At 66.0% G+C, this 57,671-nt stretch carries 50 protein-coding genes and 1 pseudogene (1 of these 51 running past the window's edge); 12 read left to right on the top strand and 39 right to left on the bottom strand.

Features of this window, described 5'->3' with window-relative positions; all coding sequences use genetic code 11:
* On the bottom strand, positions 1-997 hold the 5' portion of the coding sequence (locus ACXMYJ_RS15695) for a hypothetical protein (protein ID WP_443187500.1). 437 nt of this gene lie to the left of the window's left edge; only the first 997 of its 1,434 coding nucleotides appear in the window; the start codon lies at positions 995-997; its stop codon lies off the left edge, out of view.
* 893 nt (positions 998-1,890) lie between these two features.
* On the opposite strand from ACXMYJ_RS15695, the gene ACXMYJ_RS15690 reads away from it, so the two are divergent.
* Complete coding sequence (locus ACXMYJ_RS15690) at positions 1,891-2,760, top strand: MPT63 family protein (RefSeq protein WP_443187501.1); 870 nt, start codon at positions 1,891-1,893, stop codon at positions 2,758-2,760.
* Between the two features lie 56 nt (positions 2,761-2,816).
* Here the strand turns inward: ACXMYJ_RS15690 and ACXMYJ_RS15685 are convergent, their stop codons facing one another.
* The gene (locus ACXMYJ_RS15685; RefSeq protein ID WP_260755489.1) at positions 2,817-3,521 is read right to left on the bottom strand and encodes a hypothetical protein; all 705 of its coding nucleotides are present in this window, start codon (positions 3,519-3,521) and stop codon (positions 2,817-2,819) included.
* 173 nt (positions 3,522-3,694) lie between these two features.
* Between ACXMYJ_RS15685 and asnB the strand changes: the two genes are divergently transcribed.
* A complete protein-coding gene (asnB, locus tag ACXMYJ_RS15680) occupies positions 3,695-5,560 on the top strand; it encodes an asparagine synthase (glutamine-hydrolyzing) (RefSeq protein ID WP_460357471.1) in 1,866 nt (621 codons plus the stop codon).
* A 14-nt stretch (positions 5,561-5,574) separates the two neighbouring features.
* On the opposite strand, the gene ACXMYJ_RS15675 is transcribed toward asnB, so the two are convergent.
* The 35 genes from ACXMYJ_RS15675 to ACXMYJ_RS15505 form a co-directional block, all read right to left on the bottom strand.
* Positions 5,575-6,399 carry a polysaccharide lyase gene (locus tag ACXMYJ_RS15675; RefSeq protein WP_443188335.1) on the bottom strand — a complete coding sequence of 275 codons (825 nt, stop codon included), beginning with the start codon at positions 6,397-6,399 and terminating at the stop codon, positions 5,575-5,577.
* Between the two features lie 61 nt (positions 6,400-6,460).
* Positions 6,461-7,993 (bottom strand): oligosaccharide flippase family protein, encoded by a 1,533-nt coding sequence (locus ACXMYJ_RS15670; RefSeq protein ID WP_460357468.1) that lies wholly within the window; start codon positions 7,991-7,993, stop codon positions 6,461-6,463.
* A gap of 9 nt (positions 7,994-8,002) precedes the next feature.
* A complete protein-coding gene (locus ACXMYJ_RS15665; protein WP_460357507.1) occupies positions 8,003-8,944 on the bottom strand; it encodes a glycosyltransferase family 4 protein in 942 nt (313 codons plus the stop codon).
* Between the two features lie 312 nt (positions 8,945-9,256).
* Positions 9,257-9,547 carry an acyl carrier protein gene (locus ACXMYJ_RS15660; protein WP_260755493.1) on the bottom strand — a complete coding sequence of 97 codons (291 nt, stop codon included), beginning with the start codon at positions 9,545-9,547 and terminating at the stop codon, positions 9,257-9,259.
* 96 nt (positions 9,548-9,643) lie between these two features.
* Positions 9,644-11,215 carry an acyl-CoA ligase (AMP-forming), exosortase A system-associated gene (locus ACXMYJ_RS15655; protein WP_460357465.1) on the bottom strand — a complete coding sequence of 524 codons (1,572 nt, stop codon included), beginning with the start codon at positions 11,213-11,215 and terminating at the stop codon, positions 9,644-9,646.
* 53 nt (positions 11,216-11,268) lie between these two features.
* Entirely contained in the window at positions 11,269-12,174 is a 906-nt protein-coding gene (locus ACXMYJ_RS15650; RefSeq protein ID WP_260755495.1) for a hypothetical protein, read from the bottom strand.
* Positions 12,161-13,228, bottom strand: coding sequence for a polysaccharide deacetylase family protein (locus ACXMYJ_RS15645; RefSeq protein ID WP_460357462.1), 1,068 nt, complete (start codon positions 13,226-13,228; stop codon positions 12,161-12,163). The genes ACXMYJ_RS15650 and ACXMYJ_RS15645 overlap by 14 nt, the downstream gene beginning before the upstream one ends.
* Positions 13,225-14,394 (bottom strand): glycosyltransferase family 4 protein, encoded by a 1,170-nt coding sequence (locus ACXMYJ_RS15640; protein WP_460357459.1) that lies wholly within the window; start codon positions 14,392-14,394, stop codon positions 13,225-13,227. Before ACXMYJ_RS15640 ends, ACXMYJ_RS15645 begins: the two co-directional genes overlap by 4 nt.
* Before the next feature lie 2 nt (positions 14,395-14,396).
* The gene (locus ACXMYJ_RS15635; protein WP_460357456.1) at positions 14,397-15,710 is read right to left on the bottom strand and encodes a nucleotide sugar dehydrogenase; all 1,314 of its coding nucleotides are present in this window, start codon (positions 15,708-15,710) and stop codon (positions 14,397-14,399) included.
* A 20-nt stretch (positions 15,711-15,730) separates the two neighbouring features.
* Complete coding sequence (locus ACXMYJ_RS15630) at positions 15,731-17,908, bottom strand: heparinase II/III family protein (RefSeq protein ID WP_460357453.1); 2,178 nt, start codon at positions 17,906-17,908, stop codon at positions 15,731-15,733.
* A complete protein-coding gene (locus ACXMYJ_RS15625; protein ID WP_460357450.1) occupies positions 17,901-19,616 on the bottom strand; it encodes a hypothetical protein in 1,716 nt (571 codons plus the stop codon). Before ACXMYJ_RS15625 ends, ACXMYJ_RS15630 begins: the two co-directional genes overlap by 8 nt.
* Positions 19,613-20,848 carry a glycosyltransferase family 4 protein gene (locus ACXMYJ_RS15620; protein WP_460357448.1) on the bottom strand — a complete coding sequence of 412 codons (1,236 nt, stop codon included), beginning with the start codon at positions 20,846-20,848 and terminating at the stop codon, positions 19,613-19,615. Before ACXMYJ_RS15620 ends, ACXMYJ_RS15625 begins: the two co-directional genes overlap by 4 nt.
* Entirely contained in the window at positions 20,845-21,996 is a 1,152-nt protein-coding gene (locus ACXMYJ_RS15615; RefSeq protein ID WP_460357445.1) for a glycosyltransferase, read from the bottom strand. The genes ACXMYJ_RS15620 and ACXMYJ_RS15615 overlap by 4 nt, the downstream gene beginning before the upstream one ends.
* The gene (locus tag ACXMYJ_RS15610; protein ID WP_460357442.1) at positions 21,993-23,072 is read right to left on the bottom strand and encodes a glycosyltransferase family 4 protein; all 1,080 of its coding nucleotides are present in this window, start codon (positions 23,070-23,072) and stop codon (positions 21,993-21,995) included. Before ACXMYJ_RS15610 ends, ACXMYJ_RS15615 begins: the two co-directional genes overlap by 4 nt.
* Positions 23,065-24,576, bottom strand: a complete 1,512-nt coding sequence (locus ACXMYJ_RS15605; protein ID WP_260755504.1) for an O-antigen ligase family protein — start codon at positions 24,574-24,576, stop codon at positions 23,065-23,067. The genes ACXMYJ_RS15610 and ACXMYJ_RS15605 overlap by 8 nt, the downstream gene beginning before the upstream one ends.
* Positions 24,573-25,994, bottom strand: coding sequence for a P-loop NTPase family protein (locus ACXMYJ_RS15600; RefSeq protein ID WP_460357439.1), 1,422 nt, complete (start codon positions 25,992-25,994; stop codon positions 24,573-24,575). The genes ACXMYJ_RS15605 and ACXMYJ_RS15600 overlap by 4 nt, the downstream gene beginning before the upstream one ends.
* Positions 25,994-26,977 carry an NAD-dependent epimerase/dehydratase family protein gene (locus ACXMYJ_RS15595; protein ID WP_260757824.1) on the bottom strand — a complete coding sequence of 328 codons (984 nt, stop codon included), beginning with the start codon at positions 26,975-26,977 and terminating at the stop codon, positions 25,994-25,996. Before ACXMYJ_RS15595 ends, ACXMYJ_RS15600 begins: the two co-directional genes overlap by 1 nt.
* A gap of 71 nt (positions 26,978-27,048) precedes the next feature.
* Entirely contained in the window at positions 27,049-28,530 is a 1,482-nt protein-coding gene (locus ACXMYJ_RS15590) for a sugar transferase (protein ID WP_443188338.1), read from the bottom strand.
* A 100-nt stretch (positions 28,531-28,630) separates the two neighbouring features.
* The gene (locus ACXMYJ_RS15585) at positions 28,631-29,443 is read right to left on the bottom strand and encodes an NAD-dependent epimerase/dehydratase family protein (RefSeq protein WP_260755507.1); all 813 of its coding nucleotides are present in this window, start codon (positions 29,441-29,443) and stop codon (positions 28,631-28,633) included.
* A 603-nt stretch (positions 29,444-30,046) separates the two neighbouring features.
* Positions 30,047-30,898, bottom strand: coding sequence for a hypothetical protein (locus tag ACXMYJ_RS15580; RefSeq protein WP_460357436.1), 852 nt, complete (start codon positions 30,896-30,898; stop codon positions 30,047-30,049).
* Positions 30,899-30,970: 72 nt separating this feature from the next.
* A complete protein-coding gene (locus ACXMYJ_RS15575; RefSeq protein ID WP_460357434.1) occupies positions 30,971-32,464 on the bottom strand; it encodes a KamA family radical SAM protein in 1,494 nt (497 codons plus the stop codon).
* The gene (locus ACXMYJ_RS15570) at positions 32,461-33,849 is read right to left on the bottom strand and encodes a flavin monoamine oxidase family protein (RefSeq protein WP_460357430.1); all 1,389 of its coding nucleotides are present in this window, start codon (positions 33,847-33,849) and stop codon (positions 32,461-32,463) included. Before ACXMYJ_RS15570 ends, ACXMYJ_RS15575 begins: the two co-directional genes overlap by 4 nt.
* Positions 33,846-34,067, bottom strand: a complete 222-nt coding sequence (locus ACXMYJ_RS15565) for an acyl carrier protein (RefSeq protein WP_260755512.1) — start codon at positions 34,065-34,067, stop codon at positions 33,846-33,848. The genes ACXMYJ_RS15570 and ACXMYJ_RS15565 overlap by 4 nt, the downstream gene beginning before the upstream one ends.
* Complete coding sequence (locus ACXMYJ_RS15560) at positions 34,064-35,602, bottom strand: AMP-binding protein (protein WP_260755513.1); 1,539 nt, start codon at positions 35,600-35,602, stop codon at positions 34,064-34,066. Before ACXMYJ_RS15560 ends, ACXMYJ_RS15565 begins: the two co-directional genes overlap by 4 nt.
* Complete coding sequence (glmS, locus tag ACXMYJ_RS15555) at positions 35,599-37,383, bottom strand: glutamine--fructose-6-phosphate transaminase (isomerizing) (protein WP_260755514.1); 1,785 nt, start codon at positions 37,381-37,383, stop codon at positions 35,599-35,601. The genes ACXMYJ_RS15560 and glmS overlap by 4 nt, the downstream gene beginning before the upstream one ends.
* Positions 37,384-37,591: 208 nt before the next feature.
* The gene (locus ACXMYJ_RS15550) at positions 37,592-38,368 is read right to left on the bottom strand and encodes a LuxR C-terminal-related transcriptional regulator (protein ID WP_460357426.1); all 777 of its coding nucleotides are present in this window, start codon (positions 38,366-38,368) and stop codon (positions 37,592-37,594) included.
* 203 nt (positions 38,369-38,571) lie between these two features.
* Positions 38,572-39,111: a response regulator transcription factor gene (locus ACXMYJ_RS15545; RefSeq protein WP_460357424.1), complete on the bottom strand. Its 540-nt coding sequence runs from the start codon at positions 39,109-39,111 to the stop codon at positions 38,572-38,574.
* Between the two features lie 214 nt (positions 39,112-39,325).
* On the bottom strand, positions 39,326-40,522 hold the full coding sequence (locus ACXMYJ_RS15540) for a hypothetical protein (RefSeq protein ID WP_313901343.1): 1,197 nt from the start codon (positions 40,520-40,522) through the stop codon (positions 39,326-39,328).
* Positions 40,523-40,679: 157 nt separating this feature from the next.
* Positions 40,680-41,468 carry a LuxR C-terminal-related transcriptional regulator gene (locus ACXMYJ_RS15535; RefSeq protein ID WP_460357421.1) on the bottom strand — a complete coding sequence of 263 codons (789 nt, stop codon included), beginning with the start codon at positions 41,466-41,468 and terminating at the stop codon, positions 40,680-40,682.
* A 366-nt stretch (positions 41,469-41,834) separates the two neighbouring features.
* Complete coding sequence (locus tag ACXMYJ_RS15530; RefSeq protein ID WP_460357419.1) at positions 41,835-42,998, bottom strand: lipid-transfer protein; 1,164 nt, start codon at positions 42,996-42,998, stop codon at positions 41,835-41,837.
* Positions 42,995-43,399, bottom strand: coding sequence for a MaoC family dehydratase (locus tag ACXMYJ_RS15525; protein ID WP_260755519.1), 405 nt, complete (start codon positions 43,397-43,399; stop codon positions 42,995-42,997). Before ACXMYJ_RS15525 ends, ACXMYJ_RS15530 begins: the two co-directional genes overlap by 4 nt.
* Positions 43,396-44,355 (bottom strand): bifunctional MaoC family dehydratase N-terminal/OB-fold nucleic acid binding domain-containing protein, encoded by a 960-nt coding sequence (locus ACXMYJ_RS15520; RefSeq protein ID WP_460357416.1) that lies wholly within the window; start codon positions 44,353-44,355, stop codon positions 43,396-43,398. The genes ACXMYJ_RS15525 and ACXMYJ_RS15520 overlap by 4 nt, the downstream gene beginning before the upstream one ends.
* A complete protein-coding gene (fadE29, locus tag ACXMYJ_RS15515; protein ID WP_460357413.1) occupies positions 44,352-45,515 on the bottom strand; it encodes an acyl-CoA dehydrogenase FadE29 in 1,164 nt (387 codons plus the stop codon). Before fadE29 ends, ACXMYJ_RS15520 begins: the two co-directional genes overlap by 4 nt.
* On the bottom strand, positions 45,516-46,547 hold the full coding sequence (locus tag ACXMYJ_RS15510; protein ID WP_460357411.1) for an acyl-CoA dehydrogenase family protein: 1,032 nt from the start codon (positions 46,545-46,547) through the stop codon (positions 45,516-45,518). It lies immediately after the preceding gene.
* Positions 46,548-46,584: 37 nt separating this feature from the next.
* The gene (locus ACXMYJ_RS15505; protein WP_260755523.1) at positions 46,585-47,868 is read right to left on the bottom strand and encodes a cytochrome P450; all 1,284 of its coding nucleotides are present in this window, start codon (positions 47,866-47,868) and stop codon (positions 46,585-46,587) included.
* Between the two features lie 121 nt (positions 47,869-47,989).
* Here ACXMYJ_RS15505 and ACXMYJ_RS15500 point away from each other — a divergent pair, with 121 nt between their 5' ends.
* The 4 genes from ACXMYJ_RS15500 to ACXMYJ_RS15485 all read left to right on the top strand — a co-directional run bounded on the left by ACXMYJ_RS15500 (position 47,990) and on the right by ACXMYJ_RS15485 (position 50,607).
* A complete protein-coding gene (locus ACXMYJ_RS15500; RefSeq protein WP_260755524.1) occupies positions 47,990-49,153 on the top strand; it encodes a steroid 3-ketoacyl-CoA thiolase in 1,164 nt (387 codons plus the stop codon).
* A gap of 10 nt (positions 49,154-49,163) precedes the next feature.
* The gene (locus ACXMYJ_RS15495; RefSeq protein WP_460357408.1) at positions 49,164-49,547 is read left to right on the top strand and encodes a hypothetical protein; all 384 of its coding nucleotides are present in this window, start codon (positions 49,164-49,166) and stop codon (positions 49,545-49,547) included.
* Positions 49,548-49,556: 9 nt separating this feature from the next.
* Complete coding sequence (locus ACXMYJ_RS15490; RefSeq protein WP_313901344.1) at positions 49,557-50,057, top strand: nitroreductase family deazaflavin-dependent oxidoreductase; 501 nt, start codon at positions 49,557-49,559, stop codon at positions 50,055-50,057.
* Positions 50,058-50,256: 199 nt separating this feature from the next.
* A complete protein-coding gene (locus ACXMYJ_RS15485) occupies positions 50,257-50,607 on the top strand; it encodes a hypothetical protein (protein ID WP_460357405.1) in 351 nt (116 codons plus the stop codon).
* A gap of 4 nt (positions 50,608-50,611) precedes the next feature.
* Here the strand turns inward: ACXMYJ_RS15485 and ACXMYJ_RS15480 are convergent, their stop codons facing one another.
* Positions 50,612-51,517, bottom strand: coding sequence for an SDR family oxidoreductase (locus tag ACXMYJ_RS15480; protein WP_460357402.1), 906 nt, complete (start codon positions 51,515-51,517; stop codon positions 50,612-50,614).
* Between the two features lie 15 nt (positions 51,518-51,532).
* Complete coding sequence (locus tag ACXMYJ_RS15475; RefSeq protein WP_460357400.1) at positions 51,533-52,321, bottom strand: SDR family oxidoreductase; 789 nt, start codon at positions 52,319-52,321, stop codon at positions 51,533-51,535.
* Positions 52,322-52,373: 52 nt separating this feature from the next.
* On the opposite strand from ACXMYJ_RS15475, the gene echA20 reads away from it, so the two are divergent.
* From echA20 to ACXMYJ_RS15445, 6 genes and pseudogenes are all read left to right on the top strand, one after another.
* The gene (gene echA20 / locus ACXMYJ_RS15470) at positions 52,374-53,129 is read left to right on the top strand and encodes a (7aS)-7a-methyl-1,5-dioxo-2,3,5,6,7,7a-hexahydro-1H-indene-carboxyl-CoA hydrolase (protein ID WP_460357398.1); all 756 of its coding nucleotides are present in this window, start codon (positions 52,374-52,376) and stop codon (positions 53,127-53,129) included.
* A complete protein-coding gene (gene ipdA / locus ACXMYJ_RS15465) occupies positions 53,126-54,013 on the top strand; it encodes a cholesterol ring-cleaving hydrolase subunit IpdA (protein ID WP_460357395.1) in 888 nt (295 codons plus the stop codon). The genes echA20 and ipdA overlap by 4 nt, the downstream gene beginning before the upstream one ends.
* On the top strand, positions 54,010-54,759 hold the full coding sequence (gene ipdB / locus ACXMYJ_RS15460; protein ID WP_460357392.1) for a cholesterol ring-cleaving hydrolase subunit IpdB: 750 nt from the start codon (positions 54,010-54,012) through the stop codon (positions 54,757-54,759). Before ipdA ends, ipdB begins: the two co-directional genes overlap by 4 nt.
* A complete protein-coding gene (gene ipdC / locus ACXMYJ_RS15455) occupies positions 54,756-55,829 on the top strand; it encodes a (3aS,4S,5R,7aS)-5-hydroxy-7a-methyl-1-oxo-octahydro-1H-indene-4-carboxyl-CoA dehydrogenase (RefSeq protein WP_460357388.1) in 1,074 nt (357 codons plus the stop codon). Before ipdB ends, ipdC begins: the two co-directional genes overlap by 4 nt.
* A 35-nt stretch (positions 55,830-55,864) precedes the next feature.
* Positions 55,865-57,004: pseudogene (locus ACXMYJ_RS15450) on the top strand (phospholipase D-like domain-containing protein); the annotation flags it as partial.
* A gap of 111 nt (positions 57,005-57,115) precedes the next feature.
* The coding region (locus ACXMYJ_RS15445; RefSeq protein ID WP_460357385.1) for a transposase at positions 57,116-57,671 on the top strand (556 nt) is incomplete at its 3' end.

Here is a 57,671-nt window from a genome sequence, read left to right as displayed (position 1 = left end):
CGCTCGTGCCTCCGGAACCACCGTTACCGCCACGGGCGGTCTTGCCCGACGCATCGGCTTCGGCGTCGCCTCCGTTGCCGCCGTCGCCTCCGGTGCCGCCCGCATTCGAGTGGGCCACGCCTCCGCGCCCGCCGCTGCCACCGGTGGCGTTGCCGTTCTCCGAACTGGCCGCACCGCCGTCGCCGCCGTGACCGCCGTGTCCGTTGAGCACACCCGCGGCACCGCCGGCCCCCCCTGCGCCGCCTGCGGCGTTGTTCTTGGCCGACTCGTCGACGTTGGGGGTCGACGAGTCATTCGGGATGTTCAGGTTGTTGGAGTCCGACCCGCCGCTACCGCCGTTGCCCCCATTGCCGAGCAGGTAGCCGCTGTCACCGCCCTTGCCGCCGGCCAACGCGCCGTTCTTCTTCTCGTTGCCGGCGTAGACCGCGTCGCCGCCCTTGCCGCCGTTGCCGCCGTTGCCACGGACCCAGCCGCCCTTGCCGCCGGCACCGCCGGCCGTTGCGGCGCGCACGATGTTGCCGTTCGCATCGAGAACGGCATCGCCGTCGCCGCCGTTGCCGCCGTTACCGAACCAGAAGCCGCCGTTGCCACCCGTGCCGCCGTGGGCGCCGTTGCCGCCGTTGCCCCACAGGATGCCGCCGTTTCCGCCGTTGCAGGCATCGCCCTGGCAGTCGTCGGCCGCGTTCAGGCCGTTGCCGATCAGCCACCCGCCGTCACCGATCATCGGGCGCAAGGCCGGGTTCGCGCTGAGCAGCGCCGCATCCGACGGTGCGCTCTCGCGACGGTCGCTGCCGCCGTTGAGGGAGAGCCAGTAGATCTCTTCCTCGTCGGCGACGAGCTGCACCTCGATCGGGGCGCGAACCGCGGCCTCGCTGTCCGCCAGCAGCAGTGTGCCGACCCCGGCCAGCGCTGCGCCGGTCACCCCGGCCGTCAGGCCGGCGGTGAGATAGGTACGGATCGCCAGCGAGCGGTTGCTTTTCTTGGCATGCCTTGCCATGGGTTAACCCCCTGTCTAGTTACGTCGAATCCCGCCACCAAGCCCCGCTTTGGCAACGACTAGACAGTCTTACCAGAGCAAGCCGGGTAAATCTGAGTTTTGCTGTAGCAGACCGCAGGGTTCGCCCGCACGACGCTTCCCGTCCACTGTCACGATCCGGCGCCGGCGCATGCGCGTCGGGACCACACGCAGGTCGGCGACGCAGATCTGAACTGACGTGCCGAGCCCGGCCGCGCGGATGGCGTAGGTGATCTGCGCAAACGCCGAGCGACACCCGGCGGTGCCATATCCTTGCACTTACAACCGCGAATCGACACTTCGGCTATTTACTCGGCTACACATCCAGAGGCCGCCCAGTCCGGCACGCTCGCAACCCGCAACAGGCGGTTTGCTGACCTGTTGAAAAATGCTCCGGCCAGCTATTGCCAAGCTCAAGTACCAAGACCAGTGGAGAAAACTGCAGCCGGTCTGCCCAGTGCTGTGCGCCGGCGCCGCCCCCTGCCGAGTTCCGCTCCAAGTTCCGCTTCAGAGGTCGCATACGGCGTCCCGTCACGAGCCGTCCGGCGCTTCGGGATCATGCTGCGAGAAACTGCCCGCGGGTCCGGATCCTCGCCCCGCCGTCACGTCGGTGCCGCAAACCTCACGGTGTTCACCAGCCGTGCTCCGATAGTCGTGCTGTCCAGGATCAGCCACCCTCCACGATTTCGCGGAGCTGGAGCCGGCAAAGGCGGCGGGGCCGTTCAGGTCCGTCGTAATCTCCTCTGGAGCAGGCTCCGACTGACGTCCCGACCTGCGCCGATCCCGGTGGCACGCGTCTGCACAATGTCATGACCTGCTACTTTGCCCACGGGGAACCACCTCGCTGCTCGATCAACGAACACAGGAGGAATCGCGTGAAATTCAAGCCCGCTCTGGCCGCCGTCGCCGCCGCCGCTGCCGCCACCGCAGCTGTCGCCGGCGCTGCGGTCGCATCGGCCGACGCCGAGAACGAGGCCAAGTATCTCGGCCAGCCCGGCGAACTGGTCAACGGGAGCATTGTCCAGCACTGGACGGTCACCGACCTGAAGCCCAGCTCGGACGTCATTCCGTACCAGCCGGTCGGAACCCTGTGGGAGGCCACGGCGACCGACGAGGCGATCTCGGGCTCGGCCACCCCGATCGTGTCGAACTTCAACGCCCGCGCCGAAAACGGCGACACCTACCGTGTCCTGTTCGGTGTGCCCACTGAACAGGGGGTCAACCCGTCGACCCTGGCCCAGGGCGACAAGACCACCGGCAAGATCTACTTCGACGTCACCGGCGCGGAGCCGGACAGCGTGTTCTACAGCGACGGCGGTCCGAACGTCGTGCTGTGGCTGGAGGCGCCGCCCGCGCCGGCCACGGGCTCGGCCGGCGCGTCGTCCTACGGCAGCGGAACGTCGCCGTCGTCGACCGGCTCTGCCGAGACCGCGACGCCGTCGCCTGCCGCTGAGCCGGCCGCGGACACCGCAACCCCGGCAGAGCCCGCGCCCGCGGTCGCGCCCGCGGGAAGCTCCGGCACCCCCCTGCCTGAAGGCAGCTCCGGCACGCCGCTCCCTGAAGGCAGCTCGGGCACCCCGCTGCCGGCCGGCTCGGTCCCGGCAGAGCCCGAACCGGCCGCGGTGCCGGCTGCGGTCGCGCCGACGCCGCATGGCAGTTCCGGCACGCCGCTGCCCGAGGGCGCACAGCCCGCGACCGTCCCGGGTGCACCCGCGACGACCGTGGTCCCGGCACCGCCGGCCTGACCTCCGGCGAGTTCACGATGCCGTGCCGCCTGCGATCGCAGGCGGCACGGTTCATCTCACGAGTGCGACGTCCACCAGGTGTAGAGCTGGACCATGTTCGGTCCCTGCGGCCCGGACTGCACCTCGCTGACCATCAAATCGGCGTCGGTGGTCCACGCCACGGTCGGCTTGCTCTGCTGGAACCCGCACACCAGGGTGCCGGCGGTCCGGTCGGGCGTGGCGTTGCGCCGCCAGGGTCCCGGCGACTGGATGTTGCCGGGACAGTTGACCACTGCCGAGGTGCTGACCACACCGTCGAACAGATCCTTGACCGCCTCGTCGTCCCGAGCCAGCGTGTAGAGCGCGGACAGCGGCCCGCCCGTATCGTCGTTCTTGGTGCAGCTGAGCTGCGCGAGCGCACCTTTGGCGGGCACCACCGACTCGCACGCGTCCGGGGCATACCCGACCGGGAGCATCTCCCGCAGTCGCGCCTCCGCCCGCTCCTGGGTCTCGGCCTGGGTGGTGGTCGTCGTCTCGCCGGCACTGTCCCCGGCGCCGGAGGACGGCCAGAACGTCCATGCGAGCAAACCGAGACCGACGACAGCCACTGCGGCGCCGGCGACCAGGACCACCGGGCGGCGATCGCGCTGCACCGGACGGGGATTCACCGCTACTGGCGAACCATGGTGGCCGTCCCTCACTTCCGCCGGCCGGTTGCGCAAACTATCGACATGCAGCGGCCCGGTGTCCTCGTCATCGGATTCCGGCTCGTGGGGACTCATCTGGCCTAGGGTAGTTCAACTGCGACGACCACAACGGAGGACGTTCTGGTCGTGTCACCGCCGTTGCTGCGCGAAAAGCAAACCGTGAATACACGGCGTGGTTTGGCAAAGCTTGACAGAATCGGTGACCGTTACGAGTGACGTCTGGGGGGACACGGCACGGGGGGACGCTGATGTGTGGCATCTGCGGTATCTGGACTCAACACGGTCAGGCACCGGGTTCCGGTCGACTCGATCGCATGCTGGAGTCCATCGTCCACCGCGGCCCCGACGGTGCGGGCCGACTCGAACGACCGGGGCTCGCCCTCGGAATGCGCCGCTTGGCGATCATCGACCTCGCGGGGGGTGATCAGCCGATCTTCAACGAGGACGGTTCGGTGGCCGTCGTCTTCAACGGTGAGATCTACAACTTCCGCGAACTGCGCGCCGAACTCGAACGATACGGCCACCGGTTCACCACTCGTTGTGACACCGAGGTTCTCGTCCACGGTTACGAACAATGGGGTGACGAGGTGCTCCACCACCTCGCCGGCATGTTCGCGATGGCGCTCTGGGACCAGAACCGCCGCCGCCTGCTCGTCGCTCGCGATCGATTCGGCAAGAAGCCGCTGTACTACTCCCGCAACGGCACCGAGGTTCTGTTCGGATCCGAGATCAAAGCGCTTCTCGCTGCGGGGGTGTCCGCCGATGTCGACGACGCCGCGCTCCAGGACTATCTGGCGTTGCGTTACGTCCCCAGCCCGCGAACTCTCTTCCGAGCGATCCGTCAACTCCCGCCAGGTCACAAGATGGTTCTCGACGCCGACGGTGTTGCGATCGACCGGTGGTGGCGTCTGCGCTTCGACGGAAGGCACCAGACCACGCTGACAGAGGCCGCGGACGCCGCCGAAAACCTCATTCGGGCCGCGGTGAGCAGGCGCCTCGTCAGCGATGTGCCACTGGGGTGTTTTCTGTCGGGAGGCCTGGACTCGAGCGTCGTGCTGTCGTTCATGGCGGAGCTGTCGGACGAGCCGGTGCGCACCTTTTCCATCGGCTTCGACGAGGGGTGGGCCAGTGACGAGCTGGCGGCTGCCCGCTCGACCGCGCAAGCTTTCGGCACCCACCACCACGAGACCCGTTTGGGCCCTTCCGAGTTCCTCGAACTGATGCCCACCGCCGTCTGGCATCGTGACGAGCCGTTGGCCGAGCCCTCAGAGATCCCGCTGCTCGCACTGTCCCAGATGGCGCACACGCGCGTAACGGTGGTGCTCTCGGGGGAAGGAGGCGACGAGTTGTTCGGCGGCTACCCGAAGTACCGGGTGGACGGGCTTCTGGACCGTGCCGGCCGTCCCGCCCGAGCCGTCCTGGGAGAACGCGTGATACACAAGCTGGCCGACTGGCACCGGCTACCTCGGCGGGCGCGCATGGCCGTCACCGCCCTGGCCACCGCCGCACCAGGCGAACGCTGGCCGGCGTGGTTCGGCGCCGACCGGCTCGCCGGACTGTCGCCTGACGCCCTGCGGCCACTGGAATCGCTGCTGTCCGGCATTGACACCGGCCTGGACCCCCTTGATCGGATGCTCGCGCTGGATGTCGAAAGCTATCTCGTGGACAATCTTTTGGTACGTGGCGACAAGATGACGATGGCAGCATCCATCGAAGGACGGATGCCACTGCTTGACCACGAACTGGCCGAGTTCGCAGCCCGGCTGCCGGCGCACCTCAAGGCCTCCCCGCGCCATACGAAAATAGTGATGCGCGAGGTGGCCCGGCGCCGACTTCCTGCAGAAGTGTTGTCACGCAAGAAGATCGGCTTTGCAGTTCCGGTAGGCCCCTGGTTTCGGGGCGGCCTGGGCGCCGCACTGGAACGGTTGACAGCAGGCACGCAGGCACGGCCCTACCCGCTGGTGGATCCGGAACGTGTACGCCGTGCGCTCGCGCTTCACAGGTCCGGCCGATATGATTTCGGCAAGGAGTTGTGGAGCGTCCTGACGCTAGAGGTGTGGGCAAGGATCTTCCTCGACGGGAACGACCCGGCGAGCCTTGCCCTACAGTGCTGAATCACGTTGTACGGTCAGAGCGCACCTTCCTCACCGGCAGCACGAAACCCTGTGTGATACACGATGCCGGTGGGCTGCGCTCCCTCCCGGTAATAGCCCTCCTTGTAGTAGCAGGTGGTTGTGCCGGGGACGAGTGTGCTGAGAAAATACGTGTCGGACCCGTCGAAGAACGTTTGCCGAGCACCGTTGAGCCACAACCTGATCCAGCCTCGGGATGGATCAGTGGACCAGTTCACCTGCATCTTCACGTCGTGCCAGGTTCCCACATTCAACGGCGTCTCGAAGACGGTGTGGCTGCCTTGGTAGACGCCGGGCCGGCTCTGCTCTTCGACATCCAATGACCAGTAGCCGTTCCGGGTTCCGACGCTCCATTCGAATCCGGCACTGCCTCTGCTGGAGTTCGGGTGCCACCCATTGGTGACACCCCACCCCAGGTCAGCGTGATTCTTCGGGAAACTCGGATCGAACATGGTGGAGAACGCATACCAGCGCACCTGCCCTTCCCGGCCGCCGGTATCGCTTGCGCTGGAACCTACATCGGAGCGTTCACCAGCAGCGAAGCCGGACCAGTCACCAGATCGGACCTCGAAACGAGCGGCTTTGCCCTTCACCGGATCGTTCACGACCGTGGCCGGATAGGACGGCACATATCTGGCGCCCGGGCCGTTGTAATCCCGGTTCTGCACACTCGGCCACTGACTGAAATCGCCCGTCGAGTAGTCGCCGACGAACATCGGCTGCGCTTTCCCGTGGGGCAGAGCGATCCCGCTGACGCAGCCGGCGGCCATGGCGACGGCGATGACGGCCATCAGCGTAAGCGTGTTCCGCAGATAAGACATGGCGACTCCTTCGCAGCTCTTTCGATGGCCGAATATGCGGCCCTGGTCATTCACTGGTTATTCACTCGGAATCCTCACCACGGTGCCGGAATTGATGCACCGTCGACGACAACTCACGCCATGCGGCCGGCGCGAACAATGCAAGACCGATCCCGTAGAGCGCGAGATAGCCCACTGCCTCCGCGACCAGCACCGCCGAGCCCAGCACGAGACCGCGGTGATCCGAATGAATCAGCGTCAGCTCCAACACCTTGACCGCCGTGGCGGGAATCACCGCGATCAGGATCGGCGGCATCAGGCGGTGTGCGAGCTCGCCGAAGGACACCGCGGCAAGAGGCCGCGCGAGAAGCAGGCTGAGCATGCCGGCGGTCAACGACGACGCCGACAGAGCGAGCCCGACCCCCGTCAGTCCCAGCGGAAGCAGCGCGAACAACAGACCGATACCCAGCACGGAGCTCACGATTGTCACCCAGTGCAAGCGGCGAGTTCGGCCGATCCCCTTGATCGACTCCATGCCGACCGCCATCAACGCCACTCCCGGTCCGACCCCGGCCAACGCGACCAGCATCACACCGGCTCCGCGCCACGTCTCGCCGAGCAGCACCGTGACCAACGGCTCACCGGCAGCGACGATAAAGAAGGCGACCGGGATGATAAGGCACCAGAGCACCTGCAGGGCGCGCAGGAACGCGGATCGAAATCGCTCGACGTCACCGGCCAGCCGGGAGAACGCCGGGAACAGCACGTAGGACCCGACATCGATCACCGCGATTTCCGGCAACGACCCGAGTCGGCGACCGTATCGGTAGTAGCCCAGCGCGGCGGCATTCAACGCCGCACCGACGACAGCGGTTTCGACAAGGGTGCGGGCTTGGTTGATCACATTCCAAACCACCAGTGGCAGAGAGAATCCTGCCAGTTCACGCCATAGCGCAATCGACGGTCGCCCGCGCATACCCGGTCGCCACCCTGCGAGGGTCCAGCTCGCGATTAGCCATGCCACGACTGAACCGTACGAGCCGATGACCAGACCCCACACACCGAAACCGTTGGCGCACAGAATTACCGAGGTAACGGCGAAGGTCACCACGGTGACCGGCTGTACGACGTAGCGTTCCCGGAAATCGAAGCGCCGCTGCATCAGCGCGTCGGGCACGTAGGTCAACGCATGTAAGACAATCGTTCCGGACGACACCGCCGCGATCAGCCCCACGATGTCGCTGCCGAAGATCCGCGCCATCAGCGGGGCGCTCGCCAGGGCGAGCACCGCCCATCCGACACCGGCGAGCAGTGTCGACCAGAAGACCGTTGCGGTGGCGTCATCGAGCCGGTCCTGACGTTGCACCAGCGCGTTCGCCATCCCCCCTTCGGCGATGGTGACCAGAAATCCGGACAGCACGGTGCCGGCGGCGAAATAGCCGACCTCGGCTGGGGAAAGCAGCCGGGCCAGCACCAGCGTCTGGGCCAATGACACCAGTTGGGTGAAGACCAGCATGCCCGACGCGATGGCTGCGCCGCGCCGCAACGTGCCCGACAGCGAACCCGGCGTTCCCGCTTCGGTGTCTACGACGTCCGGACCGGACTGGCTAGTCATGAGGGGCGCTCATGGTGAGGCTTCCAACATCACGGTGCCGGGGCGGCGAGGGGCGTTCCGGTCGCCTTTGGGGTGGCGATCGAACAAGGCCCGCCACGGTGCCGCCGCGACGCTCCATCGGTAGCGTGCATGCAATAACGCGTTCGCGTTCGCCCGTAGTCGCATTCGCCGCGCCGGACCGTCGAGCAGGTCGAGCACCGCCTCGCCGAACGCGCCACCGTCGGCGATCACCAGGTGCCCACCGTCCACCACGTCCGGCATCGCCTCGACCCCGCGTGCCGTCGAGACCACGACGATGCCCATCCCGAACGCTTCCAGCACCTTGTTCTTGATTCCGCTTCCCGTCAGCATCGGATTGATCATCACCGGATATCGAGAGACGACGGCACGAAGATCCGGCACGAAGCCTGCAAGATGGACCAGGGGTTCCCCGTGGGCCAGCCGAACCAACCACTGCGGGGCGTTGCCGCCCACCACCTTCACTTCGACCCCGGAGCGCCGGAGCATCGGCCAGACGTCGATGAAGAAGTGTTCGAGCGCAGCCATATTGGGCTCGAAATCCAGATTGCCCCAGAACACGACGCCGCGCCGGTGCGCAGGTGGCGGCATAGGTGCGAGGAAAGCCTCGTCGACGCCGTTGGGAACGGTGTGCACATTCGCGCTGACACCACTGAGCCGAACGATCTCAGCGGTGTCGACCTCACTGACGGTGACAACATCGTCGAACGCGGAGGGCAGCCGCGCCTCAGTCCTGCGGGCACGGTACAGCTCAACCGCGTCGACCCAGTTTCCGGTGCGCAATCCTCCCGCATGCCTAAACGCCCTGCTCATCCTCAGCGTCATACTGTCGCAGAGATCGAGCACCTTGGGACCATCGCGAAAATCCGCCACCAGTTCGGCGAGATCCGCACCGAACACGACAATCCGGTTGATACCCCGTTCGGCCACCACGTCGGCCAACACCTCTCGTGCCGCTGCGAATTCGCGGGGGCGAGTCCTACTCAAGTAGTGGTCGTCGCTGAGGCGCACATGCCGTCGCAGCGATCGCCGCCCATCCAAGATAGGTGGGCACTCGGTCACACTGCTGAACACGGTGGAGACGTCAGCGGCTCCGACGCGTCGGGAAGGCAGCGGATACAGCGGGGTCACCAACAGGTGAACCTCGTCCGGAATCAACTGACACAGCGGTTTGGTGCGCAGATCCGTTCCATTCGTCGGTGTGTCGACCCGTGTCGAGGTCAGCGCCAGAGTGGGCATGAACCCCTACCCCACTTCCGGCCAGGTCAGCCGACCCGTGTCGCGGACCGCCTCGACGAACTCGGCCAGTGTGCCGACCGTCTCGAACACCTCGGCGGTGAGGTCTTCGTCGTCGATCTCCAGATCGAACTCCCGCTCCAGCGCGACGGCCAAGGCGACCACCGCCATCGAATGCAATTCGGGCATGCTGTTGAACAGCGGGGTGGTTGCGTCGAGCGAATCAGCACGGTTCTCGATGCCCAGTGTGGTGACGATGATGTCGATGACCGCGTCGACTGTGGCCTTGTCGCTTCCCATTGCGGTTCCCTCCCTGATGGTTTCGTATAACTTCAGCTGTACTTCTACCCGGTGCCGCGTGGCCGTCTGCTCTGCCGGGTGCGGCGATGGTCGTGTTCACAGCCGCAGATCGTCCCGGATTGCGGCGCGGTCGAACTTGCCGTTGGGCGAGCGTGGGATGTCCTCCCACGCCACGACCGACGACGGCAGCATGTACCGCGGCAGTCGCTGCTTGAGGTCGGCGACGAGCGCGGCGGCGTCGAAATCCGCGGGGTCGACGGGGGTGACGATGAGAATCACCCGCTGGCCGAGATTCTCATCGTCGACACCGAGTGCTACCGCAGCCCGGACCCTCTGCGTCGCGTACGCGACTTCTTCGATCTCGGTAGGACTGACGCGGTAGCCGGACGTCTTGATCATGTCGTCACCGCGGCCGACGAAGTACAGGAATCCCTCCTCGTCGGCGACCACGGTGTCGCCCGACCAGACTGCCAATTCCTCTGCGCGCCAGCCCGCCCCTGGCCGGGCGACCGGTTTGAACCGCTCGGCAGACCGCAGCGGGTCGTTCCAGTAGCCGAGGGCGACCAGCGGTCCACGGTGCACCAGTTCGCCCTCCTCGCCCGGGTCGCAACGCGAACCGTCGGGTCTGAGCACCAGGATCTCGGCGTCCGGAATCGCCTTGCCGATCGAATCCGGCCTGCGGTCCACTTCGGTTGGGTCGAGATAGGTGGACCGGAAGGCCTCGGTCAGGCCGTACATCAGGAACGGCTTCGCCTGCGGGAACAGTGAGCGCAGTTGGTCCAAGGTCGGCTTGGGTAGCCTGCCGCCGGTGTTGGCGAAGTAGCGCAGCGCCACTCTCGCCTCGGGCGGCCAGATCTGCTCGGCAATCTGGATCCAGAGCGGAGGTACACAGGTCAGCGCTGTAACCCGGTGCCGCGCGCACAGGCGCGGAACTTCGGACGGCCTGAGGTAATTGGTCAGCACCGCGTGCGCACCGACGCTAAACGCGGTGGTGAGTTGGCTGAATCCGGCGTCAAAACTCAACGGAAGAGCGGCAAGCACAACATCGTCCGCGCTGTTCTGCAGGTAGTGAGCGACGCTCTCGGCACCGGCAATCAAGTTGCGGTGGCTCAGCACAACCCCTTTCGGGCGGCCCGTGCTCCCCGAGGTGTAGAGGACCGCGGCGATGTCCAGATCGATCGCACACTCGGGTCCGGTCTCCGACCCGGTGAGAGCACAGAATTCAGCCCACGAGTGCAGAGTGTGCCGGCCGGCGTCATCGGGAAGGCCGCCAGTCCCGACCAGCACGACATGTTCGAGCGAGAGGCAGTGGTCCAGTTCGTGACGAAGCATCGCCCACCGTTCCGGCGAGGTCACCAGAACGGTCACATCGCAGTCGTCGATGATGTGACGCACCTGCGCCATCCTCAGCGCCGGGTTCACCGGTACGAACACCCCACCGGCGGCCGAGGTCCCGAACACAGCGGCGACCGTCTCCATCCGTTTCTCGAGATAGATGGCGACGCGTTGCTCCCGCTGCAGACCCAGAGCAGCCATGCCTGCCGCAGCACCCTGGACGCGCGCCCACAACTGTCCATAGCTGACGGTCTCGGCGAGGTACGTCAGCGCCGGGCCGCCGGGATCCGAGCGGGCGCGTTGCTCGATCAGATGGTGCACGTTGCTTCTCATGTCGGGTGCCGGTCCTTTCCGGTGGTGACGCGGCGCTTGCCTGGAACGCCGTGTCACCAGCGCATGCAGGTGAGCTCGCTGTACAGGAAGTCGATCTGGTCGGGGCGCAACATGTCGCTGCGGAACATCTTGGCCCTGGGCGACACCCGTACTGATCGCGGGAAGTCGCCGGCGACCACGTGTGCCTCGATGAGTGTGGCTGCGATACCGTGACGCAAGAGCAGGTGCCGGAAGAAGTGGGGCGCCGCGGCCCGGAACAGATCGGTGTCGCTCACGTACACCAGTGACGCGAATGACCGGATGTTCTTGCGCCGAACACGCCGGAAGACCACGTGGCAGGTCTGACCGCCCATCACGATCGCGACATGTCGCGCCGCCGCGGCGCGGGCGTGGTCGCGGTAACGCGCCAGGTCCTCACCGTTGAGGACGCTCGCGATCGTCTTGCGGCGCGAGTAGATCCGGATGCCTCGTCGGCGGATGGGCCAGGGCAGATTCGCAACGGCACACGTCGTCGTGTCGAGGTACACGAAGCCGAGGCGAGCGTTGAGGACTTGCACGTCCGACGACGGGGACAGATCAGTGAAATGATAGGACTTCTGCCGCAGCAGAGCCCGCAGCAGGCTCAGCGCATGTGACCGGTACCGTTCCGCCACGCACCACGTCGTGAGATTGCAGAAGCGGTGCCTGACACCGTCGATCCTCCGTTCGGAGTAGATCGCGAGGTGGGCGCCCACCACCCTGCCGTCGCAGCGCAGCATGAAACCGTAGTTGGGTTGCTCCACCTCCCAGCTCGGGACGACGTCGGATGCCCACCGTTCGACGGGCACCGCAGGGTCGAGCTCGTCATGGAGAAACTGTGCCACCGCGGGCAGGTCCGCCGCCGTGATCGGCTGCAGATGGACCTCGAGCTCGTCGGCTGGGGCGGGTATCAGCCGGTTAGCCGCCTCAGACAGTGACATCGCTGGCCGCTTCCCCGACATCCGAATTCAGCGCCGGGGCCTTGCGTTTGCGCCCAGGACGCAATGAGAAGCCGGAGACTTTCAACTTGAACACCGCGAAAGACTGGTCCGTCGAAAATCCCATCCGGGGCAGCTCGAGCGGATCGCTGCGGGCATCGACGAAACCGTTGGTCGTGGTGAGCGCCCACCGTATCCCGTTGTTTCGCAGCACTTCTTTGGCGCGATCGTCGTAATCCTGCTCGCATCCGTTCGGGTAGGCGAATACGGCCGGGGCCCGGCCGGTGTGGTTCTCCACCGCGCGGCACGATTCTGTGATCTCGTGCCCGACCTTGTCGTCGTCGCAGCGGGCCAGGATCGGATGGGTGACGGTATGCGGGTAGAGCGTGACCAGCCCGTCGGCCGCGAGCGCGGCCGCCTCATCCCAGGACAGCAGCTGGAAGGGTCCGCCGTGTGCGGCCGACTGTGCGCCCAACGCACCGACGACGGAATCGACTCCTGTGATCCGCTCGGCCTCGGGAAGCTGTTTGAACAGCTGTGTGACCGAGTCCCTTACCGTGATCCGTTCGGCCTCGGTAGACAGGGGGCATTTCCCGAGACCTAGGTGCGAGAGGTCGATCTCGGTCCGGTTCGTCTGCGCGAAGGCACTCCACAGTCGGTCCGGCCACAACAGCTCGCTCGTGCCCATCGGCCCCGTCGCGAGAAACACCGCCGCAGGCACGGCGAGCTCCCGCAGCACCGGTGCGGCATTGGTCAGGAGGTTTCGGGTGCCGTCATCGAAGGTGACCGCAGCGGCACGGCCGGGCAGTGTTCCGTCCCTGAGCCGGCCTAGCGCCTCCTCGAGTGGGAGGACGTTGAAGTGTCTGCGCACGTAGTCGAGGTCGCGCCGAAGTGTGGCGGTGTCGATGACCCAGTCGCACGGTGGAGACAACGGCTCGCTCTCAACACCGTGGAACATCAGGATCGCCAGACGGTGGGAACGCCGCCATCGTGCCAGGATCGGAACTCCGAGTGCGCACAGCGACCGGGCAGCCAGTTCCTTCAGCATAGCCTTCATCGTTTCTCCTGGATCACAGCCATCTGATATGCCTCAATGGTCTTCGCGGCCACCGTCTCGGCCGAGTACCGGTGCAGCGCGAGCTGGTGCGCACGGCGCCCGAGCGTCCGTGACAGTCGTTCGTCCACAGCTACTTTGAGCATCCGATCAGCAAGCATCGCCTCATCACCGGAGTCCACGAGGAAACCGGTCTCACCGTCCTCAACCATCTCCGGTATGCCGCCGACGCGGCTTGCGATGACGGGTTTTCCTGCGGCCATCGCCTGAGCGACGATCGTCGGCGCGTTCTCCTGGTGCGAGAACAGCACGACAGCGCGGGCTCGGGTGAGCTCCCGACGAAGCTCTTCGTTGCCGACCGGGCCGACGACATCCACGCCGTCGTCGAGGCCGAGAGCTTTGATTCGGTCCAGCACCCGCTCGGAGTAGCGCTGGTCGGGGTGTGGGCCGACGAGTGCCAGCGTTGCCTCGGCCAGTGACATCCGCACCTGTGCGAACGCATTCACCACGCCGAGCGGGTTCTTGTTCGGAGTGAACACACCGGCGAACAGCAGTCGCGGAGGCGTCGGCGGCGCCGGTGCCAGCGCGAAGAACTCTGGGCCGGTCGCATTCGGGATACTCACCCGAGCGCCCCTGATCGGCACATCCAAAACCTCGGTGTCCCACTGCGAGAGCGATATGACGACTTTGCCGCGACGCAGCACCCGCCGCTCCAGGCTGCGGATCATGCTGTCCCGCAGCGTGCCTCTCAGACCGGCGTTGTCCGTGGTATCGGTACTGTGGCCGGGCAGTGTGACCCCGTGGACGGTGATCACCGCGTCGCGGCTGCAGTGCTGCGCGATGGCGCCGTACAACCCGATCTCCTGTCCATGTACCACGTCTGGGTTTACCTGGGCCGCCAGCTTGCGGGCCTTCCGCCGGTCCAGGAAGCATCCTGTAACGGTCCGCCATCGGCGTTGACCACGTAGGTAATGCACTTCCACCTTCGGACCCTCGCGCCGGTAGCCGGTTGACGCATCACCCTCGTGGAAGCGCAGCACGGTGACACTTTCGATGTCATCGCGGGCAGCCAGCGCGGGCACCAGTGTGCTTGTCGCCGACTCGATTCCACCGCTGACCTTTCCGGGCTCGAGGGGATACGGTCCCATCATCAGGACTTTCAGACCCATGCTCACCACCCGATTCCCTGATAGTGCGGTGTTCTGCGCAGGAGTTCAGCACCGGGCAATCGCACCAGATCCACGATGAACCGCTCGGATCCTGCTCGGTCGATGACATCGACGACCTTGGGGTCGCGCGATCCGACGACCAGCAGTTCACCGTGCTCGAACACAGCATCGGCGTCGTCGGTCAGCAGGTCGCCGATGTGGGGAAGTTGCTGACTGATAAAGGTCTTGTTGGCACCGGTCAGGCGCGACAGCACGACGGTCGGGTCGTAGATCTTGACGTCGAACCCCTTGCCGATCAGCCGTTCGGCGAGTTCCAGCATGGGGCTGTCGCGCAGATCGTCGGTGCCCTGCTTGAACGAAAGTCCGAAGATTCCGACCCGATGCAACCCGGTGGCCAGAACAAGGTCCACGGCTCGGCGCATGTGGCTCTCGTTGGACGCCAACAGGTTCGCCAGCAGGGGAACGTCGAGATCGTTTCGGCGCGCGGTGTGGGTGAGCGCACGGACATCTTTGGGCAGGCATGACCCGCCGAACGCGAAGCCTGGCCGCAGGTAGGCCGTGCTGATGTTCAGCTTCGTGTCCGCGAGGAAGATCTCCATGACGTCGTGGGAGTCCAGGGTCAGCGCCGAGCAGATCGCGCCGATCTCGTTGGCGAAGCCGACCTTGAGCGCATGGAAGCTGTTGTCGACGTATTTGGTCATCTCGGCGACCTTGATCGGCACTTGGAACTGCCGGCCCGGAAGGCCGTCGTAGAGTGCTAGCACGGTCTTCCCACTCCGACAATCAGTCTCGCCGACAACGGTCTTCGGCGGGTTGAAGAAGTCCTGCACGCTGGTCCCCTCTCGGAGGAACTCCGGGTTGACGCACACGCCAAAGTCCACTCCAGCCCGTTTACCGGAGACCGACTCCAGTCGGGGGATGAGAAGCTTCTCGCAAGTTCCCGGAATCATGGTGCTGCGATAGACCACCACATGCCAACGGTCCTTCTTGGCCAGGGCCGCGCCGATCGCGTCGGTGACCTGTTCGAGGTATTCGGTGGACAGTCCGCCACCATGGGCAGACGGGGTACCGACGCACACCAGTGACAGGTCGGTGTGCAGGACGGCGGTTGCCGTATCGGTGGTGACGGTCAGGTTTCCCGTGGCGACCGCCTCGGCGGCAAGGTCACCCAGTCGTTCCTCCACCACCGGTGAATTACCGCGGGCCAGGGCGTCCACCTTGTCCTGGTTCACGTCGACACCGATCACCCGATGCCCCTGCGCAGCCAGGCACACCGCGCTGACGCAACCGACGTAACCGAGCCCGAACACACTCACCGAAGTCAACATCCGACCACTCATGATTTTCCCACCAATCCCAGAACCGAAGAAGAAGATGACGAAGGCAGCCCGTGCACGGCCCCGGCTCGGCTGGTGCCTATCGTCAGGACCCGTTCCGAACACTGGTCGAACCAGCGGACGGTCAGCGCCGAACCATTCCGGACGATGCTGGGAACCAGGGGGTCCTCGCAATCGCCGGTTCGAAGCAGTGACACCACTGCCACAGGAGCGGCGGCTCGACACCGGATGCCGACCAGCCATGCCGGTGTCCTGTTCTCAAGCCGACCCGACCACCACCCGAGTCGGGACGAGCTGTCTGCCCGAATCTGTTCGCAGTCGAATGTCACAGTCGCTGCGTAGTGGAGGCTCAAGACAGCTGCCCCCTCTCTGGTGACGAGGTGCCCACACGTCGTGGGTGCCACCTCGCAATCGGGATGCAGCGGCCAGGCCACCGCGATGTCATGCTCGGAGCGGCCGTCGAGGAGATCCACCACGGCCACCGTCAGCTCGCCTGGCGGCGCGATGATCCACCGCCGGTGCCGCACCGGGTCGGCGATCCGGAGGTAGCCGTTGTGCTCGGCATCGACAATGCCGCGCGCGAGATCCACTGCGTGCACGGTGGTCTGGGCATGACTGCGCCAGAAGAAAGGTCCACCTTGCTGTGACTGGTCGATGCCGTCCACACACACAGTCGGGTGAACACGGGTGCCCCGGTGGACCGACCGCACCACGGGGTCCCCGTAGAAGCTACCGGTCCCCGGGTCGACGATCAGCTCTCGGCCCTCGACACTCAGCGTCACCGAGAGCGCATCGGCGTGCCCGTGTGCCGCGGTGGACAGATAGCCGAGCGGACCGACGTCGACCGTCAGGCGGCGCCTCGCGCTTCGCAGCACCACCATCCCTCCGTCGGCAGCGTAGCTGCTCGGCAGCGCCCCGGCCACGCCGACCCTCGCACCGATCCCGCTGATGTCGGTGCCGAGCGCATCAGCGAAACACGCAGCGGTCACGGTGTTCTCACCATGCCTCGCTATAAGCTGGTCACCAGTGGTCGCCGCCACGATTCCCAGGTGCTGCCGCACGGTGCGCTTGGGCTCGGCGCCCAGCCGGAGTGCGAAACTGTCGTCGTCATCCCCGTACCGCGGGTCGGGGTCCTCCGAACCGACCAACGATACAAGGTAGTTCGCACCACGGCTGAGCGCCGCGGGCAGGGCCGCGGGCACGTCGTGACCGCCCAATCGCAGCAGCACCACCACCGTGGCCAGCATCTCGGCGGTGAAGATCTGGTACGTGACCGACTGCTCCGCACCGGCCCCGTCGGCCAGGATCAGCCGTTCGGCTTCGGCTGCCATCGTGTCCAGCGCAGACCTGAAAAGAGCTGCAGGAAAGCTTAATTCGGGAAACAATAGATGGATGGCAGCCAGGCCGGACATCTCGCCGATGAGGTGGTTGTTGGCCGAGCTGAAACGGGACCGGGCATGCCAGCAGTACCGGGCACTGACGTCGAGCATTCGGACCGCGCGCCGGTACCGCCGCGTGGTCATCGCCGGCGAGTGTCGCAGTCCCTGCAGGGCGATCCCCACCGACGTCGCCCTGATACCTGACTCGAACGCACCACGCCAAGCGATCCCGGTACCGACCGGGTTCTGATCCAGCCACGAATCCAGCTGGTCCAGGGCGGTCTCGGCGAAGTTCGGATCACCGGTAAGCAGCCAGGCCTGCGACAGAATGGGTAGATGCTGGAGCCGGTTGAGTTCCCAGATCCATTTCGCGTCGCTGGGTGCCACCCGGTGGTCAATCCGATGGCCGGGGGCGGTGGGCCAGCGGTAGCCGCTGTTCGGGTCGAAGTTCCAGTCGACGGCCGTCCCCACGTTCACGGTGTCGTAACCGAGATAGGTGCGCTCTCCTGCCAACAGGCGGCCGGCTTCGGCGAGCAGTCGTTGCATGGCGTCGGGGTGTGTCTGTGCCATGCGCCGGGCGCGCTCCCGGTCGAGCAGCACGGGCCGGGCCGCGCTGCGCCGGAACTGCTCCCGCAGGTCGTCCCAGTCGACCGGCGTACCGGAGAGCATCTCTGCGTCGGGGTGCTCGCGCAGACCGTCGCGGCCCGTGAGCGCGTCGATCAGGCGGCGGGTACGCCACACCGCCTCGCGGGGGGACATTCTTGCCGCGCGGCCGGCGTACCAGACCAGGCTAGACACCGCCGGATCCTTCGAAATACCGTTCCGAGAACGCCGACGGCTCGACCCATTCGACGGAGGGCATGGCCTCCAGCTTGTCCAAGATGAGGGCGCGCTGGGAGTCGAAGTCCGGATCCACAGACTCCTTGAAAACCAGCGCGCTCTTCGGCGGATGGGTGAGCCGTGGCGAGACGTGGATGCGCAAGCCCGCGGCGGCGGCGGAGTCCAGGGCGGCCTCGAACCTTGCCGTGTCGTGCGGTCCGCGCACATTGAAGAAATTGAGATACTCGAACCCCTGGCGGTCGGCGTCGAGCATCGTCCTGAAATCGGACTGGATGTCGTCGAAGCCGACGACCAGATCGCCGGGGCCCAGCGCGTTCACGTACCCGTCGGTGACGAGATCGATGTCGTTGCGCGGATTCCAGTAGAGCAGCACCGATCCCACCAATGTGCTGAGGAAAACGCACGCCACCGCGGCCTTCAGCCACTGCAGTGGGTGCTTGGTCCCGGCGGCGCCCCAGGCGGAGAGGATGGCCAGCAGCGGCAGTGTCCACACCGAGAACTCATCGGAGACGCCCTCCCACCAGGCGAAGAACAGCACCTGCGGGACCATCGCGACCGCGATGAGAAGGACCAGGCCCCTCTCCTTCAGCCCGAACCACAGGCCGCGCACCGACAGCATCACGACAAGCAGCACTCCCAAGACCGCCGCGACCGCGGCCAGGACCGCGACCGGGGCCGGGACGTCGCGGACGAGATAGGGCAGCGGGTATGTGGCTCGTTGTGGATACCGGTCCTGGACCGCCTGTGCCACTTCTGGACTGCGAAACATCACGTTCGTCGACACCAGGGCTCGGGTCTCGCCGGCGGCGATGTTCACCAGGGTGCCGGCCCCCAGCTGCTTCTGGTCCTCGCGAGGTTCGAAGGACTCGACGTAGCCGACGCCGAACTGGACGAAACCGTGCCGTTCCTCCTGCGGGACCGACTGGTAAGCAGCGGCGTACATCGTTAGCGCCAGGACGCACACAGCCGTCGGTACCCCGACGCCGATCATCGCCCGTCGCTTCGCGGTGGAGATGCGCATCAGCAGCACGGCCGGAACCATCCCGAGTACGAACACGACGTGGGCCTGATGGTGGGCCAGCATGGCGGCGAAGGCCAGGACCGCCCCGGCGGCATACCACCGTGCGCTGCGTGTGGTCAGAGTAGTGAGCCCGGAATAGACGCAATAGACACCGATCGTCATCAGCGCGGCGGCCGGAACGTAGACGTCACCCGCGATCGAATAGGACCAGTAGCCCGCGCTGACGGCGCACAGGAGTGTTCCCCACAATGCGGTCCTGCCCAGTCCGGCGCGTACCATCAGCCGGTACAGGATCGCCAGGCCGACAGCGCCCCACGCCGCCGAGTAAAGCGCAAGCATCGACACCGGATTCACGGTCAGCCCCGCGCCGGCGAGCAGGTGATAGAGCCACCTCATCGGGTTCAGGTACAGGTGATGGCTGTTGATGAGACCGCCCGACTGGGTCAATTGGTATGCCCAGGCCAGGGAGTCGTCGGCGTAGTTGTGATTCTGGGTCGGCAGTAGCCCATAGACCAGAAGCGGTCCGCAGAAGACGGCAGCCTGAGCAGCCAGGCCCGGAACACGCCCGAGGGCCTGGTCGGCCGGGCGGACCTGGACCAGCTTGTCGTGCGACAGCACGTCGAGCAGGTTGCCGGTGTGGCTCACGCGACCTCACCGCCGGTCACCAGAGCATCGGGCTTCTGCCGATCCACACCGAGCAACTCGCGGTAGAACCGGATGAGGTTGCGGCTGGACACTTCCCACGAGAGTTCCTGTTCGACACGCCGGCGCCCGAGCTCACCCATGCCACGGCGCCGCTGTGGATCCTGCAACAGAGCGTCGATGGCCCGCGCGAATGCGAGTTCGTCGTTGCCCGGAACATATATCGCAGCTTCACCGGCGGACACCCGCGCCTCAGTGAGGTCGAAGGACACGATCGGCCGGCCCATCGCCATGTACTCGACGACCTTGTTCATCGTCGATACGTCGTTGAGGGGATTCGACGGGTCCGGCGACAGACACACATCGGCGGTCGACAGGCAGCGTTGGACGAACTCGTCGGGAACCCGCCCTGGAAACTCCACGATGTCAGAGATGCCGAGCTCTTCACCGAGCGCGACCATGTCGGGCAACACGTCGCCGGCTCCCATGAAGATGCAGTGGAAGTCGTCGCGTCCGACTTCGTCACGCAGCAGCCGCACCGCGCGTAATGCGTAGTCGACTCCGTCCTGCGGCCCCATCACGCCGAGATACGCAAGCAGAAAGCCCTTGCCACGCCTCAGATCGCCGTCCGGCTGCTGCGGCATGAAGCGACCGAGATCGGGTGCGCTCCGGACGACGGTTACGCGGTCGGGAGACATGCCGCCGCGCTCTATCGCGACCCTGCGGTAACTCTCGTTGGCCGAGATCACTGCATCAGCTGCGGCGAACGTCATCCGCTCGACGGCTCGCGTCAACCGGTAGAGAAGCTGTCCTCCGCCTGCGAACCTGGACAGGAACAGCTCGGGCACCAGGTCGTGGTGGTCGAAAACGAACCGCGTTCCGCCAGGCCGCAACATCAGTGCCACCAGGAACAGCAGGTCCGGAGGATTACACGCGTGCACTACGTCGACCCTCCCCTCGCGACGGACCTTCACCGCCAGGCGCAGGGTGTGCCAGAGCGCGAACGTGTACTCACGCAGATAGCCTTTCGGCCCGCCCGTGGCAGGTCGTAACGGATAACGCAGGATCCGGACGTCCTCTATCACCACTTCCCGCTCGGTGTCCTGGCCGGCCCCGGTCGGGCAGATCACGGTGACCCGGAAGCCCGCGTGGGTCAGCGCCTGCGCCTCCTGCCACACACGACGGTCGAACGGTACAGAGAGGTTCTCAACCAGAATCAGGATGTGTCGCTTCATGCGTTGGCTCCGTCCACTAGGGCGTACTGGGAGGTGACGAGTTCCTCGATCGCGCTCTGGGCTGCGTCCACGCTGCGGTCGAGTCGGAACTCGGCCTCGACACGCCGGCGGCCGGCGCGACCCATCCGACGCGCGTCGAGTGGGTTGGTGAGCAACGCGACGAGCCGGTCTGCAAGTCGCGCAGGATCTTTCGGCGGTACGAGAAACCCGGTGGTTCCGTCCTCTACCACTTCGGTGACGCCACCGACCGCGGTGCACACCGCGGGGCGAGCGCAGGCCATCGCCTCGAGGAGCGCCATCGGCAGGCACTCGGTGGTGGACGTCAACGTGAAGACGTCAACCGAACGGAGGAAGCGGTCGATGTCGGACCTCGCGCCCGCGAAGTGCACGTGGGCGGTGATCCCCAGGGTCTCGCAGAGCATCTCCAGATCAGCACGGCATTGGCCCTCGCCGACGAGCAGGAACTCGGCATCGGGCACCTTGTCGATCACCAGTCGGGCGGCCTGCAGGAATGTGGCGTGGTCCTTCTCGGGCCGGAGTGACCCGAGGATTCCCACCACCGGAGCGCTGTGCCCGATCCCGAACTCGGCGAGCGCTCTGCGGTCGGTGCTGGCCTCGAACAGCGTCGGGTCCACACCGTTGTGGATGATCCGGATCTTGTCGGCGGCGTATCCACGCTCGTCCACCAGGAACCGGCGTTGGACGTTGGCGACCCCGAAATACGCACTGGTCCAGTGACTGAGCCCGTGATCGACCAGCCGGTGGACCACGCCACGAGGTGTGATCTCAGTCGCGTTGTGCACCCACACGATGGTGTGCCCGACGCCTGCGACCCGCGCCGCGATACGGCCGAGCGTCTCGGCGTTATAGCCGGACATCACGACGACGTCGGTCTGCTCTTGCCGGAAGATGGCCACCAGTTCCCGGATCGCCTGCCAGATCTGCCATTTGGCGAGGTCCAGCGCAGTAGCCGGGATGCCGGCAGCACACAGGTCGCCGAACATGTCCCCCTCTCCGCCGATGCAGACGACCGACGGCCTGAACCGCACCGGATCCATCCTCGGCAGCAGCGTGGTCAGATGCCGCTCGGCGCCGCCGGCCTTCATCAGCGGGACGATGAAGGTAGCTCTGATCGGTTGCCCGGTCATCCGCACACCTCCCGGTACAAAGCGTCGAGTCGACGCGCGATCGTTTCGGTGTCGAACTGGTCGCGGATCCTCACGTGTGCGGCTGCTCCATAGTTGGCGCGGACGTCATGGTCCCCGACGACCTGCCGCAGGGCTTCTGCAAGGGCCTCCGCGTCATCGGGCGGGATCAGGATTCCGGCACCGCCGCCGATCATCTCCGGTAGGCCGCCGACGTCACCTGCCACGACACACAGGCCGCGGGCCATCGCCTCGAGGACGGCCATCGGCTGTCCTTCGTTGCGCGAGGGCAGCACCAGTACTTGTGCGTGGTCCAGCAGATCGCCCACCTGATCCTCGGAAAGCCAGCCGTGTACGGTGACCGTTTCCTCCAGGCACAATTGCCTGACACACTGCCGGGCTCTGGCGACTTCGCCGTCCCCGGCCAGCGTCAGGGTGGCCGTAGTCCCGCTTGCGGTGACGAATCCGGGCTCGCACACCAGTTTCGCCCACGCCTCCAGCAGGGTGAAGGCGCCTTTGTGGTCGCCGATCCGGCCCAGAAAGAGCACGGCAACCGGTCCGCCTGAGGGCTGATCCACAGCCGGGGAGAGTTCAACACCGTTGGGAATCGCTACTATCCGGGCATCCGGGACGATCAGCCGCATCCGGTCGGCCCACATCTGCCCGAGGGCGACGAAAGCGCTCGCCCGGGATATGGTCGCGCGGGTCAGCATCTGGATCAACGGCGGCGAGTTGTCGTAGTCCTGCGGGAACCCTGAACCATGCATGTGGAAAACGACCGGAGTTCCGGTGATCCGATTGATCCAGAACAGAAGCGCCTTACGGGCGAAACTGCCTCTGGAGCTGGCGTGCAAGTGGATGACGCTGGGGCGGAACCGGATCAGTTCGACGACGAACTTCAGCATCCCGAGCACGAACATCGCGATCTTCACCGTCACGGTTCCGTCGCGGTGGGTGGTGATGTGCCTGATGTTCCAGTCGTCCCACAGGCGGGTGCGCTGCATGGCCCGGACGTAGGAAGCGATACCGCCTCGCGTCTGCGTGCTGGTGGACACCCACAGTGCCTTCTGCTCAGCCATGATGCCGCAGCTCCCGCTCAGCGCTACCGGGTGTGCCGATGGTTGCGTTCGTGGTCCGTTCGGACCAGCCGACGGCGATGCCGAGGACAAGGAAGGTTGTGGCTGTGGGGAAGTCGAAGTAGCGAAGGTCGACAGTCAGTCCGGTACAGATCAGGATGACCATCGCCATGATCGCGATTACGGCAAGCGGTCGCCCACACAGGTCGCGGTCCGAAAGCCTGCGATAGGCATTGCGGAGCCGGAAAGCGATGAGCGTCAGCACAGACAGCCAGAGCGCGAGGCCGATCCCGCCGAGCTCGGCGAGCAATCCCATCTCGTTCGAGTGGGCTACCTCGCCGTAGCCCCCGACCCAGGGCACGTCCTGCGACCATTGTTGGTGGTGGTGGGTGTTGACCTCCGGAAACCGGCCGATCCCCCAGCCCACCAGGGGTTTCTGGCTTCTGGCCCACAACGCGGTCTCGATATCGTTGAGCCGTGATTGGATCTCGCTCTGCGAGGCCACGCCTCCCGCCTCACGGTCGCTGCTGGTGAATGTCGACCAGTTCATCAACGCCGCGGTCGCCACCACACCGAGGACAACGATGAATCCGCTGCGGAATCCCTTCGCCAAGAATGCCCCGACGAACAGCACGAGCAGTGCGCTGAGCCAGACAGCGCGGGTGTAGGTCAGATAGATCCCGACACCGCACAACGCGGCAATGAGTGCGCTCGCCCATCTCTGCCAACCGGGATCTCCTCGCCGACTGAGGAAGAACATCGCGATCGCGAAACCCAGCGTCAGCACCATCCCGTTGACAACCGGCTGGTTGAAGATTCCGACCGCCCGGCCCTCCCACGCCGGATCGGTCACTATGTAACGCGGCCAGACCCAGCCACCCAGCCCGGTAAAGGGCATGATGCTCACTGCGGCCGAGTAGGTCGCCAGTGTCAGAATTGTCCAGAGCAACCCGCGAACAGCAGCAGGACGGTCAAAAGTGAAGCGGCCCACCACATACAGCGCGAACGGGATCATCGTGGCGACCACGATGAACCGAGCGACCGGCAGCGGGCCGCCGTTCATGGTGTCGGTCGCCGGATACTTGTGCGGGGATACCATCGAGTAGACGTTCCACAGCAGGAACAGGCCCATCACACACTCGACCGGTCCGAGACCGCGGACCCGATCGGCGGTGCGCTCCAGCCACAATGCAGTGGCCAACGCCAGCAGCGCGAACACCACCAACCACAGTTCGACCGGAAGGTCGCCCAACGAGGCCAGCGGCGTCCTCAGGAACAACGTGACGGTCATCAATGTCACCGCGAACGTGGGGCTCCTCAGCGCGTATCCTCCGAGGCCGGCGGCCGCTGTCACGATGATCAGCGTCAAGCCCGGGTCGGATGGCATCACCACCACTGCCGCGCAGACAGCGGCTGCGCAGCCCGTCATCAGGCCCACGGCGAGCAGCCGCTCTGGGGGCCGGTGGGATGCGGCCGCTGTCGGCGGTGCCTCGTGCAGACTGCTCATCGCTGCTGATCCAGCAGTGACGAACGGTCTGCGACCTCACCGGCCCCTTGCGACAGCGCCAACTGTGAGTCGGCGTTTCTCCGTCTCCGGCCGTCCACCAGTACAGCACCCAGCAGAATTGCGTGGTCCCTGGCCAGCGCCTCGGCGGCTGCGGTCACGTCACCCGACCGCGTGGTCCGCTTGCCGACCACCAGTATGGTGAGATCCGCAGCGGCGAAGAGCGGGTGAGACTCGATGGAGTCTGTGATCGGCGGTGCCACAACCACGATCGTGTCTGCCCCCATCCGCAATTCGTCCAGGACCGCGTCGATACGTTCGCGACTCATCAGCGGGTACCGGTCGGCCACCATCGGGCCCGCCGGCAGGATCTTCAAGGACTCCACTGCGGAATCCGTCAACGCGCTGTCGACCAGACTGCAATCGGCCAGCACATCGTTGAAGCCGGGATGGGTTGCGGGCAGAGAAGTGTCGTTGTTTGCGTACACCAGTACCGTTCGTCGCCCCTGTTGAGCAGAAAGCCGAGCGAGATCCTCCGCGAGATCCTTTGCTCCATGTGCTCCGCGGCAATCCGTCATCGCGATGACCGCTGACGCCGGAAGACCCTGAAGGCTGATGAAGTTCGCCAGCATCCGTAACCGGTCTTCCCGCAACCGATTTCCTCTTATGGACCCGGCGCGCGGCACCTCGATCAACGGATCGACACCGGTCTTGTGCGCGAGGTCGCGCGCATTCATCAGGCGCGGCGACAGGGCTGCCAGGCCGAGTGCGGCCACGGCTCCGAGGAACAGTCCGCCCAGCGCGCCGGTGGCTACCTGCAACGCAAACTTGGGTTCCATCTTCGTGACGCCGGCTCGTAGCTGCAGGTCTCGGAGCTGATCGGTGGCATCGGCACGCATGTCGTCCAGTCGTTCCTGGAGGACCGGCACAAGCGGGTTCATGCTGCCGTCCGGCTCGCGCTGTGCTTTGAGGGCCTGGACTTGGCGCTCCACATCCTTGATGTCCCTGGCGAATCTGGCGTTTCGAACCGAGTTGATGTCGTCGCGGAACGCCGCTGCCATCTGTTGTGCCGCAGTCTGCGCGACCTCGGGATCCTCGGCGGTTGCCTCGATCGTCAGGATCGGGCTGGCCGCTACGGTCCTTGCTTCGAAGGACACACTGTCCGGAACCTGCGTGCGCTGTCGCAACCGGCCAATGGTGACGGGCTCGTTGAACAACGTCGCGTACCCCACCGCCATGGTGGCGTCCTGCTCAGGTGTTCTCTCCGGCGAGGATTGCACGAGGAGGGACTTGCCCATGTAGGTGGCGTCGGTGTCCGACGAGTGAACCGCGGTCGCGAGCACAGTGAACGCGGCCACCAGCAGTACTACCCACCACCGCCGCCGGATCTGTTCGAAGTGTCGCGCCATCTGGGAGTTCATCAGGCGTCAGCCAGGACGACCGGCTCGGGATCCAGCACCCCGCGCAACCAATGGATCGTGTTCTTGATCCCGTGTTCGACGTCGACGGCCGGCGCCCACCCGAGATGACTCCGCGCCTTGGTCACGTCCAGCGCGATCGCCTGCACCTCTCCCGTGCGTGCGGGTTCGTAGCATGGCGGTGGCGTCCCACCGACTGCCTCGGCGACCAACCGGTGCACGTCGTTGGTGCTGGTCTGTCGGCCGGTACCGATGTTGTAGATCCCGGGCGCCGCCGTGTGGGAACGGCCGGCGCGCACGAACGCGTCCACGACGTCGTCAACGTAGACGTAATCCCGGCTGGCGGACCCATCCCCGTAGACCGTCACCGGATATCCCCTCAGCAACCTGCTGCTGAAGATCGCGATCACCCCAGCTTCCCCGTGCGGGTTCTGGCGCGGTCCGTAGACGTTGGCGAGGCCGAGACTGATCGGCAGTATGCCGTACATGCCCGCGTACGCATTCAGGTACACCTCACCGGCGTACTTGGCTGCGGCATAGGGCGACAACGGATGCGGCGGCGTGGTCTCGGGTACCGGGAGCTTGACCGGTGCACCGTACCGGGAGCCACCCGATGCCGCGTAGACGATGCGTCCCACACCGGCGAGCCGGCAGGCTTCCAAGACGTTGATGGTTCCGAGCACGTTGCAGCTCGCGTCGTGCTGAGGATCAGCGACTGAGGCCCGCAGGTCAACCTGCGCGGCGAGGTGAAAGACCACGTCGGGGTGCGCCGCGGCGACGATGTCGTTGAGCGCGGACGCGCGCACATCGACTCTGGTGAAGACGAAACGACCGCTGGGTCCGTAGCGGCGGCTCGCGTGCTCCAAATTGGTGACCACGCCAGTACTGAGATTGTCGATGCCGACCACCTGGTGACCCTCGACCAGTAGCCGGTCGACCAGCGTCGATCCTATGAAGCCGGCAGCGCCGGTGACTATCGTTCTTATCATTTCCCGATCCCTATATCCCTCAATACCTTTGGCTTTCGCCCTAGCAGTGCAACAGGCACTGTGTCCCCTCAGTAGGCGCCTTTTCTCATCAGGACCGCACGCAACGTTTTGGCGATGATCACGACATCGCCGACCATCGACCAGTTGTCGACGTAAGACAGATCGAGCCGGACCGACTTGTCCCACGAGAGGTCCGAGCGACCGTTGACCTGCCACAGTCCGGTAATCCCAGGCTTGACCAGAAGCCGGCGCAGCACGTCGCCGTCGTAGGCCTCGACTTCCCGGCGCAGGGGGGGACGGGGCCCGACAACGCTCATCTCCTGCCGCAGCACGTTGAAGAACTGGGGTAACTCGTCGATGCTGAAACGCCGTAACAGTCGGCCCACCGGAGTGATACGTGGATCATCCCGGATCTTGAACAGCAGTCCGTCACTCTCGTTCTTGGCCATCAGGCTCTCGAACTGCTGGTCGGCGTCCTGGACCATCGTGCGGAGCTTGAGCATCGAGAACGGTCTGCCGTCGATGCCGATCCGCTCCGAGCAGTAGAAGATAGTGCCCTTACTGGTGATCTTGATGATGATCGCCGCGAGGATCAGGATGGGCGACGTCACTGTCAGGGCGACCAACGCGAAACAGAAATCGAAGGCACGCTTCTGGAATCGCTTCGCGCCGCGATACTGCGGCTTCTCGACCTGCACCAGCGGCAGCCCCGAGATCGGACGCATCACCAGCCGCGACAACGCCACATCGACCACACCCGGGGAGACCATCAGGTCGACGCCCATCGGTTCGAGATCCCAGATGAGTCTGCGCAACCTGTGCACCCCGAGGTGCCCGGTACCGGCGAGCGCGACGGTGTCCGCACCGTAGGTGCGGATCGCCTGCAGCGCATGGTTCTCCCCACCCACGATCGGCACCTGCCGGCCGGCCACCGTGAGGTGTTCGCCCTGGGGCGCACCCAGACCCGGGATGCACACGCCCACGACGTGATACCCGTCCGTCGGGTCGGTCGTCAGTTCGGCCGCCAGATGCGCCGCGGCAGAGTGGTCTCCGATCGCCAGTACCGCGGTCTGATATCTGCCCTCGGCGCGCCGGGCGGCCACGTGTCTGCGGCTGAGCCATCTGCTCAGTAGCAGGCCGATCGTCCCGGCGGGTAGAGCGACGGCGAGATATCCACGCGAGATCTCTAATTTGACCAGTAGTTCGGCGATCGCGAGCGCACCGAACGTGGTGAACGACGCCGCGGCCACACGCCGGTATTCTTCGATCCCAGCACCGATGATGGTCGCGGACCTCGTATGGAACACAGCCAGCGCCGTCAACCACAGCAAAGCGATGAGCACTGATGACACTGTCACATAGAGGGTTTCGTACGCCGGCGAGGTCAGTGTGGTGCCGAACCGTACGTACTGTGCGAGCACCACGGCTGCGATGACGACGATGCTGTCGCTGACTGTCAGCCGCGCCGCATATTGTCGTTGCCAGCGAAGGCGCTCGACCACCGCACCGGGCAGGCCGTCGAGCGCGGTTGGCTGACCAGATTCGACCATCCGCGCCACAGGCTCGCGCACCAGTGATTCTCGAGTGCGCAGCGCCGACGCGAGCGCGCGGCGGGTCCGGCCACGACTGACGACCTCTGGGTGTGCCATCTCAACCCGCCATCTCGTCTGACGGGCTGTGCAGCGATTCGAGCGTCCGCGCGATTCCCTCAGCTAGATCGACCCGCGGCGTCCATCCCGGAAGGGACATCGTTTTCTCAACGGTGCCGACGCCGTATGTCCCTGGGGCGATGTCTGTCGCGCAGCCGGCATGAATCAGCGCGTGTACGGCGTCGTCGACGTAGATGAGCTCGCGGACCTGCCGGCCATCGTCTCGCGCACTGACCGGGGGCCACGTCATTGCCGTACCGCCCAGGGTGCCGATGACGTGCACCGGGCTATGGGAGTTCTGCCTGGGCCCGTAAATGTCTCCGAACGCAAGGCATATCGAACTGATGCCATACCTAGCCGCATAGGCGCGGAGGTACATCTCACCAGCCAGCTTGGCCACAGTGTGCGGCGAGCCGAGATCGCCGTGTGCGTCCGACGTGCCTGCGTACACGATTCTGCGAACGTCTGTCCGCCGCACCGCTTCACACAGGTTGATCGTGCCCAGAATATTGCTTCGTGCGTCGAACTGCGGGTCCCCGACGGCGGCCTGCGGATCGCTCTGAGCAGCGAGGTGGAAGATCACTTCCGGGTTGACACCGGCGACGATACCGATCAATTCCGGCGCCTGGACGTCGAGTTTGATGAGCTTGAAGCGGCCGTCGTTACCCTCGCCGCAACGGATGGCGTTCTCGAGGTTGGCCACACTGCCTGTCCTGAGATTGTCAATGCCCACGACCTGATGCCCCTGGGACACAAGGTGATCAACCAGGGTGGAGCCGACGAACCCCGCAGCGCCGGTGACTACAGTGCGCATGGCCGCGTGTCCCTCTCGGCTCCGATCTGCGGACGGTCGCGGTGACCGTTGTCGACCGACATACGCAGCCATTCAGCGCCGCTCACGACAGCTAACTCTTCAAGCACCCTTCAACTATCGGTTCGCACCCGTCCGCAGTACATGGACCGTCGGATCGATCTTTCGAGTGGATCCGCGAACTAGTTCCTGGTCTGACCGGATCTCCTGAACTGTTGTCCGACAACTTTTCCCGCGGCAGAGAGCGGCGCGGCCGACTGTCACCAGTCGCGCTTGGCAGCACTGCGAGAACCCTGGCGGCCGAGCCTCAGAACTACATCCGGGCGTCGGCTCATACCGGACCGGCGGCTCCAGGTCCGACTTCAGCGCATCGGCCGGCAAATACACCGTGTTCGTCGGAGCAACACGGGGCGCCTTGGTTACCCCGATGCAGGATCCACCGGGGGGTCTTGGGGTATCCGCGAGCGAAGTCGGAGCAGAAGCGCCACGTTGACGGCCAGCAGGGCGAGCAGGATGCCCGCGGCCGCGGAGACGACGAATACCATTGCGATCGCCAATGCCTGCGTCATCACTGTTTGCCCTTCCGTCACCTTGACTCACGCCCTGTCACCAGGGCACGCACGCGAGCTCGCTGTAGAGGTAGTCGATCTGGTGTGGCTCCAGGCCGGCACCGCGGTACATCTTGGGTCTGTCCCGAAGTCGGAACGACATCAACGGCAGCCCCGGCTCGCCGCCGATGACGCGCCGCTCGATCAACGTCGCGACCAGTCCGCGACGCATCAGCAGATGACGGGTCAGCGGCACCAGCGCGCGATGAAACAGTGCGGTATCACTGACGTACAGAATCATCGCGTAACCCAGGCCGGACCCGTGGCGGAACTCCCGGTACATCACGTAACCGGTTTCGTCGCCGTGCACCAGCACCACGTGTCGTGCTGCGAGCGCTCGCGCATGGTCGCGGTAGAGCTGCAGCTCGGCACCGACAAGCGTGTTCTCGATATCGCGGTGGTCGGTAATCACTCTGGTTCGCCGCGGCACGCTCGGCCACGGCACGTTAGGGATCAGTGCGGCGGCGGTGTCCAGGAAGGAGAACTTCATCCATGCCAGGATCTCCTGCGAGCCGCGGTTGGGCGTCAGCACGGTGAAGTGGTAGCTGTCCTGTGCCAGGATCGCGTTGACCAGGGACATGCTCGCGGAACGGTATTCGGCAAGCACACACCAGGTGCCGATATTGCAGAACCTCTCGACACGGCCCTCCCGGACCCGCTCGGAGTAGAGCGCCAACACCGCACCGACGACACGCTGACCGTCCTTGAGCATGAAGCCGTGATTGGGCCGGTTCACCTGCCACTGCGCACTCGCGCACGCCTGCATCCACCGAATGTTGCCATCGTGATTGTCCCTCAGGAAGTCCGCCACCTCGGGCAGGTCCTCATCGGTGATCGCGACGGGCGTCATGTCACGGCGGTTGCGCCCGCGGCGATGCACTCTGCTGTCCGCAGTACCCATTCCGGTCCCGCCTGCCCTGCCCTAACTGTCTCCGGATGTGGCCACCGGCGCGAGGTGTACCGGGCCGTCCGGAATCGGGTCGTCTTGCTCGCCTTTCGCGAGTAGCGCTGCTTCCCAGGGGTGTTCCCCGTTCTTACGCCACCACGCCTGCCCGAGCGCCGGTAGAGTGTCGATCGGATCGAAGTACGGGTACACCCGGCTGAGTGCGTCCGGGTCGCTGGCCTCCAGTCCGGTGCGATAATTCTTGCTCCAGTAGGAGATCCCGAGGTTCCGGTCGTACCGGACCACTTGGTGCACCCACCGCTTCCCGACGTAGGGCACGTCGCAGACCACCCGTGGTGTCGCGAAGCCAGGTAGGTACCCCATGATCGCCAGCTGCAATCGCTGGGCCTGCGCGAGCGAGGTCCGCCAGTGTTCGGCGTTCGGGATCATGTCGCACATGTAGAAGTAATAGGGCAGTATGTTCGCCTCCCCCTGCAGCGCGAAACACAGATCCAGCAGGTCCGAGGTGGTGGCGTTGACGCCGCGCATCAACACTCCCTGGTTGCGGACGTCGCGCAGCCCCGCGTCGAGCAGTCCGCGGGTGGCGGCCGCGACGAGCGGAGTCACCGACTGCACGTGGTTGATGTGTGTGTGCATCGCCAGGTTGACCCCGCGGGCTGCGGCAAGGCGTGCCACGCGATGGACTCCGTCGACCACCTTGAGCTGCATCCAGTGTTGTGGCAGCGCGGCCAGCGCCTTGGTCGCCAGCCGGATGTCGCGGATCGTGTCAATCTGAAGTAGCTGCGTCACAAAAGATTCCAGGCGAGGCCAGGGCACGTTGCCGACGTCGCCGCCCGACACCACCACATCACGCACCGTCGGGGTGGATCGAAGGTAGTCCAGCATGCGATCTTGCCGGTCAGCCGGTTGCAGCGTGAGCCGAGTCTTGGTGACCGTCGCTGTGGAGTTCCCGATCAGGTCCATCCGCGTGCAGTGCCCGCAGTACTGCGGGCAGGTCGACAGCAGCTCGGCCAGCACCTTGGTGGGATAACGATGTGTCAAACCCTCGACGACCCACATGTCGCTCTCGTGCAGGGAATCCCGCTCGGCGTACGGATGCGAGCACCATTCCGAGTGCCGGTCGCTCAGGACCGGGAGCATGTACCGCCGGATCGGATCGCCGTAGAACGCCTCGGTGAATCCCCGGCCGGCCGGATCGCGTTCGGGGGTCATGGTGTTGAGCATCTGCGGAGGCAACAGCATCGACATCGTCGACCGCTGCTGCTGGTCGGCCGCGAGGTCGGCGTAGAACCGTTCGTCGAGCAGGTTGCCGAGAACCGCCCGCAGTTGTCCGATGTTCTTGATCGAGTGTGCGCGTTGCCACTGCGGGTCCTGCCACTCGGTGTCGGTGACGGTGGACCAGCCCGGGTAGCGACGCCAGTCCGGCTCGGCCAACAGCCGTCGCACATAGGAATACGGTTGCTCCGCCACCGCGGTGAATCCGCTGTCCTCGGGTTCGACGAGTGTGGTCATCGCACCAGAGCCTTTCTTGAATCGGTCGCCGCAGCGGCGATGTCCGTCAACTCGGCCGCAACACGTTGCCCCGACCTGATCGCGCCTTCCATCAACCCGAAGAACTCCAGGCTGGTCTCCGTGCCCGCCCAGTGGATACGGCCGTGGGGGTGGGTCAGCGTCGGCCCCAGCCGCAGCCAGTCGCCCGGGCCGAAGAGCGCGGCGTAACAGCCCCTGCTGTACTTCTCGGCCAGCCAGTCGGTGACGGTGCACCCCGCGGGCGCCGGCAGGTCAGGGAAAAGCCTGCGGGTATGGGCCAGCGCCGCGGTCAACTTGTCCGAAGACGACAGTCGCGAGAACGCCGTTGCCGCCTCGCCGGTGACGAAACCCGTGAGTACTCCTGCTGATTCGTCCGGTGGCGAATCGTCGACGGTGGACAGCAGCGGCCCGCCGGTGCTCACCGACCAGCCGGACAGTCCGCGGTCCCGCCACACCGGCGCGGGAAACCCCAGTTGCACCTTGATCGCACAACCGCGACCGGTGACCTCCGACGCCCGTGGCGCCGGCAGACCCGGCCGGAAGTCGATCCGCTGCGCGAGCAGCGGCGGGAGGGCCACGACCACCCGGTCGGCCCGATGGGTCGAGCGCGCACCGTCGGAGTCCGACACGCAGCGCACCAGCACACCGTCGTCGTCCTGTTCGATCGCGTGCACCGGCTGCTGCAGGTGCACCCGGTCGCCGAGCTGCGCTGCGAGTGCCTCACACAGCAGATGTGAGCCGCCGTCGATCCGCCACTGCTGGGCGCCACCCTCGAACGCGTTGAGATACCTGATACCGCCGCCGGATCGGAGGTAAAAGGCCATGTGCAGCGCCGAGATCGCCGCCGGGTCGGCGGCCATCATCTCCCCGAGGAACAACGGGAAGAACGTGTGCGCGTCCGCACGTATGTCCTCATCGGCCAGCCAGCGCGCTGCTGAGATCCGGTCCAGCTGTTGCGCACCGGGTGTCAGCCAGGGCGCATCGGGGTGTACCCGCTCGACGAGATCCTCGAGCCGGTCGAAGAGATCACCCAGCGCGATCGCGTTCAGCGGGGGCACCCGCCCCGGCGAGGTGGAGCGTTGGTCACCGATCAGGAAGGTGCTCTCCCCCGCCATCGCCGTGGACGCGAGCTTCAGGCCGTGCCGGTCGATCAGTCTGAGCAGTTCGGTGTGCCGGACCCCGAGGTAGGCGGCACCTCCGTCGCCGACGGCGCCGTCTGCGACCGACACCCCGTGCATCCGGCCGCCCACGCGGTCGCGCGCTTCCAGCACGAGGACCTCCGCCCCGTCGGCTGCCAACTCGACTGCGGCGGTGAGTCCGGCCAGCCCGGCGCCGATGACGACGACGCGCATACCTCCGGCACTCACGACGTCACGGCCGCGGTGAGATCGAAAAGCCCCTCCGGCGTGGGATAGTCGACCATGTCGTCGTAGGTCAACTCGATCCCGAAGTCCCGCGCGATCGCACTGAGCACCCTGGTCGCCAACAGAGAATCGCCGCCGAGCTCGAAGAAGTCCGAGTGTTCGTCCACCTCGGGGATGTTCAAGACCCGACGGAAGATTCCGGCGATGTGTTCGGCGCTCATCGGCGTGCTCCTTTGTTGTTGCTGTCCACTACGGCACGCTGCGTCGCAGCGCGGTCGACCTTTCCGCTGGCCGTGTACACCAGCTCTTCCACGAACCGGACCCGGCTCGGCACGAACTGTGACGGCAGGCGCTCACCGAGGTATCGCTTGAGATCTCCGCCGGTAACCTCGCGCGTGGCCACCACGTAAGCCGTCAGCGCCGTTCCGCCCAGTAACCGTTCCCCGACCACCACCGCTCGGCTGACCGCCGGGTGAGAGGTCAGTTGCATCTCCACCTCAGCGGGGTGCACGCGCACGCCGCGCACCTTGACCTGCTGATCGGCGCGGCCTCGCGAGTAGAGCAGGCCGTTCTCCCCGCGGACGACGACATCGCCGGTGTGGAACCATCGCTGCGGTCCGTCACCGTGATCGGCGACGCGGAACGCGTCGGCCGTCAGGTCCGCTGCCCCGAGGTATCCGGTCGCCAGGCCGGGTCCTGAGATCAGCAGCTCACCGTCATCGGTGACGTGGTCGCGCACATGGGGTAGCGGTCGGCCGATAGGCGCCTCGGCGTCCCCTGCGGCGAGGCGCGGTTCGGCGCCGCGACCGCTCAGCTGCACCGCATGGGTGATCATCGTGGTCTCGGTGCACCCGTAGGTGTTCAGTAGCCCGATGTGCCCGGTGTCGAGATCACGCCATTGCCGTAGCCGAGTCGGATCGACCCGCTCACCACCGATGACCACCAGCCGCACACAGTCCGGCAATCCCGCATTCCCGTCGTTGAGAAAGAGCACGAGCTCGTGCCAGAACGCCGTGGGCAGGTCGAGCACCGTGATCTCCTGCTCGGCGAGCATGCGCAAGAACGTCGGAAACGATCCCGTGTGCGCGCGGTCGTCGAAGACGACTGCGGCCCCGGCGGTCAGCGCGGGCAGCATCTCTTCGAGGCAGGTGTCCCATCCGAGGGACGAGAACTGGAGAACACGGTCGTCCGGCGTGAGAGCGAACAGATTTTTCAGCGCACGCACCGTGACCGTCAGCGCCTTGCGAGACACGGCCACCGGCTTGGGCGTGCCGGTGGAGCCGGAGGTGCACAGCACGTATGCGGCATCGGTGCCACGCCACCGCGGCACCGGTAGCAGTTCGACCTGCGGCCCGTCATACGGGCTCTGCTCGGCGGCGACCAGCCGATCCACTCCCAGTACGGTGGCGATGATCTTCCGGCGGCCTGCCGGGGACGCGGCATCGACCGGGCAGTAGGTCGCGTCGGCCTGCAGGATCCCGAGCAGGTGCTGGGCTGCGGACGGATGGTGCGAGACAAGTACGCCAATCAACCCTGACGGGCTCTTGGCGTCTCCCAGATGCCCGACGTCACAACGGGATGCGGTGATCCGCACCGCCTTGGCGAAGTCGCGGTAGTCGGTGGTGACGCCGTTGTGGACGACGGCAGCCCGGTCCGGCCAGCGACGGGCCGTGGCGGTGAAGTCGGCGACCACGTCGGCCGGCTCGGACTCACGCGCGCCGGCGACGCCGGCCAGGGGTGTGCCGTGGCGCCTCATTCGACTGTCACCGACTTGGCCAGGTTCCGCGGTTTGTCGACGTCTCGTCCCAACGCCACCGCGAGGGTCCGGGCCAGCACCTGCAGCGGTATGGTCGCCGCGATCGGACCCCAGGGTGCACCGAGCTCGCCGAGGACCGGCACCGAGCTGCCGGCGCCGCCGATCGTGATGACGCGGCCGCCACGGGCCGCCACCTCGGCGATGTTGCAGGCCAGTTTCGCGTCACCGTTGTCCACGACGACGACGGGGGTGCCGGGTCCGACCAGAGCCAGCGGACCGTGCTTGAGCTCGCCGGCCGGGCAGTGCTCGGCCCACCGGTAGGTGAGCTCCTTCAGCTTCAACGCACCCTCGGCGGCGTACGGCACACCCGACCCCCGAGCAATGAAGATGAACCCGGGGGCTGACACGAGGTCTTCCACGATCGGCGGTATCAGGCGACGAGCACCGGCAGCGGCGGCAGCGAGCTGGTCCGGCACGCGCCGAAGATCGTCGACGATCCTGGCAGCCGTCCCGGCCGGCAGCCGGTCCATGGCCACCATCGCCGAGATCATCACGGCCGCCCCCGAGATGACCTGGCACACGAAGGTCTTGGTGGCGGCCACCCCGATTTCCGGACCCGCCGAACAGTCGACGACCGCATCCGCCAGCCGCGACAGCGTGGAGTGGGTGCTATTGGTGAGCGCGAGGATGCGTGAGTCGCGCAGCGCGCGGGACTCCATCGCGCGCAGCACGTCGGCGGTCTCCCCGGACTGGCTGATGGCCATGGTCAGCTGGTCGGCGTCGGCGACGTCCGCCGCGGCCTCGCTGGCGATGGTGGCGGCCACCGGCAGAGCGCCGACCGAACGTACGAGATTGCCGATCACGTTGCCGGCGTTGAGGGAAGTGCCGCATCCGACGACACGCAGCCGTCCGAACGGCGGAAGGCCCATTCGGTCCCAGAGCGCCCCGGTCGCGATGTCCGGTGCCAGGCCCTCGATCAGGAGTGCCGCCGCTCCCGGTTGTTCGTCGATCTCCTTGGCCATGTAATCGGCGTAGTCGTGCAACTCCACATCGCTGCTGCGCCACAGGCACCGGTTGGCGGCGGGTGGCGATATGAACACTCCGGAGCGGCACCACCGGTCGGTGTCCAGTTCGACGATGTCACCCTCATCGAGGACCCGGAACTCGTCGGCCCAGTCGGCGACTGCCGCGATGTCGCTTGCAGCGAAGTCCCCGTGATCAGTGTGGGCCACCAGTAGCGGAGATCCGTTGGCCGCGACGGCGATACGCCCGGTGCCCTCTTCCAGAACGGCAAGCGCCCAGGATCCCTCGGCCCTGGCGAGCGCTTTCTGTACGGCCTGCACGAGATCTTCTTCGGCGAACCTCTCGTCCTCGATGAGGTGGCACAGCACTTCGCTGTCCACCGTGGTAGCGAAGATATGGCCGGCACCGGTGAGTTCGGCGCGGAGTTGGTCGGCATTCTCGATGATGCCGTTGTGCACGACGCTGATCTGCCCTGTGCAGTCGGCGTGAGGGTGTGCGTTGCCCGGTGTGACCGAGCCGTGTGTCGCCCACCGCGTGTGCCCGATCCCCGCTCCGTTGAACTGGGGCCCGTTCCACTTTCCGAGCAGTCCGTCGAGATCGTCCATCCGGCCGGTCGTCCGCAGGCGGACGACCTCACCGTCGGTGGTCTGCAGTGCCACGCCCACCGAGTCGTATCCGCGGTACTCGAGCCGCCGCAGGCCCACCCGCAGGTACTCGACCGCCGGCCGGTGCGTCCGGCACGCAATGATTCCGCACATCACCGAACTCCTTCGGAACGGTCGATTGGTGGGGGATCCCGAAATCCCGGCATTCGTTTCGCGGACAGACCGTCCTGAAAACCTGATACCGACGACACAAGGTGTTGAACATCCCCCGCAAACACATTTCAACTATCTGGCCCGCAACATCTTTGGTAAATGGGCCATGGGAGCGATTTCCCGCCTGTGCCCCGGGCTGAACCGGGGACTAGTTCGGTCGTAGACCCTGCACGGTGCACACGTTGCGCGCGATCGCTGCCGCTTGCTCGCGCGAGGTGACACCCAGCTTGTTCAGCACACTGTGTACGTGGTTCTTCACCGTGTGCACGGCGATGCAGAGACTCTCCGCGATTTCACGGTTCGCCATCCCGGCCTCGAGCATGCGGAGGATCTCGATCTCGCGGGCCGTCAAGACGACCTCCTTCGACGGTGGGCGGCGCTGTGCGGCCAGGGCCGAAAGCCGCCGGAGCAAAATTCCGGAAACGCTGGCTGGACAGGATGATTCCCCGGCAGCAACCCTGCGGATCAGCATGAGAAGATCGTCGAGCGATTCATTGCGCATGTGGTATCCGACCGCGCCTGCTTCCGCGCATTCGACGATCACGGACTCATCGTCCTCGGATACCCCTATGACGACCACTCGCGCCCCGGGTTCGATTTTCAATATCTGCCGCAGCAACGTGGAGCTGTCGTGAGTCGCCATGTTCAACAGGATCACCTGGGGAGGCGTCGCGTCGAGTTCTGTGAGGAGCGACGCCAGATCCCAGGCCACCTCGGTTGTGACGCCACTGTGTCGTCCGCTCAAGACGCCGACCAGGCACTCACGGTAGAGCGTGCAGTCGTCGACGACCAGCACTCTGGTGTCGTACCTGGCGGTGGCGCGCTGATGGTCACTCGGAAAGATTCCCCCGACCGCGACACCCGCGTCGAGGTCGAGCAGCCGCGAAGTGGTCGAATTCACGGCAAGGCAACGGAAATCATCCATGTCGCCGCTCCGGCGGTCGAAGCTCTCGCGACTCGGTCAGCGGTCGGCTCCCGATCCGGTGCCACCCTGGAAGCCGATGCGCACCGAGACAGTCACGGTGACAGTGGGTTTGGCTAACGGACTTGTCGGGAACCCGCTTGATATCCGACTCATGGTTCACGCCACAACTATCGGCGCAGGCTACCCCTGCCGTATATGGGCCATCAGAACCAATTTTGACTAGGCCCGGATCCAGGACCATCGTATGGTTCTCGATCCAGATCCAGATCCTGGGACAGGGCCGCCGCTTCCGCGCGAGAACTGACCCCGAGCTTGGTCAGCAGGCTGTGAACATGACTTTTGACGGTATGGACCGCGATCGACAGGTGGTCGGCGATGTCCTGGTTCGAGCGGCCCAGCCTGAGCAGGCGAAGGATCTGGATCTCCCGCGACGTAAGACCCGGATTTCTGACGATCCGGCGCGGTCGACCCGCAACTGAGGACGCGCGCCGGAGAAGTATTGCGGAGACCTCGGCGGGGCAGACGATCTCGCCCCGCGTGACTGCGTTGATCAGGATCAGGAGGTCTGCCAGCGAATCCGCTCGCATGTGGTAGGCCGCCACTCCGGCCTCTGCGCACGCGACAAGCACATCTTCATCGTCGCCCGACGCGCCGACCGCGATCACGGGCGCCCTCGGGCTCAGGCTGGTGGCGGCCCGGAGGAACGTCTGCACACCGATCGTGGCGAGATTGAGCAGGATCACCAGTGGCGAGACCGCTCCGAGACTCCCGATGAGAGAAGGCAAGTCCCAAGCCGTGCGGACCGGACGCACCCCGTTTGCCTCCAGCGCCGACGCCAGCGCGTCCCGGTAGAGCGCGCAGTCATCGATGATGAGGACGTTACCGGGGGCAGCGTGCCGTCGGTCACCGTTGGTCGATTGACCTGTCATGTCTGCCACGCTCGGAGGACACCATGCCTCAATCGCTCGTCGTATTGCCGGATGGACCGTCGTCTCCTCCGGATGAATGGGAGTCACCACCACCGGTGGGCGATCCGTCACCACCGCCGGTAGACGTACCGTCTCCACCACCAGTGGTGGAGCCCTCGCCGTCACCGTTTGTCAGCCCGCCGGACGTCGAGCCCTCGTTTCCAGACGATGAACCGCCGGCCGAATTTTCCTCTTGGCCGGACGAATCTCCGTCGTCGACCTCGTCGGAGTCCCCGTCCGGGTCGGAACCGGCGCCCGGTTCCGGGCCGTCGAACGGCCCGCCCGGATCGCCCCCGCCCGAGGGCGGAGCCGAGGTCGGCACCGGATCCGGCACGTAGCTCGGAGGCGCTTCCGTAGGCGTCGGAGGCGCTGAATACGTTGGGGGCGTGTATGTCTCAACGGGCTCCGGTGCAGGCGCAGGTGGAGGAGGCGGCGGGGGTGGAGGAGGCGGCGGGGGTGGAGGAGGCGGCGGTGCCATCGCCGTGTGGGTGGCCGGCCCCGGCAAGTCGGAGGCCACCGGGGCAACCGACCGAGCGGGTGTCGGGACCGGCCCTGACACGGGCGGCGTCATCGCGGCCACGGCTTCGAGTGAAACGGTGAGCCGGTGAAAAACCCCGAGATCGACGAACTTCGGCATCATCCGGCCCAACACCGGAGACAGTTCGTCGAGCACCTGGACCGGCAACCGGTGCAGCAAGGCGTTCAGATAGAGCAGCCACTCCGCCAGCATCCTGGGCGAAAGCGCGATTCCGTTTCCACCCCCTCCGCCTCCACCGCTGAATCCGCCGAACATGGCGACCCGAAGGTCCAGCACGTCCGTGGGATCCGCCTGGATCCCGACAGCTTCTAGCACGTCCTGCAACCCGTAGGTTTCCACCAGCGTCGCGAACGTGTTCGCAGGCACGGTAACGGGCATCTGCGCAAGGATCTGCGCTACCTGCAGCAGGTCGGCCAGGCCGGTTTGTCTGAGCTCGGCGGCGTGCTTGACGGATATGGATTCGACGCGGACCGGAAGGCCGAATGCTCGGTCGAGGGCGGGAAGCTCGAGCATGCCGAAGATGGGCACCTCGTCGGGAGCGGGATACAGCGAGGCACTGAATGCCAGTCCACCCGCGACAAGCGCCGCGATCAGCGAGCGGGTCGATCTCCGGCCGCTGTCGAGCGATCCCTCGTCTCTGTCTGACATGCCGCCCCTCCTGGTCTGTCGAGCCGGGAGGAGCTGCCGTCAGCTTGGGCACGGTATCGCGGTGGCCCGTGTGCTCCGCCCTGCTCTACCAACTATCAACCGGGCTGTGGCGCAACGTACATGGACCGATGGAGCGATTTTCGGCTCTGGACCTTGCCTAGTTCCCGCTGACGCAGGACGGTCGCGGTCGTGTCCGAAAGTGGGCCGCCGCCTCGCCGCGGGACCGGACACCGAGCTTGTTCAACACGCTGTGAACATGGTTCTTGACGGTGTGCAGAGTGATATACAGCTCATCCGCGATATCTCGGTTAGTGAGCCCCATTTCGAGCATCCGCAGAATCTCCATCTCGCGGGTGGTCAGATCCGGTTCCGCTGGACCGGATCGTTCGGAGGCGATGGCTGCCAGACGTCGCATCAGCACGGCGGTGATGCTCGGCGAGCACGACGACTCCCCCGCCGCGACATCGCCGACCACGGTGAGCAGTTCGCCGAGGGACTGTGACCGAAGGTGATATCCGGCGACCCCGGCCTCGGCGCATGCGATGATCTCGGACTCGTCGTCATCCGCGACGCAGACGGCGATCACCTTGATCGACGGCGCCGCCTGCCGTATTGCGACCAGCATCGCAAGGCTGTCGCGCGTCGTCATACTCAACAGGACGATCTGCGGGGCCGAGTCGGCTGTCGCCACGCGCAGGGAGGGCGCATCCCATGCCATGGTCGGGCTCGCGCCGTCCTCGCGCAGCACGGTCGCGAGATTCTCCCGCTGGAGAGTGCAGTCGTCGATGATCAGAATCCGGATCGCGGCGCACCGGGACCTACCGCGGTCACCGACGCCGATGTCAGCCTCCTGCACCGTGGCGACGCAGTCGATCGTGTTCCCCAGATGAGCCATCGGGTGCCCCCGCTCCGCTATCGACATGCCGCCGTGCCGGCGATATGCCATCCCCCCCACCATTGCCCCTGTAAGACCTGCCCCACGCAGCAACCCCGCCTCAGAGAAAGTCCCTTGAGGCGCTGCGCTGACGGCATGGACAATTATGGGTGTTTGCTGAAATCGCCGTCAAGCGTAAATTCGGCCGAACCTGTGTAGTAGTCACGAAGTCAAAGAGCCAATCGGCCGATCCTCAGGCAAATCAATCGAGTTGTCCGAGGTGGCGCTATGTCCACTGCTTTGTTAGGTGATCGCGCATCGTGGTCCTACCCACGGGTTTGACCGGCAATGAACGAGGCAACCGGTGGCCGTGCCCACCACCCAGGGTTGCGCCGAGGTCCGATGCAACGGTAGGAAAGTTAGCTGCCGCTGTGGGTGTCAGCCAAGGATGAGCCCAGAGGTGGGCACCCCGGTTCCGGCCGTGACCAACACGTGCTCGACCCCGGGCACCTGGTTCACCGACGTCCCACGCAGCTGGCGCACACCTTCGGCGATGCCGTTCATGCCGTGGATGTACGCCTCGCCGAGCTGCCCGCCGTGGGTGTTGATCGGCAGCCGACCACCGATCTCGATGGCCCCACCGGCGATGAAGTCCTTGGCCTCACCCTTGGCGCAAAAACCCAGCTCCTCGAGCTGGATCAGGGTGTACGGCGTGAAGTGGTCGTAGAGGATCGCCGTCTGGATGTCCTCGGGGGACAACCCACTCTGCTCCCACAGCTGGCGACCGACCAAGCCCATTTCGGGCAGCCCCAGCTCCTCGCGGTAGTACGAATACATGGTGAACTGATCGACGCCCGCAGCCTGGGCGGCCGCCTCGATGACCGCGGGCCGGTGCTTGAGATCCTTGGCCCGCTCCGGGGTGGTCACCACGATGGCGACACCGCCGTCGGTCTCCTGGCAGCAGTCCAGAAGCCGCAACGGCTCAGCGATCCACCGGGAGTTCTGGTGGTCCTCGATGGTGATGGGCTTGCCGTAGAAGTGCGCCTTCGGGTTGTTGGCCGCATGCTTGCGGTCGGCGACGGATACGGCGCCGAAATCGGCACTGGTGGCGCCATATTCGTGCATATACCGCCGGGCGATCATGGCGACCGAGGCTGCGGGTGTGCTGAGACCGTGCGGATACGACCAGCTGTACTCGACACCACGCGAATCGGCGTTGACAGTCAGGCCGGTCATCACCTGACCGAACCGGTGCTCGGAGCGCTCGTTGAAGGCCCGATAGGCGACCACCACCTCGGCGACACCGGTGGCGACCGCCAGCGCCGCCTGTTGCACGGTGGCTGCGGCGGCGCCACCGCCGTACCCGATCTGACTGAAGAACGTCAGCTCGCCGATCCCGGTGGAACGGGCGACCGCGGTCTCCAGGTTCGAGTCCATCGTGAAGGTCACCAGACCGTCGACGTCGGCGGGTGACAAGCCGGCGTCGTCGAGCGCGTCCAGCACAGCCTCGGCGGCCAGACGTAGCTCGCTGCGTCCCGAGTTCTTGGAGAAATCGGTCGCCCCGATACCGCCGATCGCAGCCTTGCCGGAGAGGCCGGTCATGATTCTGCCCCCATAGATAGTGTGGCCGTGGCGATGACGTGATTGCCGAGGCTGTTGGCACCCACCACCTTCACGGTGGCGACACCGTCCTCTACGGCGGTGACCTCGCCGGTGAAGGTGATGGTGTCGTAGGCGTACCACGGCACACCGAGGCGCAGCCCGATCGACTTGATCCGCGCGGACGGTCCGGCCCAGTCGGTCAGATAACGCTGCACCAGACCGGTGTCGGTCAGGATATTGACGAAGATGTCCTTGGATCCCTTGGCCTGCGCCTTGTCCCGGTCGTGGTGCACGTCCTGGTAGTCGCGGGTGGCGATCGCCGTGGAGACGATGAACGTCGGGTCACCATGGATCTTCAGCTCGGGCAGCGTGGCGCCGACCTCGAGGGCAGGTGAGGTCATCGGGCCGGCTCCCACGCGTACAGCGTCCAGGCGGGGCTGATGTCACTGTCAGGGAAGTCGATGAACGTTGCGCGCACGGGCATTCCGATCTGCACTTCGCTGGGGTCGATGTCGCGCAGCTCGCCGAGCATGCGCACGCCTTCGTCGAGTTCGACCAGGGCTATCACGAACGGCAGCCTGCGGCCAGGCACCTGGGGTGCGTGGTGCACCACGTAGCTGAACACGGTGCCGGTCCCGGCGGCCACCACGTAATCGGACTCCGCGGTCGGTTCCTTGTGGTCCTTCCACACCGCCGGAACCGGAGGGTGTTGTAGCGTGCCATCAGGGCGGCGCTGGATGCGCAGCTCATGGGCGTTGACGCCGTCCCAGAAGAACTGAGTGTCCTTCGAGGCGGCCGGCCGCATCAATTTGTCCGGGTCCAGGTCGTCCGGCACCGCCGGGTTGTCCCCGGCGCGAGGCCGGAATTTCATGATGCGCCAGTTCATCTCGGCGACGGGCTCGCCGCCGGCGACCGTCCAGGTGATGAGCTGGTTGATGAAGTAGCCCTCGCCAAGGGCAGTCTGCTTGGGGCCCACCACATCGGTGATGTCGGCGTGGATGGTCAGTTCCTCGCCCGGCTGCACGTACCGGTGATAGGTCTGCTCGCAATTCGTCGCGACCACGCCGACGAAGCCGGCATCGTCGAAGAGCTGCATCATCTTCGACAACGGATCGTCGTCGGAGCGGCCCTGACCGAGCCCGCCCATCGTCCACACCTGGATCATCGCCGGCGGCGCCACGATACCGGGATGCCCTGCTGCCCTCGCGGCTTCCTCGTCGACGTAGATCGGGTTCTTGTCACCGATGGCATCCACCCAGTGATGAATCATCGGCTGGTTCACAGGATCTCGACCGTTGCGCGGTTCGCTCTTACCGGCCGCCTTGATCTCCTCGATACCGGCCTGCAGGTCACTCACCGCGGAACCCTCGGCACTCTCAGACCCGACGCGGCGATCATCTCGCGCATCACCTCGTTGACACCGCCGCCGAATGTGATGACCAGGTTGCGCTTGGTCATCTTGTCCAGCCAGTCCAGCAGCCGGGAGGTCTCCGGATCCGCGGGATTGCCGTACGTGCCGACGATCTCTTCGGCCAGCCGGCCGACCTCCTGGATGCGTTCGGTCGAGAAGACCTTGGTGGCGGCCGCATCCGCGACCGCGATGGTCTCCCCCGATGCTGCGACCTGCCAGTTGAGCAACTCGTTGACCCGCCAGATCACCTTGATCTGGCCGAGGAGTCGCTTGACGTCGCCGTGATCGAGCGGGGTCGTGCCGTCCGAGCCGGGTTTGGCCGCCCATGCGTGCACCTGGTCGTAGATCCCGGCGATCCGCCCGGCGGGGCCGAGCCCCACCCGCTCGTGGTTGAGCTGGGTGGTGATCAGCTTCCACCCGCCGTTCTCCTCACCGACGAGCATGTCGGCGGGCACCCGCACGTCGTTGTAGTACGACGCGTTGGTGTGGTGTGCCCCGTCGGACAGGATGATGGGCGTCCACGAGTAGCCCGGGTCCTTGGTGTCGACGATCAGGATCGAGATGCCCTTGTGCTTGGCGGCTTCCGGGTCGGTGCGGCACGCCAGCCAGATGTAGTCGGCGTCGTGGGCACCGGTGGTCCACATCTTCTGCCCGTTGACGATCCACTCGTCTCCGTGCCGCACCGCCGACGTCCGCAGCGATGCAAGGTCGGTGCCGGCCTCGGGCTCGGAGTAGCCGATCGCGAAATGGATGTCGCCGGAAAGGATTCCAGGAAGGAACTTCTTCTTCTGTTCCTCGGTGCCGTGCACCTGCAACGTGGGGCCCACGGTCTGCAGTGTCACCATCGGCAGCGGCACATCGGCACGGTTGGCCTCGTTGACGAAGATCTGCTGCTCGACCGGGCCGAAACCGAGGCCGCCGTACTCCTTGGGCCAGCCGACCCCGAGCTTGCCGTCCGAGCCCATCCGCTTGATCACCGCGCGGTAGGCCTCGTTGTGCCGGTCGGACTCCATCGCGGCCGCCTCATCGGGGGTGATGAGCGTCGAAAAGTATTCCCGCAGTTCGGCTTGCAGCTTGCGCTGTTCCGGCGTCAGTTCGATGTACATCTATTGTGTCCTGTCGCTTCCGTCGCCCAGGCCGGCTCCCACCAGATCCAGACGGTGTGACGGACCGCCCAGCAGCCGGGTCAGGTCTTTGATCGACGAGTAATAGCGGTCCATCGGGTAGGTGATGTCCATCCCCATACCGCCGTGCAGGTGATGACAGAGCCGCATCGCCGGCGGAGCCTGGGAGGTCAGCCAGAACCCCAGAACCGCCAGGTCCTCCTCGACGTCGAGACCTTCGCTCAGTCGCCACATCACCGAGGTGGACAGCAGAGAGATGGTCCGCGAGGCGATGTAGACCTCCGAGAGCTGGGCGGCGACGGTCTGGAACGTCGACAGCGGCCTGCCGAACTGTTCGCGGGTGGCGACGTAGTCGGCGGTCAGTCGCAGCGCACCGGCTACCAGGCCGGCGGCGAACGCGCCGACTGCCCCCAGCGCCAGCTGGTTGACCCGGTGGGCGGTCGCCCGGTCGAGCACGTCGTCGTCGGCGACGGCGACGTCGGTGAACGTCAGCACGTACTCGTCCGAGCCGTTCGAGGTCGGTGTCCTGGTCGCTGTCAGACCGCCGGCATCCGCGGGAACCACCACGACGCCGCCGTCGATGGTCACCACCACCCAATCCGCCTGTGCGGCATAGCCAACCGCAACCTTGGTGCCGTTGAGCTTTCCCGCGGCGAGTGTGACGGCGGGCCGGTCCGGCAGCTGTGCGCCGGGCTCGTTGAGCGCCAGCGTCACCACCGAGCCCTTGCCCACTCCGGCCAGGTAACGGTCCTGCTGGGCTTCCGAGGCCAGGTCGAGCAGCACCGCGGTCGCCCCGAGTGTGACGAGCGCCGGGCTGACCGTGCCGTGCCGGCCGATCTCGGTCAGCGCGGTTGCGATCTCTGCGAGACCCACACCGTCACCGCCGAGTCGCTCCGGCACGCCCAGCGCCGTCACTCCGCCGGAAACCAAAGCCTCCCAGGTGTTGTCACGCTCGAGCACCGACGTCACCACATCGGCGACAGCCTGCTGCCCCTCGTCCGGACTGAAATCCACCGACTCCTCCTTGAGCCCTAATGAACCTGTCGACGCGTCAGTGCTGCACGGGGCACTTCTGCCCGGTTGCCGGCTCGCCGGCGCCGGTGTAATCCACCTGCCAGTGTTTGATTCCGTTGAGCCAGCCGGACTTCAGCCGCTCGGGCTCACCGATGGGCTTCAGATCGGGCATGTGGTCGGCGACGGCGTTGAAGATGAGGTTGATGGTCATCTTGGCCAGGTTCGCGCCGATGCAGTAGTGCGCACCCGTCCCACCGAATCCGACGTGCGGATTGGGGTTACGCAGGATGTCGAACTTGTCGGGGTCCTCGAAGACCTCGTCGTCGAAATTGGCCGAGCGGTACGACATCACGACGCGCTCGCCCTTCTTGATCTGCACGCCACCGAGCTCGGTGTCTTGCAGGGCAGTGCGCTGGAAGGCCGACACCGGGGTGGCCCAGCGGACGATCTCGTCGGCGGCGGTCTCGGGGCGTTCCTTCTTGTACAGCTCCCACTGCTCGGGGTTCTGCGAGAACGCGATCATGCCGTGGGTGATCGAGTTGCGGGTGGTCTCGTTGCCGGCCACGGCGAGCATCACCACAAAGAAGCCGAACTCGTCGTCGGAGAGCTTCTCACCGTCGATGTCGGCCTCGATCAGCTTGGTGACGATGTCTTCGGTCGGGTTGGTGGCCCGCTCCTCCGCCATCTTCATCGCATAGGTGATCAGCTCGAACGAGGACATCGCCGGATCGACGTCGGCGTACTCCGGATCCTCGCCGGCGGTCATCTCGTTGGACCAGCGGAAGAGCTTGTCGCGATCGTCCTGCGGGACGCCGAGCAGTTCGGCGATGGCCTGCAGCGGCAGCTCACAGGACACCTGCTCGACGAAGTCGCCGGTACCCTCGGCCGCCGCGGTCTCGGCGATCTTCTGCGCGCGCTGGCGCAGTTCTTCTTCGAGCCGTCCGACGGCGCGCGGGGTGAACCCACGCGAGATGATCTTGCGGAGCCGAGTGTGCTGCGGGGCGTCCATGTTCAGCAGGACGGCCTTCTGCAGGTCGATCGCGTCACGGGTCATGTCCTTCGGCCAGACCGGGATCGCCCCGTCTGGGGAGCTGCCGAAGATGTCGTTGCGCTTGGACACCTCCTTGACGTCGGCGTGCTTGGTGACGAGCCAGTAGCCCTTGTCACCGAATCCACCCGTTCCGCCGGGCACGTCGACCCAGTGGATAGGCTCGGACTTGCGCAGTTCGGCGAGTTCCTCGACCGGCAACCGCTCAAGGTTCAGGGTCGCGTCGAGGAAGTCGAAATCGGGGCTGATCGGACATGAGTTCGGGCCGGGCATAGGGGAGCACTCCTCAATTGCAACGTGTTCTAGTGCCAGTAAAACATGCCTCCACCGCAGATGAAAGGCACGACGGCATCGCTGCTTGTCAGACTAATGAAACGTGTTCTAGCCTGACGGAATGGGTAACCCTGTCATCGTTGAAGCCACCCGCAGCCCCATCGGCAAGCGCAACGGATGGTTGTCCGGCCTGCACGCCACCGAGTTGCTGGGCGCGGTTCAGAAGGCACTCGTCGAGAAGGCCGGCATCGACGCCGGCGACGTGGAGCAGATCATCGGCGGCTGCGTCACCCAGTACGGCGAGCAGTCCAACAACATCACCCGCGTTGGCTGGCTGACCGCCGGACTGCCCGAGCACGTCGGGGCCACCACCATCGACTGCCAGTGCGGCAGCGCCCAGCAGGCCAACCACCTCGTCGCCGGCCTGATCGCCGGCGGCGCCATCGACATCGGTATCGCGTGCGGCATCGAGGCGATGAGCCGCGTCGGGCTGGGCGCCAACGCCGGCCCGGACCGAAGCATCATCCGCGCGTCGTCGTGGGATATCGACATGCCCAACCAGTTCGAGGCCGCCGAGCGAATCGCCAAGCGGCGCGGCATCACCCGCGATGACGTGGACGCACTGGGGCTGGCCTCGCAGGCCAAGGCCAAGCAGGCCTGGGCCGAAGGCCGATTCGACCGTGAGGTCTCCCCCATTTCCGCGCCGGTGCTGGACGAGAACAAGCAGCCGACCGCCGAGTGGGCCCCGGTGACCCGCGACCAGGGTCTGCGCGACACCACCGCCGAGGCGCTGTCCTCCCTCAAGCCCGTGATCGACGGCGGCGTGCACACCGCGGGTACGTCCTCGCAGATCTCCGACGGCGCCGCCGCGGTGCTGTGGATGGACAGTGATGTGGCCAAAGCGCATGGCCTGAAGCCGCGTGCGCGGATTGTCGCGCAGGCCAATGTCGGCGCCGAGACCTACTACCACCTGGACGGTCCGGTCCAGTCGACCGCCAAGGTGCTGGAGAAGGCGGGGATGAAGCTCGGTGACATCGACCTGGTCGAGATCAACGAGGCGTTCGCGTCGGTGGTGCTGTCCTGGGCGCAGGTGCACGGAGCCGACATGGACAAGGTGAACGTCAACGGCGGCGCCATCGCGCTCGGACACCCGGTGGGCTCCACCGGTGCCCGGCTGATCACCACCGCGCTGCACGAGCTGGAGCGCACCGGCAAGGGAACCGCACTGATCACCATGTGCGCCGGCGGCGCTCTGTCCACCGGCACCATCATCGAGCGGATCTAGGTCCCATCCAGTGATCACCGACGCGGACCGCATCGCCGCCGCGCAGGCCTACATCAACGCGCTTGCCAGTCACCGGGCGGACGACGTGCCGTTCGCACCGGACTGCACCCGTGTCGAGGTCGGCCTCAAGACCGGCTTCTCCGGAAAGCACCTGCGCCGCAGTCTCAATCGGGGTCTGCAGTACCGGGTGATCCGAGCCGTGACGACACCGGAGTTCACTGTGGACGGTGACACCGTTCGGGCCCGTTTCGAACTGTCGACGAAACCCACCCTGGCGGGACGCCGCGTTGGCGCCCGCGTCGACGAGACGTTTCTGATCCCGGCCGACGACCCGTCCGGGCGGGCGCAGATCCACCACATCAACGCCTCGATCCGCCCGTTCCTGACCCGATAGGATCCCGTCATGGTCGACGCGCCCAAACCCCTGAGCCCGAAGCAGGTCGAGAACCTCAACTCGAAGGCGGTCGGCACCGGCATCAAGTGGATGTCGAAGTTCAACACGTGGGCGTACAAGGCCACCGGTGGCCGGATCGGCTACAAGTGGCGCGGCGGATCGAACCGGTTCAGCGCGCCTCCCCCGGTCGGCATCCTGACGACGATCGGCCGCAAGTCCGGCGAACCGCGCGAAAGCCCGTTGCTGTTCCTGCGCGAGGGTGATCGCGTCGTGCTGGTCGCCTCGCAGGGCGGCCGGGCGACGAATCCCATGTGGTATCTGAACGTCAAGGCGAATCCTCAGGTGACGTTCCAGATCAAGAACGAGAAGCTCAAACTGATTGCCCGTGAGGCGACTGACGCCGAGCGCGACGAGTACTGGCCGAAGCTCGACGCGATGTACCCGGACTTCGCGAACTACCGGTCCTATACCGACCGTAAGATCCCGATCCTGATCTGCGACCCCGAATAGTCATGTTCTGGACGATGACGAATGTCGACAATCCCGATCTCGGCCTGCTGCTGAGTCATCCACTGCCCAACACCGCATCACCGTCGATCCCGAACCGTCGTTTCTGACCAAGACCTTCGTCAACGTACGCGAACTGATCACCGCCCCGCAGACTGCCGTCCACAACATCAGGAAGGCGTTCGCGACCGGCGATCTGGCGGTGATCTCCGACTCCTTCGTACAGGCTGTCGTCGAGGTCGTACTGGCGCCGGTGAGATTCGTCGGCGCAGTCGCCCGCGATGACTACGAGTTGGTCTCTCCCCCGGCACGTTCGGTGCCGGACGAGGCGACGGCGATTGTCGAGCCCACCACCAAGAACACCGCTACCGAGGACACCGTCACCCACGCGGATGCGCCGAAGAACGACACCGCGACGGTGGCGTCTGTGGATGTGGATGCGGAGGAGTCCGGCGCCCGCGAGGCCGACGTGGCCGAGTCCGAGTCCCCTGCGCCCGACACCGATGACATCGACAGCGGCGCCGCGGATCCTGTGGGCGCCGAGGCCGCCTGATCCCTCAGGCGCCGTAGACCGGTACCGGTGTGCGCGCCTTGGCCAGTAGGTCGGAAACCACGGGCCCCAGCTCGGCGGGATCCCATCGGGCGCCCTTGTCGATCTCGGGGCCGTGCGCCCAGCCTTCGGCGACGCGGATCTTGCCGCCCTCGACCTCGAACACCCTGCCGGTGACATCGCGTGACTCGACACTGCCCAGCCACACCACCAGCGGCGAGATGTTCTCCGGCGCCATCGAATCGAAGTCCTTGTCCTGGGTGGCCATCATGTCGGCGAACACGGTCTCGGTCATCCGGGTGCGCGCCGACGGGGCGATCGCGTTCACGCTCACGCCGTAGCGGCCCATCTCGGCGGCGGCGACCAGCGTCAGCGCCGCGATACCGGCCTTGGCCGCGCTGTAGTTGGCCTGACCGACGCTGCCCTGAAGTCCCGCACCGGAACTGGTGTTGATGATGCGCGCGTCCACGGTCTCTCCGGCCTTGGACTTCGCCCGCCAGTATGCGGCGGCGTGCTTCATCGTCGCGAAGTGCCCCTTCAGGTGCACCGCGGTGACGGCGTCGAACTCTTCCTCACTGGTGTTGGCGAACATCCGGTCGCGCACGATGCCGGCGTTGTTCACCAACACATCGAGACCGCCGAAACGCTCGACCGCCGTCTGGATCAGGCCCTCGGCCTGCGCCCAGTCGGCCACGTTGGCGCCACTGGTGACCGCTTCCCCACCGGCGGCGAGGATCTCGTCGACGACCTCCTGGGCGGCGCTGCCGCCACCTGCCGGCGATCCGTCGAGTCCGACGCCGATGTCGTTGACCACGACACGCGCCCCCTCGGCGGCGAACGCCAGCGCGTGCGCCCTCCCGATTCCGCCACCAGCACCCGTCACGATCACCACGCGGCCGTCGAGCAGTCCCATTGTTCGTTTCTCTCCTTATTTGATGTCGGCAGTGGTGGTCGACAGGTAGTGCGGCGGTTCCCCGCCACCGTGCACCTCCAGCGACGCACCGCTGATGTAGGACGCCGCTTCGGAGGCCAGAAACGCTGTCGCCCAACCGATGTCTTCGGGTTTGGCCAGCCGGCCCAGCGGCACGTTCTTCGATATCGCCGCGATCGACTCGGCGTCTCCGTAGAAGAGCTCCGACTGCTCGGTCTCCACCATGCCGACCACGACAGAGTTCACCCTGACCTTCGGCGCCCATTCCACAGCCAGCGTCGCGGTGAGGTTGTCGATGCCGGCCTTCGCGGCGCCGTACGCCGCGGTGCCGGGAGTGGGCCGATGCCCGCTGACGCTGGAAATGTTGACGATCGAGCCGCCGGCAGGCTGGCGCTGCATCACCGTGTTGGCGTGAGTCGAGACGGAGAGTGCGCCAAGAAGATTCAGTTGCAAGATCTTGGCGCTGAACTTGGCCGACGCCTCCGCGGCCGGCACGTAGGGAGACCCGCCGGCGTTGTTCACCACCACGTCGAGCCGGCCGTGGTCGGCCACGATCCCGTCGACCAGATCCTTGACCGACTCATCCTCGCGGATGTCGCACGGCCGGAATTCATACGGGGATCCCTCGACCGGGCGGCGCGCGCACGTCACCACGGTGGCGCCCTGGTCGGCGAAGACCTTGCTGATGCCGGCACCCACGCCGCGCACCCCACCGGTGACGAGCACGATGCGTCCGGCCAGGCCCAGCGCGATGCCGCTGCGGGCACTGTCGACGGCGTCAGTCACTGTGCTAGCGTACCAAGCAAGTGCTTGCTTAGGTAGCGACCCAGGAGTTTGCATGCCGATCACCACAAAGACCGTGGAGCCGGGCATTGTGTCCGTCACGGTCGACTACCCACCCGTCAACGCGATCCCGTCGCGCGGCTGGTTCGAACTGGCCGACGCCGTCACCGCCGCCGGGCGCGACCACAGCACCCATGTGGTGATCCTGCGGGCCGAAGGCCGCGGCTTCAACGCCGGCGTCGACATCAAGGAGATGCAGAACACCGAAGGGTTCACCGCGCTGATCGATGCCAATCGCGGTTGCTACGAAGCATTTCGGTCGGTCTACGAGTGCGCGGTGCCCGTCGTCGCAGCGGTGAACGGCTTCTGCGTCGGCGGGGGCATCGGCCTGGTCGGCAACTCCGACGTCATCGTCGCCTCCGACGACGCGAAGTTCGGGTTGCCCGAGGTCGAGCGCGGCGCACTCGGCGCGGCCACCCACCTCTCGCGACTGGTGCCCCAGCACCTGATGCGGCGACTGTTCTTCACGGCCGCCACCGTCACCGCTGACACGCTGCACCACTTCGGGTCGGTGCACGAGGTGGTGCCGCGGGCCGAACTCGACGAGGCCGCGCTGCGCGTCGCGCGCGACATCGCATCGAAAGACACCCGGGTGATCCGCGCGGCCAAGGAGGCGCTGAACTTCATCGACGTCCAGCCCGTCAACGCGAGATACCGGATGGAACAGGGCTTCACGTTCGAACTCAACCTCGCCGGCGTGTCCGACGAGCACCGCGACGCCTTCGCGGGCACGGACAAGGGGAAACAGTGACAGACAAGAGAAAAACTCTGGACGAGGCGGTGTCCTCGATCGAGAGCGGGATGACCATCGGCATCGGCGGGTGGGGGTCGCGGCGCAAGCCGATGGCGTTGGTCCGCGCGTTGCTGCGCACCGATGTCACCGACCTGACCGTGGTGACCTACGGCGGCCCGGACCTCGGGCTGCTGTGCTCGGCCGGCAAGGTCAAGCGGGTCTACTACGGCTTCGTGTCGCTGGACTCACCGCCGTTCTACGATCCGTGGTTCGCCAGGGCGCGCACCTCGGGCTCGATCGAGGCCCGCGAGATGGACGAGGGCATGCTGCGCTGCGGCCTGCAGGCAGCCGCCCAGCGACTGCCGTTCCTGCCGATCCGGGCCGGTCTCGGCAGCGACGTCCGCGCGTTCTGGGGCGATGAACTCAAGACCGTGCGATCGCCCTACCCGACGGGCTCCGGCCACGAAGAGCTCATCGCGATGCCGGCGCTGAACCTGGACGTGGCGCTGGTGCACCTCAATCTCGGCGACGAGCGGGGCAATGCCGCCTATACCGGCATCGACCCGTACTTCGACGACCTGTTCCTGATGTCGGCACAGCAACGGCTGCTGTCGGTGGACAAGGTGGTATCCACCGAGGAACTGGTGAAATCCGTTCCGCCGCAAGCACTGTTAGTCAACCGGATGATGGTCGACACGGTGGTGGAGTTGCCCAACGGCGCCCACTTCACCACGGCCGAGCCCGACTACCGGCGCGACGAGAAGTTCCAGCGCCACTACGCCGAGGCGGCCGGCTCCGACGAGGCATGGGCCGAGTTCGTCAAGACCTACCTGTCGGGCAGCGAGGCCGACTACCAGGCCGCGGTGCGCAGGTTCAAAGAAGCACAGGAGGCAGCCCAATGATCTCCACCACCCGCGCCGAGGTGTGTGCCGTCGCCTGTGCCGAATTGTTCCGCGACGCAGGCGAGATCATGGTCAGCCCGATGACCACCATCGTGTCGATCGGCGCCCGGCTGGCCCGGTTGACGTTCTCCCCCGACATCGTGCTGACCGACGGGGAGGCCCGCCTGATCGCCGACACCCCGGCCATCGGCGCCGCCGCGGCGATCGAGGGCTGGATGCCGTTCGGCCGCGTCTTCGAGACGCTGGCGTGGGGCCGCCGGCATGTCGTGATGGGCGCCAACCAGATCGACCGCTACGGCAATCAGAACCTGTCCGCGTTCGGTCCGCTGCAGCATCCGACCCGCCAGATGTTCGGCGTGCGGGGCGCACCCGGGAACACGATCAACCACGCCACGAGCTACTGGGTGGGCAACCATTCCAAGCGCGTGTTCGGCACTGAAGTCGACATCGTGTCCGGTATCGGTTGGGACAAAGTCGATCCCGACAATCCGGCCTACCGGTTCGTCAACGTCTACCGGGTGGTCACCAACCTCGGCGTGTTCGACTTCAACGGCCCGGACCACCAGATGCGGGCCGTGTCGCTGCACCCTGGTGTGGAACCGGACCAGGTCGCGGAGAACACCTCATTCGAGGTGCACGGCCTCGGCGAGGCCGAGAGCACCCGGCTTCCGTCAGCCGAGGAGCAGAAGCTGCTGCGTGAGGTGATCGACCCGAAATCGCTGCGGGACAGGGAAGTCAAGGTATGAGTCGGCTCAGCACGCCGCTGACCGAACTGGTCGGCATCGAGCATCCGGTGGTGCAGACCGGGATGGGATGGGTGGCCGGCGCGCGGCTGGTCTCGGCGACCTCGAATGCCGGCGGTCTGGGAATTCTGGCCTCGGCGACCATGACGCTCGAGGAGCTCACCACCGCGGTGGCCAAGGTCAAGGCCGCCACCGACAAGCCGTTCGGCATCAACATCCGCGCCGACGCCGGTGATGCGAACCAGCGCGTCGACCTGCTGATCCGCGAAGGCGTCAAGGTCGCGTCATTCGCTCTCGCACCGAAGCCGGAACTGATCGCGAAACTGAAAGACGCTCAAGTGGTGGTCATTCCGTCGGTCGGCCTGGCCAAGCACGCCAAGAAGGTCGCCGGCTGGGGCGCCGACGCGGTGATCGTGCAGGGCGGCGAGGGCGGTGGGCACACCGGCCCGATCGCGACCACGCTGCTGCTGCCGTCCGTGCTCGACGCCGTCGCCGGCACCGGGATGCCGGTGATCGCCGCGGGCGGCTTCTTCGACGGAAGGGGTCTTGCCGCCGCGCTGTCCTACGGCGCCGCCGGGGTCGCGATGGGCACCCGGTTCCTGCTGACGTCGGACTCGACGGTGCCCGATGCGGTCAAGCAGCGCTATCTGAACGCCGCGCTGGACGGCACCGTGGTGTCGACCAAGGTCGACGGTATGCCGCACCGCGTGCTGCGCACCGGGCTGGTCGAGAAGCTGGAAAGCGGTTCGCCGGTCCGGGGGCTCTCGGCGGCGGTGCTCAACGCACAGAAGTTCAAGAAGATGTCCGGCATGACCTGGAAGTCGATGATCACCGACGGTCTGGCCATGCGGCACGGCAAGGACCTGACGTGGTCGCAGGTGGTGATGGCCGCCAATACCCCGATGCTGCTCAAGGCTGGCCTGGTCGAGGGCAACACCGAGGCCGGTGTGCTGGCCTCGGGTCAGGTGGCCGGGATCATCGAGGATCTGCCCTCATGCGCGGAACTGGTGCCCGCGGTCGTCGCCGAGGCCATCGAGCATCTTCGCTCCGCGACCGGCATGATCACCGAGTAGGTCTTCACCGGGCATGCTTCGGGTATTGAGAACGCATGTCAGATCTCGCGGAGTGGTTCCTCACCGAAGAGGAGCGCGGCAACCCTCACTCTCGCCTGCCCGCCTGGTGTGCGGGCAGCCGCGCGGAGCCGCTGATCCACGGCGCGACCTACTTTGATCAGCTGGCCACCGAAGTGGAGGCGTTGCGCGCCGGTGACCACCTGTTCTTCACCGACTGGCGCGGTGACCCCGACCAGAAGATGCGTGACGACGGACCGACAGTCGCCCAGCTCTTCTGCCACGCCGCCGAGCGCGGCGTCGTGGTCAAAGGTCTCGTGTGGCGTTCGCATCTCGACAGATTCGCCTACAGCGAGGAAGAGAACCAGCACCTGGGCGAGGCGATCGAGAAGGCCGGCGGAGAGGTGTTGCTCGACCAGCGGGTCCGCTTCGGTGGTTCCCACCACCAGAAGCTCGTCGTGCTGCGCCATCCGGACGAGCCCGACCGTGACGTCGCCTTCGCCGGAGGAATCGACCTGTGCCATTCCCGGCGCGACGACGCGTCTCATCGCGGGGACCGTCAAGCGGTCCGGATGGCGAAAAGCTACGGTGACCACCCGCCGTGGCATGACGTGCAGCTGCGGCTGCAGGGCCCGGTGGTCGGCGCGCTGGACACCGCGTTCCGAGAGCGCTGGACCGACCCCGCCCAGCTGGACATGCTGTCGCCGGTCGCCTGGATCCGCGACAAACTGCGCGGCGCCGACCTCGAACCCGGTGAACTACCCGAACAACCGCCCGACCCACCGCCCTGCGGGCGGCACACGGTACAGGTGCTGCGCACCTATCCCGACGCACATTTCGAGTACGATTTCGCCCCAGACGGCGAGCGGAGCATCGCCAGGGGATATAGCAAGGCGGTACGCCGCGCCCGCCGGCTGATCTACCTGGAGGACCAATATCTGTGGTCGAAGCGGGTGGCTCAGTTGTTCGCCGGTGCCCTCGCCGACAATCCTGACCTGCACCTGGTGGCGGTGGTCCCGCGTCATCCCGATGTCGACGGCAGGCTGGCGCTGCCGCCCAACCTGATCGGCCGTCGCGAGGCGATCGAGGCCTGCAGCCGGGTCAGCCCTGAGCGTGTGCATGTGTTCGACCTCGAAAACCATTGGAGTACACCTGGGTTGCGTCCAGCAGAGTGGTGTACGAGTCGGACCTGATCAGCGGTACCGGCGTGTCGTTGCCGAATGATTGAAGGTCATCGCGTGATTCTTCGAGAGACCCGTCAAAGTCACTCGAGCAAAGGAATCGACGCGATGACCACTGCCCACAATATCGACCTGCCCACCGTGCTTGCCGAACGACTCACCACAGCGCACCCTGACGTGCTGCGTGAGCTGCTGGCCACGTTCATCCACACCCTGATGGGTGCAGAGGCCGACGCCCTGTGCGGCGCCGGCTACGGCGAGCGCAGCACTGAGCGGACCAACTCCCGCAACGGCTACCGGCACCGCCAGTTCGATACCCGCGCAGGCAGTCTCGATCTGGCGATCCCCAAGCTGCGGCAGGGCTCGTACTTCCCGGACTGGCTGCTGGAACGCCGCAAACGCGCCGAGCGGGCGCTGACCACGGTGGTGGCGACCTGCTACCTGCTCGGGGTTTCGACGCGGCGGATGGACAAGCTCGTCGAAACGCTCGGCATCACGTCGTTGTCGAAGTCGCAGGTGTCGGTGATGGCCAAGGAACTCGACGTCGCCGTGGAGGCGTTTCGCACCCGACCGCTGGACGCCGGCCCGTACACGTTCGTCGCCGCCGACGCCCTGGTCCTCAAGGTCCGCGAGCAGGGCCGGGTGGTCAACGTGCACGCCCTGA

The sequence above is a fragment of the Mycobacterium sp. ZZG genome, from assembly GCF_054786995.1.
The sequence above is the reverse complement of the archived record's forward strand: the minus strand, read 5'-3'. Positions and strand labels throughout refer to the sequence as shown.

What these genes read in the sequence shown, in the direction of transcription:
- ACXMYJ_RS15685 (WP_260755489.1), bottom strand. Translation starts at nt 3,521, where the DNA reads ATGAGTCCCCACGAGCCGGAATCCGATGACGAGGACACCGGGCCGCTG.
- asnB (WP_460357471.1), top strand. Translation starts at nt 3,695, where the DNA reads ATGTGTGGCATCTGCGGTATCTGGACTCAACACGGTCAGGCACCGGGT.
- ACXMYJ_RS15675 (WP_443188335.1), bottom strand. Translation starts at nt 6,399, where the DNA reads ATGTCTTATCTGCGGAACACGCTTACGCTGATGGCCGTCATCGCCGTC.
- ACXMYJ_RS15670 (WP_460357468.1), bottom strand. Translation starts at nt 7,993, where the DNA reads ATGACTAGCCAGTCCGGTCCGGACGTCGTAGACACCGAAGCGGGAACG.
- ACXMYJ_RS15660 (WP_260755493.1), bottom strand. Translation starts at nt 9,547, where the DNA reads ATGGGAAGCGACAAGGCCACAGTCGACGCGGTCATCGACATCATCGTC.
- ACXMYJ_RS15655 (WP_460357465.1), bottom strand. Translation starts at nt 11,215, where the DNA reads ATGAGAAGCAACGTGCACCATCTGATCGAGCAACGCGCCCGCTCGGAT.
- ACXMYJ_RS15650 (WP_260755495.1), bottom strand. Translation starts at nt 12,174, where the DNA reads ATGTCACTGTCTGAGGCGGCTAACCGGCTGATACCCGCCCCAGCCGAC.
- ACXMYJ_RS15645 (WP_460357462.1), bottom strand. Translation starts at nt 13,228, where the DNA reads ATGAAGGCTATGCTGAAGGAACTGGCTGCCCGGTCGCTGTGCGCACTC.
- ACXMYJ_RS15640 (WP_460357459.1), bottom strand. Translation starts at nt 14,394, where the DNA reads ATGGGTCTGAAAGTCCTGATGATGGGACCGTATCCCCTCGAGCCCGGA.
- ACXMYJ_RS15620 (WP_460357448.1), bottom strand. Translation starts at nt 20,848, where the DNA reads ATGAAGCGACACATCCTGATTCTGGTTGAGAACCTCTCTGTACCGTTC.
- ACXMYJ_RS15615 (WP_460357445.1), bottom strand. Translation starts at nt 21,996, where the DNA reads ATGACCGGGCAACCGATCAGAGCTACCTTCATCGTCCCGCTGATGAAG.
- ACXMYJ_RS15610 (WP_460357442.1), bottom strand. Translation starts at nt 23,072, where the DNA reads ATGGCTGAGCAGAAGGCACTGTGGGTGTCCACCAGCACGCAGACGCGA.
- ACXMYJ_RS15605 (WP_260755504.1), bottom strand. Translation starts at nt 24,576, where the DNA reads ATGAGCAGTCTGCACGAGGCACCGCCGACAGCGGCCGCATCCCACCGG.
- ACXMYJ_RS15600 (WP_460357439.1), bottom strand. Translation starts at nt 25,994, where the DNA reads ATGAACTCCCAGATGGCGCGACACTTCGAACAGATCCGGCGGCGGTGG.
- ACXMYJ_RS15590 (WP_443188338.1), bottom strand. Translation starts at nt 28,530, where the DNA reads ATGGTCGAATCTGGTCAGCCAACCGCGCTCGACGGCCTGCCCGGTGCG.
- ACXMYJ_RS15585 (WP_260755507.1), bottom strand. Translation starts at nt 29,443, where the DNA reads ATGCGCACTGTAGTCACCGGCGCTGCGGGGTTCGTCGGCTCCACCCTG.
- ACXMYJ_RS15580 (WP_460357436.1), bottom strand. Translation starts at nt 30,898, where the DNA reads ATGACGCCCGTCGCGATCACCGATGAGGACCTGCCCGAGGTGGCGGAC.
- ACXMYJ_RS15575 (WP_460357434.1), bottom strand. Translation starts at nt 32,464, where the DNA reads ATGACCACACTCGTCGAACCCGAGGACAGCGGATTCACCGCGGTGGCG.
- ACXMYJ_RS15565 (WP_260755512.1), bottom strand. Translation starts at nt 34,067, where the DNA reads ATGAGCGCCGAACACATCGCCGGAATCTTCCGTCGGGTCTTGAACATC.
- ACXMYJ_RS15560 (WP_260755513.1), bottom strand. Translation starts at nt 35,602, where the DNA reads ATGAGGCGCCACGGCACACCCCTGGCCGGCGTCGCCGGCGCGCGTGAG.
- glmS (WP_260755514.1), bottom strand. Translation starts at nt 37,383, where the DNA reads ATGTGCGGAATCATTGCGTGCCGGACGCACCGGCCGGCGGTCGAGTAC.
- ACXMYJ_RS15550 (WP_460357426.1), bottom strand. Translation starts at nt 38,368, where the DNA reads ATGGATGATTTCCGTTGCCTTGCCGTGAATTCGACCACTTCGCGGCTG.
- ACXMYJ_RS15540 (WP_313901343.1), bottom strand. Translation starts at nt 40,522, where the DNA reads ATGTCAGACAGAGACGAGGGATCGCTCGACAGCGGCCGGAGATCGACC.
- ACXMYJ_RS15535 (WP_460357421.1), bottom strand. Translation starts at nt 41,468, where the DNA reads ATGGCATATCGCCGGCACGGCGGCATGTCGATAGCGGAGCGGGGGCAC.
- ACXMYJ_RS15530 (WP_460357419.1), bottom strand. Translation starts at nt 42,998, where the DNA reads ATGACCGGCCTCTCCGGCAAGGCTGCGATCGGCGGTATCGGGGCGACC.
- ACXMYJ_RS15525 (WP_260755519.1), bottom strand. Translation starts at nt 43,399, where the DNA reads ATGACCTCACCTGCCCTCGAGGTCGGCGCCACGCTGCCCGAGCTGAAG.
- fadE29 (WP_460357413.1), bottom strand. Translation starts at nt 45,515, where the DNA reads ATGTACATCGAACTGACGCCGGAACAGCGCAAGCTGCAAGCCGAACTG.
- ACXMYJ_RS15505 (WP_260755523.1), bottom strand. Translation starts at nt 47,868, where the DNA reads ATGCCCGGCCCGAACTCATGTCCGATCAGCCCCGATTTCGACTTCCTC.
- ACXMYJ_RS15500 (WP_260755524.1), top strand. Translation starts at nt 47,990, where the DNA reads ATGGGTAACCCTGTCATCGTTGAAGCCACCCGCAGCCCCATCGGCAAG.
- ACXMYJ_RS15490 (WP_313901344.1), top strand. Translation starts at nt 49,557, where the DNA reads ATGGTCGACGCGCCCAAACCCCTGAGCCCGAAGCAGGTCGAGAACCTC.
- ACXMYJ_RS15480 (WP_460357402.1), bottom strand. Translation starts at nt 51,517, where the DNA reads ATGGGACTGCTCGACGGCCGCGTGGTGATCGTGACGGGTGCTGGTGGC.
- echA20 (WP_460357398.1), top strand. Translation starts at nt 52,374, where the DNA reads ATGCCGATCACCACAAAGACCGTGGAGCCGGGCATTGTGTCCGTCACG.
- ipdB (WP_460357392.1), top strand. Translation starts at nt 54,010, where the DNA reads ATGATCTCCACCACCCGCGCCGAGGTGTGTGCCGTCGCCTGTGCCGAA.
- ipdC (WP_460357388.1), top strand. Translation starts at nt 54,756, where the DNA reads ATGAGTCGGCTCAGCACGCCGCTGACCGAACTGGTCGGCATCGAGCAT.